This window comes from Sandarakinorhabdus sp., from assembly GCF_040398665.1.
Lineage (GTDB): Bacteria > Pseudomonadota > Alphaproteobacteria > Sphingomonadales > Sphingomonadaceae > Sandarakinorhabdus.
Genome location: NZ_JBBATQ010000016.1, coordinates 1 through 50,363, shown reverse-complemented (window position 1 = coordinate 50,363; position 50,363 = coordinate 1). Strand labels below are relative to the sequence as shown.

At 65.8% G+C, this 50,363-nt stretch carries 44 protein-coding genes; 22 read left to right on the top strand and 22 right to left on the bottom strand.

The features are described 5' to 3' along the window. The first annotated feature begins 101 nt into the window (after window positions 1-101). From ABWP22_RS15540 to ABWP22_RS15530, 3 genes are all read left to right on the top strand, one after another. Window positions 102-851, top strand: coding sequence for an electron transfer flavoprotein subunit beta/FixA family protein (locus tag ABWP22_RS15540; RefSeq protein WP_353200901.1), 750 nt, complete (start codon window positions 102-104; stop codon window positions 849-851). After that, window positions 848-1,780 (top strand): electron transfer flavoprotein subunit alpha/FixB family protein, encoded by a 933-nt coding sequence (locus tag ABWP22_RS15535; RefSeq protein WP_353200900.1) that lies wholly within the window; start codon window positions 848-850, stop codon window positions 1,778-1,780. The genes ABWP22_RS15540 and ABWP22_RS15535 overlap by 4 nt, the downstream gene beginning before the upstream one ends. A gap of 254 nt (window positions 1,781-2,034) precedes the next feature. Then, on the top strand, window positions 2,035-2,322 hold the full coding sequence (locus ABWP22_RS15530) for a helix-turn-helix domain-containing protein (RefSeq protein WP_353200899.1): 288 nt from the start codon (window positions 2,035-2,037) through the stop codon (window positions 2,320-2,322). Between the two features lie 630 nt (window positions 2,323-2,952). On the opposite strand, the gene ABWP22_RS15525 is transcribed toward ABWP22_RS15530, so the two are convergent. Continuing rightward, window positions 2,953-3,909, bottom strand: a complete 957-nt coding sequence (locus ABWP22_RS15525; RefSeq protein ID WP_353200898.1) for a stealth family protein — start codon at window positions 3,907-3,909, stop codon at window positions 2,953-2,955. 287 nt (window positions 3,910-4,196) lie between these two features. Here ABWP22_RS15525 and ABWP22_RS15520 point away from each other — a divergent pair, with 287 nt between their 5' ends. Further along, window positions 4,197-6,614, top strand: a complete 2,418-nt coding sequence (locus ABWP22_RS15520; RefSeq protein WP_353200897.1) for a penicillin acylase family protein — start codon at window positions 4,197-4,199, stop codon at window positions 6,612-6,614. A 16-nt stretch (window positions 6,615-6,630) separates the two neighbouring features. On the opposite strand, the gene ABWP22_RS15515 is transcribed toward ABWP22_RS15520, so the two are convergent. From ABWP22_RS15515 to ahcY, 8 genes are all read right to left on the bottom strand, one after another. After that, complete coding sequence (locus tag ABWP22_RS15515; protein ID WP_353200904.1) at window positions 6,631-7,248, bottom strand: YceI family protein; 618 nt, start codon at window positions 7,246-7,248, stop codon at window positions 6,631-6,633. Between the two features lie 105 nt (window positions 7,249-7,353). Continuing rightward, window positions 7,354-8,112, bottom strand: coding sequence for a nucleotidyltransferase family protein (locus tag ABWP22_RS15510; RefSeq protein WP_353200896.1), 759 nt, complete (start codon window positions 8,110-8,112; stop codon window positions 7,354-7,356). Next, window positions 8,109-9,083, bottom strand: coding sequence for an aminoglycoside phosphotransferase family protein (locus tag ABWP22_RS15505; RefSeq protein ID WP_353200903.1), 975 nt, complete (start codon window positions 9,081-9,083; stop codon window positions 8,109-8,111). The genes ABWP22_RS15510 and ABWP22_RS15505 overlap by 4 nt, the downstream gene beginning before the upstream one ends. Further along, complete coding sequence (tsaE, locus tag ABWP22_RS15500; protein ID WP_353200895.1) at window positions 9,080-9,550, bottom strand: tRNA (adenosine(37)-N6)-threonylcarbamoyltransferase complex ATPase subunit type 1 TsaE; 471 nt, start codon at window positions 9,548-9,550, stop codon at window positions 9,080-9,082. The genes ABWP22_RS15505 and tsaE overlap by 4 nt, the downstream gene beginning before the upstream one ends. Then, window positions 9,531-11,513 carry a TonB-dependent receptor domain-containing protein gene (locus tag ABWP22_RS15495; RefSeq protein ID WP_353200894.1) on the bottom strand — a complete coding sequence of 661 codons (1,983 nt, stop codon included), beginning with the start codon at window positions 11,511-11,513 and terminating at the stop codon, window positions 9,531-9,533. The genes tsaE and ABWP22_RS15495 overlap by 20 nt, the downstream gene beginning before the upstream one ends. 1 nt (window position 11,514) lies before the next feature. Further along, entirely contained in the window at window positions 11,515-13,569 is a 2,055-nt protein-coding gene (locus ABWP22_RS15490; protein ID WP_353200893.1) for a TonB-dependent receptor, read from the bottom strand. A 62-nt stretch (window positions 13,570-13,631) separates the two neighbouring features. Continuing rightward, entirely contained in the window at window positions 13,632-15,575 is a 1,944-nt protein-coding gene (locus tag ABWP22_RS15485; protein ID WP_353200892.1) for a TonB-dependent receptor domain-containing protein, read from the bottom strand. Between the two features lie 88 nt (window positions 15,576-15,663). Further along, window positions 15,664-17,052, bottom strand: a complete 1,389-nt coding sequence (gene ahcY / locus ABWP22_RS15480) for an adenosylhomocysteinase (protein ID WP_353200891.1) — start codon at window positions 17,050-17,052, stop codon at window positions 15,664-15,666. Between the two features lie 96 nt (window positions 17,053-17,148). Here ahcY and ABWP22_RS15475 point away from each other — a divergent pair, with 96 nt between their 5' ends. Together ABWP22_RS15475 and ABWP22_RS15470 are read left to right on the top strand one after the other, a co-directional pair. Continuing rightward, window positions 17,149-17,385, top strand: coding sequence for a hypothetical protein (locus ABWP22_RS15475; RefSeq protein ID WP_353200890.1), 237 nt, complete (start codon window positions 17,149-17,151; stop codon window positions 17,383-17,385). Further along, on the top strand, window positions 17,355-19,448 hold the full coding sequence (locus tag ABWP22_RS15470) for a prolyl oligopeptidase family serine peptidase (RefSeq protein ID WP_353200889.1): 2,094 nt from the start codon (window positions 17,355-17,357) through the stop codon (window positions 19,446-19,448). Before ABWP22_RS15475 ends, ABWP22_RS15470 begins: the two co-directional genes overlap by 31 nt. A 7-nt stretch (window positions 19,449-19,455) precedes the next feature. On the opposite strand, the gene ABWP22_RS15465 is transcribed toward ABWP22_RS15470, so the two are convergent. Genes ABWP22_RS15465 through ABWP22_RS15445 form a run of 5 tightly spaced genes read right to left on the bottom strand, consistent with a single transcriptional unit; the run spans window position 19,456 to window position 25,172 of the window. Then, a complete protein-coding gene (locus tag ABWP22_RS15465; protein ID WP_353200888.1) occupies window positions 19,456-19,830 on the bottom strand; it encodes a YbaN family protein in 375 nt (124 codons plus the stop codon). A gap of 53 nt (window positions 19,831-19,883) precedes the next feature. Beyond that, window positions 19,884-22,007 carry a glycosyltransferase gene (locus tag ABWP22_RS15460; RefSeq protein ID WP_353200887.1) on the bottom strand — a complete coding sequence of 708 codons (2,124 nt, stop codon included), beginning with the start codon at window positions 22,005-22,007 and terminating at the stop codon, window positions 19,884-19,886. Window positions 22,008-22,032: 25 nt separating this feature from the next. Further along, window positions 22,033-23,220 (bottom strand): HlyD family secretion protein, encoded by a 1,188-nt coding sequence (locus tag ABWP22_RS15455; RefSeq protein WP_353200886.1) that lies wholly within the window; start codon window positions 23,218-23,220, stop codon window positions 22,033-22,035. Window positions 23,221-23,262: 42 nt separating this feature from the next. Further along, the gene (gene hisN, locus ABWP22_RS15450) at window positions 23,263-24,036 is read right to left on the bottom strand and encodes a histidinol-phosphatase (protein WP_353200885.1); all 774 of its coding nucleotides are present in this window, start codon (window positions 24,034-24,036) and stop codon (window positions 23,263-23,265) included. Continuing rightward, the gene (locus ABWP22_RS15445; RefSeq protein ID WP_353200884.1) at window positions 24,033-25,172 is read right to left on the bottom strand and encodes a CaiB/BaiF CoA transferase family protein; all 1,140 of its coding nucleotides are present in this window, start codon (window positions 25,170-25,172) and stop codon (window positions 24,033-24,035) included. The genes hisN and ABWP22_RS15445 overlap by 4 nt, the downstream gene beginning before the upstream one ends. A gap of 86 nt (window positions 25,173-25,258) precedes the next feature. Here ABWP22_RS15445 and ABWP22_RS15440 point away from each other — a divergent pair, with 86 nt between their 5' ends. The 3 genes from ABWP22_RS15440 to ABWP22_RS15430 are packed head-to-tail and all read left to right on the top strand — an operon-like array spanning window position 25,259 to window position 28,955. After that, window positions 25,259-27,466 carry a transferrin receptor-like dimerization domain-containing protein gene (locus ABWP22_RS15440; protein ID WP_353200883.1) on the top strand — a complete coding sequence of 736 codons (2,208 nt, stop codon included), beginning with the start codon at window positions 25,259-25,261 and terminating at the stop codon, window positions 27,464-27,466. Continuing rightward, window positions 27,463-28,383: an alpha/beta fold hydrolase gene (locus ABWP22_RS15435; RefSeq protein ID WP_353200882.1), complete on the top strand. Its 921-nt coding sequence runs from the start codon at window positions 27,463-27,465 to the stop codon at window positions 28,381-28,383. Before ABWP22_RS15440 ends, ABWP22_RS15435 begins: the two co-directional genes overlap by 4 nt. After that, window positions 28,380-28,955, top strand: a complete 576-nt coding sequence (locus ABWP22_RS15430; protein WP_353200881.1) for a glutathione S-transferase N-terminal domain-containing protein — start codon at window positions 28,380-28,382, stop codon at window positions 28,953-28,955. Before ABWP22_RS15435 ends, ABWP22_RS15430 begins: the two co-directional genes overlap by 4 nt. A gap of 16 nt (window positions 28,956-28,971) precedes the next feature. Here ABWP22_RS15430 and ABWP22_RS15425 read toward each other — a convergent pair whose 3' ends face one another. From ABWP22_RS15425 to ABWP22_RS15410, 4 genes are read right to left on the bottom strand one after another with little or no spacing between them, the layout of a single operon-like run. Beyond that, entirely contained in the window at window positions 28,972-29,391 is a 420-nt protein-coding gene (locus ABWP22_RS15425) for a type II toxin-antitoxin system VapC family toxin (protein ID WP_353200880.1), read from the bottom strand. Continuing rightward, window positions 29,388-29,648 (bottom strand): type II toxin-antitoxin system Phd/YefM family antitoxin, encoded by a 261-nt coding sequence (locus ABWP22_RS15420; protein WP_353200879.1) that lies wholly within the window; start codon window positions 29,646-29,648, stop codon window positions 29,388-29,390. Before ABWP22_RS15420 ends, ABWP22_RS15425 begins: the two co-directional genes overlap by 4 nt. A 41-nt stretch (window positions 29,649-29,689) precedes the next feature. Next, window positions 29,690-30,097 carry a GFA family protein gene (locus ABWP22_RS15415; RefSeq protein ID WP_353200878.1) on the bottom strand — a complete coding sequence of 136 codons (408 nt, stop codon included), beginning with the start codon at window positions 30,095-30,097 and terminating at the stop codon, window positions 29,690-29,692. Beyond that, window positions 30,094-31,566 carry a coniferyl aldehyde dehydrogenase gene (locus ABWP22_RS15410; protein WP_353200877.1) on the bottom strand — a complete coding sequence of 491 codons (1,473 nt, stop codon included), beginning with the start codon at window positions 31,564-31,566 and terminating at the stop codon, window positions 30,094-30,096. Before ABWP22_RS15410 ends, ABWP22_RS15415 begins: the two co-directional genes overlap by 4 nt. Window positions 31,567-31,877: 311 nt before the next feature. On the opposite strand from ABWP22_RS15410, the gene ABWP22_RS15405 reads away from it, so the two are divergent. Beyond that, the gene (locus tag ABWP22_RS15405; RefSeq protein ID WP_353200876.1) at window positions 31,878-33,605 is read left to right on the top strand and encodes a class I adenylate-forming enzyme family protein; all 1,728 of its coding nucleotides are present in this window, start codon (window positions 31,878-31,880) and stop codon (window positions 33,603-33,605) included. 219 nt (window positions 33,606-33,824) lie between these two features. On the opposite strand, the gene ABWP22_RS15400 is transcribed toward ABWP22_RS15405, so the two are convergent. Beyond that, window positions 33,825-34,013, bottom strand: coding sequence for a PEPxxWA-CTERM sorting domain-containing protein (locus ABWP22_RS15400; protein ID WP_353200875.1), 189 nt, complete (start codon window positions 34,011-34,013; stop codon window positions 33,825-33,827). 283 nt (window positions 34,014-34,296) lie between these two features. Between ABWP22_RS15400 and fsa the strand changes: the two genes are divergently transcribed. Then, a complete protein-coding gene (gene fsa / locus ABWP22_RS15395; RefSeq protein WP_353200874.1) occupies window positions 34,297-34,950 on the top strand; it encodes a fructose-6-phosphate aldolase in 654 nt (217 codons plus the stop codon). Window positions 34,951-34,960: 10 nt separating this feature from the next. Continuing rightward, window positions 34,961-35,884 carry a tyrosine recombinase XerC gene (locus tag ABWP22_RS15390; RefSeq protein ID WP_353200873.1) on the top strand — a complete coding sequence of 308 codons (924 nt, stop codon included), beginning with the start codon at window positions 34,961-34,963 and terminating at the stop codon, window positions 35,882-35,884. Here the strand turns inward: ABWP22_RS15390 and ABWP22_RS15385 are convergent. Further along, window positions 35,881-37,263, bottom strand: a complete 1,383-nt coding sequence (locus ABWP22_RS15385) for a M20/M25/M40 family metallo-hydrolase (protein WP_353200872.1) — start codon at window positions 37,261-37,263, stop codon at window positions 35,881-35,883. The genes ABWP22_RS15390 and ABWP22_RS15385 overlap by 4 nt on opposite strands. Before the next feature lie 105 nt (window positions 37,264-37,368). Between ABWP22_RS15385 and ABWP22_RS15380 the strand changes: the two genes are divergently transcribed. The 3 genes from ABWP22_RS15380 to ABWP22_RS15370 are packed head-to-tail and all read left to right on the top strand — an operon-like array spanning window position 37,369 to window position 39,350. Further along, window positions 37,369-38,625, top strand: a complete 1,257-nt coding sequence (locus ABWP22_RS15380) for a dicarboxylate/amino acid:cation symporter (RefSeq protein ID WP_353200871.1) — start codon at window positions 37,369-37,371, stop codon at window positions 38,623-38,625. A 33-nt stretch (window positions 38,626-38,658) separates the two neighbouring features. After that, on the top strand, window positions 38,659-38,943 hold the full coding sequence (locus ABWP22_RS15375; protein WP_353200870.1) for a type II toxin-antitoxin system Phd/YefM family antitoxin: 285 nt from the start codon (window positions 38,659-38,661) through the stop codon (window positions 38,941-38,943). Beyond that, complete coding sequence (locus tag ABWP22_RS15370) at window positions 38,940-39,350, top strand: type II toxin-antitoxin system VapC family toxin (protein WP_353200869.1); 411 nt, start codon at window positions 38,940-38,942, stop codon at window positions 39,348-39,350. Before ABWP22_RS15375 ends, ABWP22_RS15370 begins: the two co-directional genes overlap by 4 nt. On the opposite strand, the gene ABWP22_RS15365 is transcribed toward ABWP22_RS15370, so the two are convergent. Together ABWP22_RS15365 and ABWP22_RS15360 are read right to left on the bottom strand one after the other, a co-directional pair. Then, on the bottom strand, window positions 39,331-39,768 hold the full coding sequence (locus ABWP22_RS15365; RefSeq protein WP_353200868.1) for a DUF805 domain-containing protein: 438 nt from the start codon (window positions 39,766-39,768) through the stop codon (window positions 39,331-39,333). The two genes, ABWP22_RS15370 and ABWP22_RS15365, sit on opposite strands and share 20 nt — an antisense overlap. A gap of 84 nt (window positions 39,769-39,852) precedes the next feature. Beyond that, window positions 39,853-41,361, bottom strand: coding sequence for a YifB family Mg chelatase-like AAA ATPase (locus tag ABWP22_RS15360; RefSeq protein WP_353200902.1), 1,509 nt, complete (start codon window positions 41,359-41,361; stop codon window positions 39,853-39,855). Between the two features lie 121 nt (window positions 41,362-41,482). On the opposite strand from ABWP22_RS15360, the gene ABWP22_RS15355 reads away from it, so the two are divergent. From ABWP22_RS15355 to ABWP22_RS15325, 7 genes are all read left to right on the top strand, one after another. Continuing rightward, window positions 41,483-41,857 carry a hypothetical protein gene (locus ABWP22_RS15355; RefSeq protein WP_353200867.1) on the top strand — a complete coding sequence of 125 codons (375 nt, stop codon included), beginning with the start codon at window positions 41,483-41,485 and terminating at the stop codon, window positions 41,855-41,857. Window positions 41,858-41,899: 42 nt separating this feature from the next. Continuing rightward, window positions 41,900-44,620: a preprotein translocase subunit SecA gene (secA, locus tag ABWP22_RS15350; protein WP_353200866.1), complete on the top strand. Its 2,721-nt coding sequence runs from the start codon at window positions 41,900-41,902 to the stop codon at window positions 44,618-44,620. Between the two features lie 73 nt (window positions 44,621-44,693). Then, complete coding sequence (locus ABWP22_RS15345; protein WP_353200865.1) at window positions 44,694-45,599, top strand: cyclic nucleotide-binding domain-containing protein; 906 nt, start codon at window positions 44,694-44,696, stop codon at window positions 45,597-45,599. Continuing rightward, window positions 45,599-46,504, top strand: a complete 906-nt coding sequence (locus ABWP22_RS15340; RefSeq protein ID WP_353200864.1) for a class II glutamine amidotransferase — start codon at window positions 45,599-45,601, stop codon at window positions 46,502-46,504. The genes ABWP22_RS15345 and ABWP22_RS15340 overlap by 1 nt, the downstream gene beginning before the upstream one ends. 105 nt (window positions 46,505-46,609) lie before the next feature. Next, a complete protein-coding gene (locus ABWP22_RS15335) occupies window positions 46,610-47,419 on the top strand; it encodes a TauD/TfdA dioxygenase family protein (RefSeq protein WP_353200863.1) in 810 nt (269 codons plus the stop codon). A 4-nt stretch (window positions 47,420-47,423) separates the two neighbouring features. Next, window positions 47,424-49,385, top strand: a complete 1,962-nt coding sequence (locus tag ABWP22_RS15330) for an NAD(P)-binding protein (RefSeq protein ID WP_353200862.1) — start codon at window positions 47,424-47,426, stop codon at window positions 49,383-49,385. 86 nt (window positions 49,386-49,471) lie between these two features. Next, on the top strand, window positions 49,472-50,363 hold an 892-nt coding region (locus ABWP22_RS15325), incomplete at its 3' end, for a DEAD/DEAH box helicase family protein (RefSeq protein ID WP_353200861.1).

Here is a 50,363-nt window from a genome sequence, read left to right as displayed (position 1 = left end):
TAAACTGCGGCCTTTGGCAGTCCAAACAAGCCGGCAGGTTGACTGGCGCGCGCCTGCGTTGCAAGCACGCTCCACCAGTGCAACCTTTGGAAGTGATGCATATGAAGCTGCTCGTGCCCGTCAAACGGGTCGTCGATTACAATGTCAAAGTGCGGGTGAAGTCTGATCAGACCGGCGTCGAGCTGGCCAACGTCAAGATGAGCATGAACCCGTTTGACGAAATCGCCGTCGAAGAGGCCATTCGGCTCAAAGAAAAGGGCATCGCCACCGAAGTGGTGGTGGTGTCTGTGGGCGTGCAGCAATGCACCGAAACGCTGCGCACCGCGCTCGCCATGGGCGCCGATCGCGGCATATTGGTGCTCACCGACGTGCCGACCGAATCGCTGGCCGTCGCCAAGATCCTTGCCGGCATCGTCGCCGAAGAACAGCCGGGCCTGATCATCCTGGGCAAGCAGGCCATTGATGACGACGCCAACCAGACCGGTCAGATGCTGGCTGGCCTGCTCGGCTGGGCGCAGGGCACCTTTGCCTCCAAGCTCGATCCGCAGGGCGACACGGTGAACGTCACCCGCGAAATCGATGGCGGCCTGGAAACCGTGGCGCTGAAGCTGCCGGCGGTGGTCACCACCGATCTGCGCCTGAACGAGCCGCGCTATGCGAGCCTGCCCAACATCATGAAGGCCAAATCCAAGCCGGTCGCCACCAAGAGCCCGGCCGATTACGGCGTGGACATGACGCCGCGCCTGACCATCACCAAGGTGACCGAACCGGCCAAGCGCCTGGCCGGCATCAAGGTGAAGAGCGTCGATGAACTGGTGGCGAAGCTGAAGGAAATGGGAGCCGTGGCATGAGCGTTCTTGTATTGGCCGAACATGACAATGCCGAACTGAAAGACGCCACGCTGGCCGCGGTGACGGCCGCGACGCAACTGGGCGGCGATGTGCATCTACTGGTGGCCGGTAGCGGTTGCGGCGCGGTGGCCGAAGCCGCCGCCAAGGTGGTGGGCGTTGCCAAGGTGCTGGTGGCCGATGATGCGGCGCTGGGCCAGGCCCTGCCGGAAAATGTCGCGCCGCTGGTGGCGGGCCTGATGGCCGGTTACGATGCGTTCGTGGCGCCGGCGACCAGCCGCGGCAAGAATATCGCCCCGCGCGTCGCCGCGGCGCTGGATGTCGCGCAGATTTCCGAAATCCTCAGCGTCGAAGGCCCGAACACTTTCACCCGGCCGATCTATGCCGGCAACGCCATCGCCACCGTCACCAGCAGCGATGCGAAGAAGGTGATCACCGTGCGCGGCACCGCCTTTGCCAAGGCGGCGACCAGCGGCGGCAGCGCCAGCATCGAAGCGGTCGGCAGCGGCAGCGATGCCGGCACCTCCAGCTTCGTCGGCGCCGAGCTGACCAAGTCGGCCCGCCCGGAACTCACCGCTGCCAAGATCATCGTATCCGGCGGCCGTGCGCTGGGCTCGTCGGACAAGTTCCATGAATTTATCGATCCGCTCGCCGACAAGCTGGGTGCCGCCGTCGGTGCCAGCCGCGCCGCGGTCGATGCCGGCTATGCGCCGAACGATTATCAGGTCGGCCAGACCGGCAAGATCGTCGCCCCGGAGCTTTACGTCGCCGTCGGCATTTCGGGTGCCATCCAGCACCTGGCCGGCATGAAGGACAGCAAGATCATCGTCGCCATCAACAAGGACGAAGAAGCCCCGATCTTCCAGGTCGCGGACGTCGGCCTGGTCGGCGATCTGTTCACGCTGGTCCCGGAACTGACCGGCAAGCTGTAAGCGCGCGCAAGCTGCGCTGCCAAGAGGCCGCCGCTTCGGGGAGGGAGCGGCGGTCTTTTTTGTTTGGGAGGCAGAGGGGCCTCCGGCGGGCAGGGACTCGTCCCTGCACCCGTTTGTTTGGGCTTGCCCTTCCTACCATCATTCCGTCATGCTGAACTTGCTTCAGCATCCATGGGAATGCGCTTCACCGTGCGCGCCTGTCGGGGCATACGCCCATGGATACTGAAACAAGTTCAGCATGACGAGCTTGCACAATGACTGCTTATGACAGCATCCGCCAAGGTCTGGCCGAAGCCCTCGACTTTGCCGCCGGCAAAGCGACTGGCGCGCAGGTGCACCAGGTGAACGTCACCCAAGTCGACGTTGCCGCCATCCGCGCCAGCACCGGCCTGTCCCAAAGCCAGTTTGCCCGCAGCATTGGCGTCGCCAAGGGCACGCTCCTCAACTGGGAACAAGGCCGCCGCCGTCCCACCGGCCCGGCGCAAGTGCTGCTGGCGATGATCGCACGGCGGCCGTCGCTGGTGGGAGAGTTGCTGCGGTAGGGAAAAGGAGAGGCCTCCGGCGGGCAGGGCCTGAGCCTCTGCACCCGTTTGTTTTCGGGGCCGTCCATCGTTTGGAGACGCCGTCATGCTGGCGAAGGCCAGCATCCACCGTCCCGCGAGCGCACGCGTGGCCAACACTGGACCCGGCCCCACCGTGGATGCTGGCCTTCGCCAGCATGACAAATGATAGACGACCATTATCGACTCCATTGCAGTCGATGGGCGTGACTATAATATCAAAGCTTAACAGCCATGCGTGTAGAGGGCCGTTATCGTGTGGTCAGGAGCCTTGAGCCCAGCTTTTCTTGCTTTCATGGTTGGACATCTGAATCGCCGCCGCTTGCGCCGAATCTGCATGGCGGTTCTGATTGTTTCGCCAATCATCGTGATGACGATTGGGCTGGCATTCGTTCCGCCTACGCCGCCGAGTTACTTGCTAGAGTGGCCGCGTGCCATGTCGATGGTCCTTCCGGCGCTGCTCATCTGGTGGTGCTCCGCCTTCGTCGGCTACTTCGTAGCGCGCTGGAGCGTCCGTTAACCACCCCATTTCTGCCATCAAGCACCGGCCAAAAACAAACGGGTGCAGGGTCCGCGACCCTGCCCGCCGGAGGCCCCCTTCTGCCTAACCCCTCAAGCCGCGATCGCGCGTTCGATCCAGGCGCGGGTGTCGGGGATGGCGGCTTCGACCTGGGGCAGATCGTTGACGCAGAGGAACTTGAACTGCGGTTGGCACGCGCGGGCGAGATAGGCGCGGACTTGCGGCAGCGGGTAATCCAGCACGGCGCCGGTGCGCAGGTGGAGGTGATCTTCGCCGTCGTGCAGCACGGCGATGCCGGCGGCGATGCAGGCGTGGTTGTGCAGGCCCTGCGGCAGGAATTGCGACACGCAGCGGAAGCGGTGGCCGAGGTTGGCCACGAACGCCGCGCGGTGCTGATCATAGAGGCGTTCCAGCACCGACCGGCGCAGCGGGTGGACAACGTGGGCGGCGCGGAACAGCCGATCCGCGCCAAAGCCCGCCAGCGCCGCGGCGTTGATCTGGGTGAGCGCGTTGAGCAGCGCCGGGTCATCGCGGCTGGCCGGATCGGCGGCGATGGCGCTCTGATCCACCCAGGCGCCGCGCAGCACCGGCGCCGCGCCCCTGAACACATCTTCGGGCGCCAGCGGCCCGGTCAGGAACACATCATCGTTGAAATAGATGAAGCGTTCGGCCAGGCTGGGAATGCGCCACAACAAGGTCTCGATGGCCAGCGAGTTGAAGGTGGGCAGCGCGGCTTCATGGCCGGCAAACAGGGTCAGGTGATCGACGATGCGCACCCGCGCCACCAGATCGGCGGGCAGGCGTGACAGATCGGGCATTTGCGCATCGGTGATGATCCAGATCCGCCCGATCCATGGCGCATGATTGGCGATGGAGCGCAGGCAATAGCCCAACTCGTCATTGCAGGCCCAGCGGTGCGGGTTGGTGGCATTGGCGTTGCGTGCCGCCTGCGGCTGATGGTGCTGACGCCGGGCGATATGGGCTGGATCGTCGCCATCGACCCAGGTGATGACCGCGTCGATACGCGCGTCGTCGCTGAAATTCTGCATTGGTCCCGTCCAGGCGAGCGTTTGGTCCGCCACGATAGAACAGGACGCGGCAGGCCATGGGGCCGGGCGTGTGACAAGTCAATGACAGGGGTGGGTTTGGAAGGGTTGCGGGGTTGCAGGCCCTGCTGTCCTACATCGGCAAAGCCTGTCATCATGGCGCGGCCTGGCGTGATGGCGTGAGGCGAAAAACGGGGCAATATATCGCTGAATCCCGCCGGATTCGGCAAAACCGGCAAAGCTGGGCGGGTGAAATGGCAGCGGGGGGCGGCATGGGTTTGGGGACATCGGTGAGGGCGAAGATCGGTTTGGCGGCCCTGCTGTGGGCGCTGTGTGGCCCGGCGGCGGCCGAACCGGTGACGATCCACCGCGATGCCATGGGCGTGCCGCATGTGTTTGCCGATACGTCGGCCGGGGTGATGTATGGCGCCGGCTATGCGCTGGCGCAGGATCGGCTGGCGGCGATGGAGTTGCAGCGGCGCGGCGGGGCTGGGCGGCGGGCGGAGATATTGGGGCCGGCGGCGGTGGCTGGTGACAAGACGGCGCGGGATCGCCGCCTGCCCGACGCCGAACTGATTCGCATGTATCAGGCCATATCGGCCGAGCATCAGGCGATGATGATGGCCTATGTCGATGGCATCAATCGCGCCGTGGCCGAGGTGCTGGCCGATCCCGAGCACAAGACGCCGATCGAGTTCAACCGCTGGGGCATCAAGCCCAGCCCATGGACGCTGATCGATTTCCTTTCCTATGTCGCGTCGGTGCCGGGCGGCCGTGATGCGCATGAGATCGAGAATCTGGCGTTTCTGAATGCGATGATCAAGCGCCACGGCGAAGTGGTGGGCCGGCGGATTTTCAATGATGTCGTGCCGGTCTCCGATCCGGATTCGCCCACGGTGATCGCGGCTGGCGAAGACCGGGCGCCGGCGCGGCCGCTGCCGGTGGACCGCCCAGAGGACCGTGCAGTGTCGCTGCGGGCCGGCGGCGTCGATTTGACCCGGTCGCCGGCACCGCCGCCCTCCGGCGAAGCGCCGACCGGTGCCAGCCGCTGCCTGGTGATCGGCCCGCAGAAATCCGCCAGCGGCAACGTGTTGATGCTGGAGGCCACCGCCGATGGCCCGGAAATCCACTTGCGCGGCGGCGGTTTCGATCAGGCCGGTTTCAGCTTCAATGCCTATGGCCCGCCGTTCATGGGGCGCGGCGTGCAGCATGGCTGGCTGCTCACGTCTGGCGTGGCGCAGGCCAATAATGTGTTTGCCGAGCGGCTGAACCCCAGGAACAGATATCAATATTGGTTCAAGGGCGCCTGGAAGGACATGGAACGGCGCACGGAGACCATCCAGGTGAAGGGCGCGGCCCCGGTGGTGCACGAGGTGGCGCGCACCGTGCATGGCCCGGTCATATTGTGGGATGCCGCCAACAATGTGGCTTTCTCCCACAGCTTCGCCATGCGCGGCCGGGAGATCGACAACTGGGTCGGCATTGTCGAGATGGGGCGGGCGCGCAGCATCGACGAGTTCGAGACCAAGGGCGTCAACCGCATGGGCTGGAATCTCGGCATCTGTTACGGCGGTGAAGATGGCCAGATTGCCTTCTGGGAAGCCGGCCGCCTGCCGAAATTGCCCGCCGGCGTGGATCCGCGCCTGCCGATTCCCGGCACCGGCGCGCATGAGTTGCAGGGCTATCTGACGCCGGCCGAGCAGCCGCATGTGCGCAACCCCAAGCAGGGTTTTCTGCACGCCTGGAACAGCAAGGCGACCAGTTGGAGCCCGGAAGGCACCGAGGCCCGCATCGGCGCGGCCTTCCGCACCTGGCCGGGCAATCGGCTTGCAGCATCGAGCCAGCCGATCACGCTGCTCGACATGCGGGCGTATAACGAGACCATTTTCCACGCGTTGGGGGCCAGCGACCGCACGCAGACGCATCCCGATTTCTTTGCCCCCTGGCTGCGGGCGGCGGTGGCGGGCAGCAACGATCCGGAGGTGCGCGAAGCCGGCGCGCTGATGCTGTCGTTCAACGGGCTGTACGAGGATCGCGACAACGATGGCCGTTATGACCATGTCGGGCTGACATTGTTCCGCCAGTGGCTGACGGTGGCGCCGGCGATGGTGTTTGGCGACAATATCGGGGACTGGTGGCAACGTGTCGATCAGGAGCGTTATCTGCGCTATCAGACCAGCCTGTTGCTGCGCGCGCTTCAGGGCGACAAGGCCGGCGCGCCGCTGGCCTTCGACTGGTTGCATGGGCGGGATCGCGACCAATTGGTGGCGGAGACGATCAAGGCGACGGTGAACCAGTTGCGCAGCCGGTTTCCGGGCCAGGCCATGGCCGATTGGAAACAGGCAATCTATTGGAAATATTATGATCCCGCCGCGCAGCGTCCTGACCGGCCCGCCCTGCCGGATGATCCCGATCCACCGCGCCTTTCGGCCATATTGAAACTGGGGCCGGTGATGGCCCCGCACAATGGCGGCGAAGGCTGGGTGGGCCTGATGGAGATCGCGCACGACCAGCCGGCGCTTTATTCCGTGGTCGATGCCGGCGGGCAGAGCCTGTTCATCAACCCGCAGGGCCAGGGCAACCCGCATCTGACCGACCAGACGATGATGCACGAAGCCAATGAGTTGAAGAAGATCGTGATGCGGCCGGACGCGGTGCAGGCCGCCGCCGTGTCGCGCCAGACCATCGAATATGCGCCGGTGCGGTAATGGTGTCGGCGCGCGCTTACTTCTGGAACGCCGCTGCAATCTCCAGCTTCACCTCGTCGCCGACGATCGGCACGCCATAGCCCAGGCCGAACTCGCTGCGCTTGATCGTGCCGGTGGCGCGGAAGCCGATGTTTTCCTTGCCGCCCATCTGCGGCGGCGTCTTGCCGGCGCCATAGAAGCTGACGTTCAGGGTGATGGGCCGGGTGACGCCGTTGAAGGTGAAATCGCCGGTCAGCGTGCCGGTCTCGCCGTTGGTCACCAGTTTGGTCGAAACGAAGCGCGCATCGGCCGGGGTGGGGCCGAAGAAGTCGGGTTTGCCGCCCTCCTTGGCGGGGCGCAGCAGATGGCCGGTCAGGCCGGCGCTGGCGGTGGTCACCTTGGCGACCGGGATGGTCACGTCCAGCCTGGCGTTGTTCGGCTGTTTGGGATCGATGGTCAGGCTGCCGGTGACGCTGCCGAAAATGCCGGTGTAGGGGGTGAAGCCGAGGTGATCGAGCGTCCACATCACCAGCGTATGATCGGGATCGGCGCTGTAGGTGCCGCCGCTCACGGCTGCGAGATTCTTGGTGCCGGGCACCTGCGCCGTCGCCGCCGAAGCGAGCAGGGCCATCGCGATCATCCAGGCAGTGCGCATCATCAATCTCCATGGTCTGAACCGCGCAGGGGTCTGCCCGGTTCCTTGTCACGATGGATAGCCGAAAACTGCGCGCCGCGCCTACCGCTAATCGCGGTGGCTGCCTCAGGCCTCGGCAAGCAGCACTTCCGTCTCGCCGATGCTGGCCGGGGTGCCGACGTGGAACCACAGGCCGGGGTGGGACAGGCCGAACATGCGGCCCTTGGCCAGCGCCTTGTTCCAGGCGCGCCACATGGTGAAGGGTTCGGCCGGCTCGCCGTCGAACAAATGGCGGGCGATGATCTGCAGACCCGAATAGACGAAGGGCGCGACCTTCAACCCGCCGTGCGGGGTGAGCTGGCCCAGCCCGTCCATGTGGAAATCGCCGCGGCCGTCATAGCCGTGGGCGCGGGCCAGCGGCACCAGCAGCAGCAGGGCGTCCATCTCGTCGGGGTTCCAGCGCGCCGCGATCAGGCGCAGCGTATCGACCGGGCCATTGATCCACATATTGTCGGCATTGATGGTGAAGAAACTGTCGCCGCGGATCAGCGGCAGCGCGTTTGCGATCCCGCCGCCGGTTTCCAGCAGCAGGGCACGCTCATCGGACACGTCGATGCGGGCGGGGTGCTGGCGGGATTTGACGGCGGCTTCGATCTGATCGGCGAAATAATGCGCGTTGACCACGACATGCTCGATCCCGGCAGCAGCAACGCCATCGAGCGCGCGATCGAGCAGGCTGCGCCCCGCCACTTCGATCAGCGGCTTGGGGCGGGTGGCGGTGAGCGGCCGCATGCGCTTGCCCAGGCCCGCCGCCATCACCATCGCCGTTTCGGGCAGGGTGCAGGTGATGGTGGGGCGCAGGAACAGCGGCAGCGGGGTGGTCATGCAGGCACCTCCACGCCATGCCGGGCGCTGGCCGGCACATGCGTATCGAACCAGGCCTTCACCGGGGCCAGCGCCGGATGTTCGAGATTGGCGTTCACCATCTGCCAAAGCCGCGGGTGATACAGGGGATAGGCAGGCTTGCCATCACGGACATAAAGTCGGGTGAACACACCCAGGATCTTGATGTTCCGCTGTGCCGCCAGAATGGCATAGGCAGTGCGAAAGGCTGCTTCGTCCAGTTCGGGCCGCGCCGCGACATAGCGGGCCAGCATCGCCGCCTCCAGTTCGGGCGATACGGTGCGGCGGATATCCTGCAAAAGGCTGGCCAGATCATAGGCAGGGTGGCCGGCCAGCGCGTCCTGAAAATCGAGCAGCCCGAGGCGCTGGTGGCCGGGGCGATCGAGCAGCATCAGATTGTCGGCGTGATAATCGCGCAGCACCAGCACAGGAGGGTGGGTGAACAGCGCCGGCCACAGCGGCGCCCAGGCGGCATCATGACCCGAAGCCTCGACCAGACCGACCGCGGGCAGATACCAATCGGGGAACAGCCGGGCTTCGCGCAGATATTCGGCTTCGCTGTAGGGCGGCACATCGGCAGGCGGGTGCTGGTGCAGTGCAGCGAGCAGATCGACGGCGGCGGCGTAAATCTCGTGCTCGGCACCCGGATCTTCGGCCAGCACCGGATTGACGCGGGCATCGCCGAAATCCTCCAGCAGGATCAGGCCCTGCTCCAGATCGGCGGCCATTGCCTGCGGCGCGGAAAAGCCCAGCGTGTCGAGATGCTTGCCGATGGCGAGAAAGGGCCGACTGTCTTCCTTGTCGGGCGGCGCGTCCATCAACACCGCGCTGCGGGTCCCCAGCGTGACGCGAAAATAGCGGCGGAAACTGGCGTCGCCAGCCAACGGGCGCACGGCCGCGCCGCCCCAGCCATGGGCGTTGAGGAAGGCGCCGGTGCCGGGCGGCGGAATCATGGTTGCAAGGGTGGCCACCGGCCTTCCCAAGCCGGGGGCGCGTCCCAAGTCAAGGTGCGGGGTGCATCACCGCTGCCGTCGAGGCGCAAGTGCAGCGCTGCGGCCGGCAGCCGGGCCCCCAGCCGCTGCGGCCATTCGATGATCAACGCGGCATCGGTTTCAAACAGGCCAAGCGCGTCGGCCTCGGCCGGATGGTCGATGCGGTAGAGATCGACATGCCACACCGGCACAGCGACATCGGGCGGATCATAGGCCTGCACCAGCGTGAACGTGGGCGACGGCACCTCGCCGGCCCAGCCCAACGCCTGGATGATGCCGCGGGCCAGCGTTGATTTGCCGGCACCGAGATCGCCATGCAGCGCCACCACATCGCCTGCGCGCAGCACGGCGGCGATGGCGGCGGCCAGCGCGGCCGTTGCAGCCGGCCCGGCAAGCACAATGGCGGGTTCAGAAATCGAAGGTGACATAGGCTTGCGCCAGTCTGCCGGGAATGGGGCCATAGGCGCCCGCGCCGCGCAGATCATGGGCTTCGACATCGAACAGGTTGCTGATCTGCACGCGCAGCAGGGCATTGTTGCCCGCCATCTTGAACCGGTACCGCCCGCCCAGATCGACGATGCTGCGCGCCGGTATGGCCACGCGGTTGCTGACCGTGGCGGTTTCGGAACTGCGCCAGGCCAGCCGCGTGTCGAACGACAGGCCCGGCGCGAACGGCGGCCGCCAATCGGCGCTGAATTCGATCCGCTGGCTGATGGCGCCCACCGGGCGCGGGCCGATGGCGCCGCCGGCCACGACGCCGGGGCCCGATACCTTGGGCCACAGCCACACGCCGCCGGCCACGATGCTGAGGCTTTTGGTGAGCGGCCCGGCGACGGAGGCTTCGACCCCGCGATTCACCACATCGCCCAGCACGTCGAATCGGTTGTTGGCATCCAGATTGAAATAGGGCTTGGTGATGTCGAACACGCCGGCCACCAGCTTGATCTGATCGGTGAGCGCCCAGCGCAGGCCGGCATCAAACTGGCGGGTGCGGATCGCGGGCAGGGCCTCGTTGCGGTTGGCGGCATTGCCCGGCGCGATGCCGCTTTCTTCCAGGCCATTGACGGTGCCGGCATAGATCACCAGCGCATCGGTGATATTGGCGGCCAGCGTCACGTTATAAAGCAGCAACCGGTCATCGGTGGCCTGCACGCCGCCGGTGGGAAGGTCGATGCGCTTCTTGTAATCGGTCCATTGCAGGCCGGCGGCGACTTCGCCCACGCCCAGCCAGCGGCCTTCATAGGCGATGCCGCCGGTGAGCTGTTTCACGTCGTCGAATTGCTGCTGGCCAAATCGGAACAGCGGTTCCGGCACCTTGCTGGGCGTGTCGATCTGCACCGGGCCGAGTTCCAGCGTGTCCGACCCGCCAAAGCGGCGATCGCCGCTGCGGCCACGCACGGCAAAATGGATCTGGTGCCGGCGTGGGCCCTCATCGATCTGCCGGGTCAGGCGCACTTCGCCGGAGATCGAGGCAAAGGCCAGGCGCGGATCGACGATGACCCGCTGGGTGCCGGTGCGGCCGGCAACCAAGCCGCGCACCAGATTGGTCATCTGGCGTTCGCGGTTGCGCGACGATCGGAAGAGGCCAGCGCGCAGCAGCCATTCTGGCGCCACCTGCCAATCGGCCAGCACGCCGATATTGGCATCAAGGCCGGTGCCATTCACCCAATCCGGGCCAAAGCGCTGCCGGCGCGGCAGCAGAGGCGGCAGATATTCGCCTGCCGTCTGAAATGTCAGGCGGTGATCATCCAGCGATTGATGCAGCAGGCTGACAAACGGGATCAGCGTGACGCCCGGTGCCGGGTTCCAGCGCGCGATCAGCGTGCCGCCGAAGCTGTTCTCCCGCGTGGCGTCGGGCCCGCTTTCAAAGCGCATTGACGCGCCGAGCCCGAGGCTCAGACGGTCATCAACCGGCAGCACGGCATCGGCTTCGGCGTTGGTGGTGCCCCAGGCGTCGGCCGCCAGCAGCGCGCTGGCGGCGGCCTGATTGCCGGGCCGGCGGAAGCCGAAGTCCACCAGCCCGGTGGGGGCCGGGAACGGGCTGCCCAGTGCAGACAGGCCGACGCGGATGGTGGTGGTGCGGCTGATGCGGGTGCTGGGCGGCACGACGGGATCGAAATACAGGCCATCGATCCGCACATTGCCGGCAGCGATCGGCGAAAAGCCGCGCACATTCATCTGGTTGTAGATGCCGATCACTTCGCGGCCAATGGTGCTGCCAAAGGCATCGCCGGCCTGGCGCACCGCATTCTCGGCGGCACGGTCACCGGTGGCGGCAACAGCGCCGCCGGCCGGCGCGGTTTGCGCCAGCGCCGGCGCCGCCAGCAATAGAGGCAGCGCCGCCAGCAGCAGCGCAAGGCTGGCGAATGCTGCCGGAGCGGGACGGCGCATGTCAGAAATCGACGGTAAGATAGGCCTGGGTGACGCGGCCTGGCAGCACCGTGTAGGCGTTGGCGCCGCTGCCGCGCAGCTCGAAGCCCTTTTCGTCGAAGACATTGGTGGCCTGGATGCGCAGCACCGCATCATTGCCGGCCAGCTTGAAGCGGTAGCGGCCACCAAGATCGATCAGCGTGCGGGTTGGCACCGAGACCAGATTGTTGACCGTGGCAATTTCCGGCGAACGGTAGGACAGGCGCGCGTCGAACGACAGGCCGGGCGCGAAGCCAGGCCGCCAATCGGCCGACACGTCCACCCGCTCGCTGATGGCGCCCACCGGCAGCCGGCCGACCAGCCCGCGTGTTACCGCATCGCCGGTCACCTTGGGTCGCAGCAGCACGCCGCCGGCCACAACCGACAATTCCTCGGTGATCGGGCCGGCGATGCTGGCTTCGATACCGCGATTGATCACCTCGCCCAGCACATCGAAGCGGCCGGCGGTGTCCAGATTGAAATAGGGCTTGGAAACCTGGAACACCCCGGCGATCAGCCGCATCCCGCCGCCCAGTGCGATGCGCACCCCGGCATCGAGCTGGCTGGTCTGGATCGCCGGCAAGGCCTCGTTGCGGTTGGCGGCGATGTTGGGGGCGACGCCCGATTCCTCCAGGCCGGTGACCGAGCCGCCATAGAGCGAGATGGCCTTTGTCACCTGCACACCGACCGTGATGTTGTAGAGCCAGGGGCTGGCATCGGTGGCGGTGATCGCGCCAGGCAAGCCGATGCGCTTGCTGTAATCGCTTTTCTGGACGCCCACCGACAGTTCGCCGACGCCGACCCAGCGGCCTTCATAGGCGATGCCGCCTGTCCATTGCCGGACATTGTCCTTCTGCTGCTCGCCGAACTTCAGCACCGGCGGCGGCACATCCGGCGCGACAGTCAGGATGTTGATCGTGCCCAGCGAAATCGAATCGGATCCGCCGAAACGGCGATAGCCCTGGCGGCCGCGCACCGTGACATGCAGCTGGTGCAGGCGTGGGCCGTCCGCGATCCGCCGCGTCACCCGAACCTCGCCGCTGGTCGCGGCGTTGTAGAGCGTGGGATCGCCGGTGATCGTCTGCTGGCCGATGCCGGCTGGCGACGTGAGGCGCACGACATTGGCGAACTGGTCGCGGACCACGCGCTGTGATCGGAACAGGCCGGCGCGCACCAACCAATCCTTGCCTATCGTCCAGTCGGCGATCAGGCCGGCGTTGATTTCGGTGTCGCCGCCGCGCGACCACCACGGGCCGAAGAACTGGCGGCGCGGCAAGGGCGGCGGCAGGAAATTCCCCTGCGGGATCGAAAGCGGGCCGTGATCGTCGATCGTGGTTTCGCGCACGTTGACGAACGGGAGCAGGCTGAACGCAGCGCTGGGCTTCCATTCGGCGATGAAGGCGCCTTCATAGCTGTGGTCGCGGGTCTTGTTGAAGCCGTTTTCCAGCACGGTGCCGGCGCCGAAACCGATGGACAGGGTGGAATTGACCGGCAGGCTGGCATCGAACTCGGCGGTTGGCGTGTGCCATGTGTTGTACCCGATCAGCACGCTGGCCGCCGCCTCGCGCCTCGGTCGGCGCAGGCCAAGATCGACGATGCCGGTTGGTGCCGGGAACGGGCTGCCCAGCGCCGACGGGCCGACGCGGATCGTGGTCGCCCGCACCAGCCGGCTCGATGGCGTGACGATCGGATCGAAATACAGGCCGTCGATGCGGACATTCCCGGCAACGACGGGCGAGAAGCCGCGTACCCGTTCCCGGCTGTAGAGACCTGACACTTCGCGGCCGATGCTGGTGCCGAACGCATCGCCAGCCTGGCGGACGGCATTTTCAGATGATCGGCTGCCGGTGGCGGCAACAACCGCGGCGGGCGGGGTCAGGTCTGGCTCGTCGGCCGGGGGAAGCGCCACGGGCGGCGCTGTACTGTCGTTGGGCGACACGGGGGGCGGCAATGGCTGTGCGGCCGCGGCCGGCCCGGCCAACCCCATGATCGCAAGCGCCAGCAAACTGGCAGGTGTGGCGAATTGTCCCCCGTACATGATCTGCCTTTGGCCAGCGTTGGCCGCCAAGTCCAGCCGGTAAACTGCGCAGGGGCCGTGTTTCAGAGATCGACCGTGACATAGGCCAGCGCGGAGCGACCCCAAACCGGGAGATAAGCCCCCGCCCCGAACAGTTCAAAGCCCTGCACATCGCCGATGTTTTCGATCTGCACCCGCAGCATGGCGGCTTTGCCGGCCAGATTGAAGCGGTAGCGCCCACCGATGTCCACGAATGTCCGCGCCGGAATGGCCACCTGATTGGACACGGTGGCGACCTGGCTGCTGGTGTGGAACAGGCTGGCGTCAAACGAGAGCCCGGCGGCCCAGGGTGGCCGCCAATCGGCGCTGGCCGAATAGGTTTCGCGGATGGTACCCACCGGTGCCCGGCCGACGCCGGGCAAATTGGCAGTGACGCGCGGCCGCAGTTGTACCGTGCCGCCGACCACGGTCAGATTGCGGGTGACCGGCCCGCTCAGCGACGCCTCGATGCCGCGCTGGCGCACTTCGCCCAATTCGCGGAAGCGATTGCCGGCATCGAGGTTGAAATAGGGCTTGGCCACTTCGAACAGGCCGGCGACCAGGCGCATGTCGCCAACCGGATTCCAGCGCAGGCCGGCGTCGAATTGGCGGGTGCGGATGGCCGGCTGGGCTGCGTTGCGATTGGCGGCCTGTTCCGGCGCGACGCCGGATTCCTCCAGCCCGGTGACATAGCCGCCATAGGCCGCCAGCGTGCCGCTGATCACCACGGCGACGTTGGCGTTGAACAGCAGGGGCTGTGTGCGCGTGACGATCGGGACGGCACCGGGCAGGCCGATGCGCTTGTCATAATCGGTGCGCTGGACTCCAATCGACAGCTCGCCAACGCCGTCCCATTTGCCCTCATAACCGGCAGCCAGCGTCCATTGCCGGAAACGGTCGCGCTCCTGCGCGCCGAAAGCGACCTGCGGCTGCGGCGTGGTGATGCGCCGGTCCAATCTGGTCGGCCCCAGATCGACAACGGGGGCACCGCCAAAACGCCGCTGCGCATCGCGGCCGCGAAACGCGAAATGCAACTGGTGGATGCGCGCCCCGACCTGCCACCGCTTCGTCAGCCGCGCCTCGCCGCTGGTCGATCCGAACAGCAGCGGCGGATCGACGATCACCTGCGCTCGCGCCGAACCATCGGGCTGCACATCCACAAGCAGGTTGGTATAATCCTCGAAATACTTGATCGACGATCGGAACAGGCCGGCCTTGAATCCCCAGCCGCTGCCCAGATCGGCGTCGGCAACCATGCCGGCATTCAACTCGGTTTCGCGGGTCCGCTGCCAGGCCGGGCCAGTCCAGAAGTTGCGCGGAAACGGCGGCGGCAGTGTCTCGCCGGCCGGCACAATGATGGTCGCGGCTTCGTGGAACGGTGTGTAGGTCAGGCTGATGAACGGCACGATCTCGATGCCGGGCGCCGGCCGCCAGCGCGCGATGGCAGCGCCTTCATAATAATAATCGCGGGTGCCATCGCCCATATGCTCGTGGGCGATCTGCCCGCCCAGCCCCAGGCTGAGCCCGCCCGTGACAGGCAGTGCGACATCGGCCTCGATGATGCGCGAGCCCCAGGTGTCGACATTGGCCAGCACGCTGGCTGCGGCCGTGTCACCGGGTACGCGCAGGCCGAGATCGACCACCCCGGTCGGGCTGGGGAAGGGCGAGCCGAGCACGGTCGGCCCGACGCGGATCACGGTGGAACCGCTGATGCGATCGGATGGGAAAAACACCGGATCGAAATAGAGGCCGGCGATACGGACATTGCCGGCCACGCGTGGTGAGAAGCCGCGCACGTCGCTGTCGGAATAGAGCCCGACCTCTTCCTGGCCGATCACCGTGCCGAAGGCATCGCCGGCCTGGCGCACGGCATTCTCACCCGCCCGGTTGCCGGCGGCGGTAAGCGGCAGTGGCTGCGTTTCCTGTCCGGTCGCTGCCGATGCGGCCAACAGCACAAGTCCGGCAGCGGCGGGCAGATGCGGGATCATCGTCGCTCTCCAAAAAGCAGCAAGGCCCGCATCGATGACCGACGCGGGCCTTGCCGTCACCCGGATAGCGGCGAATTGGCTGCCGCCATCAGTAGCGGTAATGATCCGGCTTGAACGGACCGGTATCGCCGACGCCGATGTAAGCGGCCTGCTTTTCGGAAAGCGTGGTCAGCTTCACGCCGAGCTTTTCGAGGTGCAGGCGCGCAACCTTCTCGTCGAGATGCTTGGGCAGCACATAGACCTTGTTTTCGTACGCCGCGCCGCGCGTCCACAATTCGATCTGGGCCAGCACCTGGTTGGTGAAGCTGGCCGACATCACGAAGCTGGGGTGGCCGGTGGCGCAGCCCAGATTGACCAGGCGACCCTTGGCCAGCACGATGATCTGGTTGCCATCGGGGAATTCGACGATATCGGTGCCGGGCTTCACTTCGGTCCACTTGTAGTTGGACAGGGCGGAAATCTGGATCTCGCTGTCGAAGTGGCCGATGTTGCAGACGATGCTGTTGGGGCGCATCGCCATCATGTGCTCGGCAGTGATGACGTCCATGTTGCCGGTCGCGGTGACAAAGATGTCGGCGCGCTGCACCGCTTCGTCCATGGTGACGACTTCAAAGCCTTCCATCGCGGCCTGCAACGCGCAGATCGGATCGATTTCGGTGACCATCACGCGGGCGCCGCCGTTGCGCAGCGACTGGGCACTGCCCTTGCCGACATCGCCGAAGCCGGCAACGCAGGCGACCTTGCCGGCCAGCATCACATCGGTGGCGCGGCGGATGGCATCGACCAGCGATTCCTTGCAGCCATAAAGATTGTCGAACTTGGATTTGGTGACGCTGTCGTTCACGTTGATCGCCGGGAACGGCAGTTCGCCCTTCTTGGCGATTTCATAGAGGCGATGGACGCCCGTGGTGGTTTCCTCCGACACGCCCTTCAGATTCTTGACCGTTTCGGTCAGATAACCCGGACGCGCCTTGATGAAGGCCTTGAGCGCGCGCTGGAATTCAACTTCTTCCTCGTTCTCCGGCTCGCCCATCGTCTGCCCGGCTTCGAGCTTGGCGCCCCACAGCGCGAACATCGTGGCGTCACCGCCATCGTCGAGGATGATGTTGGCGGTGGTGTCGCCCCAGTCGAAGATGTGGCCGACATAGTCCCAGTAATCCGCCAGGCTCTCGCCCTTGATCGCATAGGTCGGGATGCCAGCGGCCACCATCGCGGCGGCTGCATGATCCTGGGTGGAAAAGATGTTGCACGTGGCCCAGCGCAATTCTGCACCCAGAGCGACCAATGTTTCCATCAACACGGCTGTCTGGATTGTCATGTGCAGCGAGCCGACAATGCGCGCACCCTTCAGCGGTTGGGCCGCGCCGAATTCGCTGCGCAGCGCCATCAGGCCGGGCATTTCGGTTTCGGCAATGTTGATTTCGCGGCGGCCGAAGTCGGCGAGGCTGATGTCGGCAATGGCGTAATCGTGGGCCATGATCGGGCTCCTGCAATCGGTTTGGAAGACGCGATCCCCCTAAGCGTCGCCGCCTCACAGAGCAAGCATAAAGACTGCTTTATATGATTTGGCAATGTGGCCCTGCCGCCGGGCTCAGGTCGCCAGTGCGCCGCGCAGGAAATCGATGCCCGCGCACAGCTTGGGCGGCAGCAGCGAGCGGCGCGAATAGAGCAACCAGACGCGGCCGATCGCCTGCGGGCGGCAAAACAAGCCGGTGATTTGACCGCACAGGCACCGCGCCGCTACACCATGACGATGCTGTTTCTGGAAAAGGTCTACCCATGCAACGTCTGCTTCTCGTGGCTGCGCTGATGAGCGCTGCTGTCGTGTCTGCCGCCCCGATTGCCTATCCCGCCACGGAACGTGGCCCGGAGGTGGAGGCCCGCCATGGCATCAGCGTGCCCGATCCGTATCGCTGGCTGGAAAATGACGTGCGCACCGACACCAAGGTGGCGGCGTGGGTGGACGCGCAGAACCAGGTGACGGGCACCTATCTGGCGACCTTGCCCAAGCGCGATGCGATCCGGGCACGGCTGACCGAACTGTATAACTACGAACGCTTCGGCATTCCGCGCGTGAAGGGCGGGGTGCAGTTCTTTGCCCGCAACAGCGGCCTGCAGAACCAGTCCGTGCTGTATGTGCAGGCGCCGGGCGCAGAGCCCCGCGTGCTGATCGATCCCAACCCGTGGGCCAAGGACGGCGCGACGGCGCTGGCCGAATGGGAGCCATCGGCGGACGGCAAATATCTCCTCTATGCCGTGCAGGATGGCGGCACCGATTGGCGCACGCTGAAGCTGCGCGACGTGGCGACGGGTGCGGACCTGCCGGACGTGATCGAGTGGGTGAAATCCAGCGCGCTGGCCTGGCGCAAGGACGGGTCCGGATTCTATTATTCGCGGTTCCCGGAACAGGCCGGGCCGAAATATCTGGGCGTCAGCCTCAACCAGAAATTGTTTTTCCATCGGCTTGGCACGCCGCAGGCTCAGGATGTGCTGGTGTATGAAACGCCCGCCCATCCCAAGCGTGGCCATTTCGGTGCGGTCACCGATGATGGTCGCTGGCTGATCATCATCACGTCCGAAGGCACCGACAGCCGGTATGAAGTGCATGTCGCCGATATCACCAAGGGTGAAGCGCCCCGCGCGCTGGTGACCGGGCTGGATCATGATTGGTCGCTGGCCGGCAGCCGCGGCGACACGCTGTATTTCCGCACCAACAAGGATGCCCCCAAGGGCCGCGTTGTTGCCATGAATGCCCTCACCGGCGCGATCACGCCGCTGATCGCCGAAGGTGCTGCGACGCTTACCGGTGCCAGCCTGGTTGGCAGTCGGCTGCTCGCCGAAACGCTGGAGGACGCCAAGTCGGTGGTCCGCAGCCACGAGCTGGATGGCAAGCCGGTGGGCGTGGTGCCGTTGCCCGGCATCGGCACGGCCGGCGGCTTTGAATCGTCGGCCGATGGTGTGACGCATTTCGCCTTCGCCAGCTTTGCGACGCCGGGGTCGATCTGGCGCTATGACGCGGCGACCAACACGGCGACGGTGCTGCGCCAGGCCAAGGTGGCGTTCAATCCGGCTGACTATGCGGTCAGCCAGATATTCTATGCGTCCAAGGATGGCACACGGGTGCCGATGTTCGTGGCGCACCGCAAGGATCTCGACATGAGCAAGTCGCATCCGGCGCTGCTTTATGCCTATGGCGGCTTCGATATCAGCCAGACGCCGCAGTTCAGCGTGTCGCGGCTGGTGTGGATGGAAATGGGCGGGGTGTTCGCGCTGGCCAACATCCGCGGCGGCGGCGAATATGGCGCGGCCTGGCACGATGGCGGCCGCCTGCTGAAGAAGCAGAATGTCTTCGACGATTTCATCGCGGCGGGCGAAGCGCTGATCGCCAACGGCCTGACCAGCAAGGCCCAGCTCGCCATCCAGGGCGGATCGAACGGCGGCCTGCTCGTCGGCGCCGTCACCAACCAGCGTCCCGATCTGTTTGCCGCCGCGCTGCCGGCGGTCGGCGTGATGGACATGCTGCGCTATGCCAACTGGACGGCCGGGCGCTATTGGGTCGATGATTATGGCGACATGACCAAGCCGGACTATTTCCGCTATAATCTGACCTACAGCCCTTACCACAATATCCGCAGCGGCAAGGACTATCCGGCGGTGCTGGCCACCACGGCCGACACCGATGACCGGGTGGTGCCGGGCCACAGCTTCAAATATGCCGCTGCGCTGCAGGCCGCCCAGGCCGGCGACAAACCGCACCTGATCCGCATCGAAACCCGCGCCGGCCATGGCAGTGGCAAACCGACGGACAAGATCATCGCCGAAGCTGCCGATCTATGGGCCTTTGCCGGTTACTGGACCGGCCTAACGAAATAGGTTGCGCTTACGTCAGTGGCTTCCGGGGCCCATTCGGGCGGGTGGCGATGAACAGCGCGGTGGCCGGCAGGATCAGCGCCTGGATCAGGATCACCCGCTGCGGCGCGCCCATCGCCACCGATAGGCCGAGCACGCCGGCCATCGACAACAGGGCCAGCAGCTTGGCGCGCGGTGAAATGGCGCGGTGGCGCTGCCAGTTGGCGATCAACGGCCCGAACAGGCGGTGGCCGAGCAGCCAATCGTGCAGGCGTGGGGACGAGCGGGCAAAGCAATAGGCCGCCAGCAGCACGAACGGCGTTGTCGGCAGCAACGGCAGCACGACGCCGGCGATGCCAAGTGCCAGCGACGCCAGGCCGATCAGGAGCCAGAGGGAACGGAACATGCCCCTCTTGTATCAGTGCCGCGGCTTGTTGCCAGTCATTCTCCCAGTCTGTCTCAACCCGCACTGGCACGGGCCGGCGTCGTTGCGCTGCCGCGACGGGGGGGCAGCACCAGCGTGACCTTGGCCAGCCGGGTTTCGTCGGGCACAGGCCGGATGGCGGCGCTGCCGGCCGGTGCGGCGGGCAGGCGCATGTCGGCGGTGACGATGCGCAGCAGCATGGCGCGGGTGGCCTGCCACATCGGCATGCTGTGGCTGCTGGTATTGAGCCCGGCGGTGAATAGCTGCACGATCAGGCGGTCGCGCGCCGTGCTGTCGGTGTCATCGAAGGCAATGCCGATGCGCCCCCCATGGCTGCGCGCCACCCGGCCATCGATACTGCCCACACCGCGCAGCCGCACCCGCACCGGTTCCCCAACCGTAACGCCGCCGCCCACCGCGCCGATTTCGGCCAGCGCGATGCCTGACACCGAAATGTCCAGCCCCCGGGTGATGGTGGCATGGCGGGCGTCACGCCGCCACACCGCCACCTGATCATCAAGGGCAAAGCGCTCCTCGGCACGCAGCGCCGGGCGCCCCAGGCACAACATGGCGGCCAGGAACAGCACGACGATGTTGATCAGCCCCCAGAACGCCACCATGGGCACCAGCGCGCCCTGCGCCACGATGCGGGTATCCGGGATGGCATTGATCACCAGGCCGGTCAGCGTGGCGATCATCAACGTGGCGCAGGCCAGGAAGATGCCGCGCTGATAGCCACCAGCCGTCGCATCCGATCCCTTGGGCGTGACCTTGAAGGCGTGGCCGTGCGGTTTGAACAGCGTCTTGATGATCACCGGCAGCAGCCGAAAGCTCTGGAAGGTGCCAAGTACCTGTGCGGCGATCGGGAAATAGCGGCCGCCGCCCAACAACACGATGCCGCCAACCTGCGCCACCACCATCGGCACCAGAAAGAAGATGGCGCTCTGCGCCGTCACGCCGACCAGCGGCGGCACATCGAAGAACAGGAAGATGAGCGGCGAGACCACCGACAGGATCATCATCAGGGCCTGGGACAGCCACGCGGTCGGCAGGAAGAACAGGCGATGGCGCAGGTCATGCCCCGGCCCCAGCGGACCGGATTTGAGGAACAGGATCTGCGTCGCGCCCTGCGCCCAGCGCGCCCGTTGCACGAAGAAGGCCTCTAGGCTTTCCGGCGCCAGACCAAAGGCCAAAGGCTCGTTCAGATAGCGGGTGACATAGTTCTTCTGCAGCAGGGCAAGGCTGAGCAGCATGTCTTCGGTGATCGAGCCCGCCGGCAGGCCGCCGCCGATGGCATCGATCGCGGCGCGGCGGGTGATGCTGTTCGATCCGCAGCAGAAAGCGGCATCCCAACCGTCGCGGCCCGGCATGATCGCTTCAAAGAAGAAGCGCTGATCATCCGGCAGCGCCTCGCGCAGCGCCAGATTCTGCTGGAGCGGATCGTGATTGTAAAAACTGTGTGGCACTTGCACGATGCCGATGGCGGGGTCGTCGAAAAAGCCCATGGTGCGGCGCAGGAATCCGCGCTGTGGCACGAAATCGGCATCGAACACCGCGACGAATGGTGCGCTGGTGACGCTGAGCGCGTGGTTGATGTTGCCGGCCTTGGCATGAAGATTGTCCGGTCTTGTGATGTAACCGGCGCCTTTGGCCTGACAATAGTCGCGCAGCCAGGCGCGGCGGCCATCATCGGCCACCCACACGTTGAGATTGGGCCAATCCAGCGCCAGCGCGCCAAGGATGGTCTTTTCCAGCACTTCGATCGGTTCATTGTAGGTGGCGATGATCAGATCCACCGACGACAATTGCTGCGGCGGACAGGCCGCCAGCCGCGCCTCCCCGGCGTCGGCTTCGGCGCTGCGGTTGGTGCGCCGGGCCAGGCCGGCAAACAATATGGCGGCATCAAACAGGCCGAACAGTTCGACGCCCAGGCAGAGCAGCGCAAAGCCCAGGCCGAACCAGCCGGCATCCCACGGAATGGTGCTGGTGATGCGCCAGTACAGATAGGCCCCGACCACGCCCACCACCGCCACCACGATACCGCCGCGGGTGCGCAGCCGGTTCAGCCCGAACATCGGGGCCAGCAACAGTCCGGCAATGGTCAGCAGCAAGGGCGCCGCCACCAGCAGGGCCGGCGCGGTATCGAGCGCAGGCAGCATCAGCCTGCGCCCCGAACAAACCTGCTCACCACCGCGGGAAGCGGACTTCGGCCAGCCGGCCGACGTCGCAGCGCCGCGCCAGACTGGCCGGCGGCGGCAAGGACACCAGCACGCTCAGGTCCCGTGCCGCCTTGTCCGGGTTGGCGGCCAGCATGGCGCCGTCGCGGCGGGCAGCAGCGCCCACGGTGGAGGCGACCTGCCCGTTCAGCCAGGCGTCACTGCCGATCAGCCGCACCGCGACCCGCGTGCCCGGCATGATGGCCTCCATGCGCCGTTCGGGCAGCGCGACCTCGACATAGCGGCGGTTGCAATCCGCCAACTCGATCAGGCTGGCACCGGGGGCAACCGTGGTGCCTTTGGGCGCTGGCTGCGACCACACCACGGTGCCGGCCGGTAGCTGCGCATCGAACGCACTGGCCCGTGCCAGACGCTCGGTTTCGGCGGCGACCTGAATGGCGAGCTGCGCCAGCCGCGAATCGGCATCGGCCACGACATTTTCCAGTTCCTGCCGGCGCAGCAGCAACCGGTCGCGCTGCTGATCGCCATAGGGCGCGTCCATCGCCGCGCCGGCCAGATAGAGGCCGTGGCCCGCAGCCTTTGTCTCGATGGCCAGCGCATCGGCCTGATCCCCCAGTGCGGCGCAGCGAAATTGCGCCGCCGATGCCACCGCGCGCACCCGGTCGCGCTGGGTGAAGGTGGCGAAACGTTGCTGCGCCAGCACTTCGACCCGTTCGCGTTGCAGGGCGGCTTCGGCGGCTTCGGCCTGGCAGCCGGCCAGCGCCTCGCGGGCGGCGGCGGTGGTGGCCGCCAGCCGGGCACTGGCGGCGCGGCCGAACCGCGCCGATCGGCTGGCGAGGCGGGCATCGGCTGTCTCGATCTCCGCAATCTGCCGGCGGGCCAGATCGCGCGCCGAAATCAGCGCCGCCTGCTGGCCCTTCAATGCCGCGAGCGGCCCGGTATCGAGGATGCGCGCCGTCACCAGCCGGGCGGTGCGGGTGGCGGCAATCGCCGTGCCGGGCGGCGGCAGATCGGCTGCGACGATGCCGGGGATCGGTGAAGCCATGCGGATGATCGGCGCGTTCACATAGGCTTCCCCGCCGACTTCACTGGTGACATAGGGCGCAAACGCCCACAGGCCGAGCGCGGCCATGCCGGTGGCCAGCGCGAGGCGCAGGCGGTTGGAACGAATGAGGGTTTCGATGCGGCCGGCCATGTCATCTCCTTGCCCGGGTTAACGGGCGGCGGAGGCATGGATTTATGCGATCAATTGCGCTGCAATCGCTGCGGCCAGCGCCGCATCGCCGGCGGCGATCACGCGGCCGCCATCGTCCTGGCCCTGGCGCAGCGGTGCCCCACGCCAATCGGTCATCACGCCGCCGGCACCCTGCACGATCGGTACCAGCGCCGCCCAATCGTGCAGCTTCAGTCCGGCTTCGATCACCGCATCCAGATGCCCGGCGGCGACCAGGCCATAATTGTGGCAATCACCGCCATAGAGCGTGTCGGCCGCCCGGGCACGCACGGTTTCGAAGCGAGCAAAATTGGCAGCGTCAAACGCCTGCGGGCTGGTGGTGCCCAGTCGGGCGCTGGCCAGATCGGCGCAGCGGCGCACATGCACACGCTGGCCGTTCAGGGTGGTGGGATGATCCGGCCCGGCCAGCCAGCGATCGCCGATGATGCATTGATCGATCACACCCAGCACCGGATCGCCGCCGTGCATCAAGCCGATCAGCGTGCCGAACAGCGGCCGGCCGGCGACGAAGGCGCGGGTGCCGTCGATGGGATCGAGCACCCAAACGCGCTCGGCATCCGGGCGGTCATCGCCATATTCCTCCCCGATCACGCCATCATCGGGGCGATATTCGGCGAGCAGGCGGCGAATGGCGGCTTCGGCCTCGCGGTCGGCGGCGGTCACCGGCGAGAAATCCGCCTTGGTCTCCACCAGGAATGGCCGGCGGAACCACGGCCTTATGGCAGCGCCAGCGGCATCGGCCAGGCGCTGGGCGAGCGTGAGATCGTCCAGCGTCACAGGCCGAGCTCCTTCAGGATGGCGGCGCGATCCCCGTCCAGTGCCGGTGCCGGCGCGCGGGTGGCGGGATCGGCGTGGGCAGACAGTTTCACCGGATTGCCGGCGGCAATCAGCGGCGTGCCATCGGGCAGGGCGGTCTGTACCACCATGTTGCGCGCCTGCACCTGCCGGTTGGCCAGCGCCTGGCCGATATTGTTCAGCGGGCCGCAAGGGACGCCGGCCGATTCGAGCACCGGCAGCCAGTCTGCGACGCTGCGGGTTTGCAGCACGGATTCAAGCACATCGGCCAGTGCATCGGCGTTGCGGCTGCGCGCATCATTGCTGGCAAAGCGCGGATCGTCGCCCGGCAGCGCCAGCGCCCGGCACAGCGCGACGAACAATTGATCATTGCCCGCGGCAATCACGATCGGCGCGTCGGCGCATTGATAGGCGGCGAACGGCGTGATGCTGGGGTGGCGCGCACCCAGCGGCCCCGGTGATTCGCCGGTGGCGGCATAGCGCGCGATGGCATTTTCCAGGATGGCGATCTGGCCATCGAGCATCGCCACATCGACGAACTGGCCCACACCCGTAGTCGTTCGGTCGTGCACGGCGGACAAGATGCCGATCACCGTGAACAGGCCGGCGGTGATGTCGCCGATGCTGGTGCCCACCCGCACCGGCGGCCCGCCCGGCCAACCGGTGACGCTCATGATGCCGCCCATCGCCTGCACCACCATGTCATAGGCGGCCTTTTGCGCATCCGGCCCGGTGTGGCCAAAGCCCGATGTGGCCGCATGGATCAGCCGCGGAAAGCGCGCGTGCAGCGCATCCCAGCCATAGCCCAGCCGCGCCATCACGCCGGGGCGGTAATTGTCCACCAGCACGTCGGCCTTGCCGAGCAGCGCTTCGAATACGGCGCGGTCGGCCGGTGCCTTCAGATCGAGCGCAATCGATTGCTTGCCGCGGTTGATGCTGGCGAAATAGGCGCTGTGGCCGCCCATGAACGGGCCATAGGCGCGGGCGTCATCGCCGCCATCGGGGCGCTCCACCTTGATGACGCGCGCACCCAGATCGGCCAGCACCATGGTGGCATAGGGGCCGGCCAGCACCCGCGACAGATCGATGATGAGGAGGTCGGAAAGTGGGCCTGTCATTTTATCTCCCTAGCCGTGTTTTTCCCCCTCGTCACCGCCCCGGCAGCGGCGCTAGACATTGCGACAGGAATGAGGGGAATTTTTCGATGCGCATCCTGTTGGCCGCCCTTTTGCTGGGCACTGCCGCGACAGCTCAAACAGCAACAACCCAAGAAGCCGCGCTGGATGCGCAGATCAGCAGCGCCGACCAGATGGCCTGGCTGAAATCCCTGTCGGCCGGTCCCAACCATCTCGGCAGCCCGCACAACCAGGCCAATGCCGCGACAATCGAGAAGATGTTCCGCGACTGGGGCTGGCAGGTGAAGCGCGCCGATTATCAGGTGCTCTATCCCACCCCGGTGTCCACCGCGCTGGAACTGGTCGGCCCGGTGGCGAAAAAGCTCGGCGGGCAGGAGCCGGGTATCCCGCAGGACGCAACGTCGAATGCGCTGGCTGGCGCGTTGCCGCCCTATGTCGCCTATCAGGGTGATGGCGATGTGACGGCGCCGGTCGTCTATGTGAACTATGGCCTGCCCGCCGATTACGAGGCGCTGGCCCGGCGCGGCATTTCGGTGAAGGGCAAGATCGTCCTCGCGCGCTATGGCGGCGGCTGGCGCGGGCTGAAGCCCAAATTGGCGCAGGAAGCCGGCGCCATCGGCTGCCTGATCTATTCCGATCCGCAGCAGGATGGCTATGGCAGCGCCGACACTTACCCGAACGGCGGCGGCCGCCCGCCGGCTGGCGTGCAGCGCGGCAGCGTCGTCGACATGACGACCTATCCCGGCGATCCGCTCACCCCCGGCGTGGCGGCGACCAAGGACGCCAAGCGGCTGACCCGCGAAACCGCGCCCACCGTGCTGAAGATCCCGACGCTGCCGATCTCCTATGCCGACGCGACCGAGATCCTCAGCCGGCTGACGGGCGCGCCGGTGCCGAATGACTGGCGTGGCGGCCTGCCGTTCCACTACCGCTTTGGCGGCAGCGATGATGTGAAGCTGCATCTGAAGGTCGAATCCGAATGGTCGCTGAAGACCATTTCCAACGTCATTGCCACGCTGCCCGGCTCGTCCAAAAAGGACGAATGGGTGGTGCGCGGCAACCATTATGACGGCTGGGTGTTCGGCGCATCCGATCCGCTGTCGGGGGAAGTGGCGCTGCTCAGTGAAGCCAAGGCGCTGGGTGCGCTGTGGAAATCCGGCTGGCGGCCCAAGCGCAGCATTGTTTATGCGAGCTGGGACGGCGAGGAGCCGGGCCTGCTCGGTTCGACCGAATGGGTGGAACAGAATATCGCCGATCTGCGCAGCAAGGCCGTGGTCTATATCAACAGCGACAGCAATGGCCGCGGCTATCTGGGTGCCGATGGCAGCGCCCAGTTCACGTCGCTGATCGGCAAGATCGCTGCCGATGTGAAGGACCCGCAGACTGGCGCCAGCGTCGCCGAACGTTGGCGGGCCGGGGCACGGGCCAGGGCGTTCGAGGGCCAGCGCGGCAATGCGGCGGCGCTCGCCGCGGCGGAAGCCGGCGCTGATCAACCGATGGACGCGCTCGGTTCGGGCAGCGATTATACCGCCTTCATCCACCATGCCGGTGTGTCGTCGATCAACATCGGTTTTGGCGGCGAAGGGGAAAGCGCAGGATCCTACCACTCCATCTACGACAGCTATGATCATTTCGTGCGCTGGGATGATCCTGGCCTCGCCTATGGTGCTGCCTTGTCCAAGGTGGCGAGCCGGCTGGTGCTGCGGCTGGCCGATGCAGAGGCGCTGCCGGTGCGCTTTGCCCCGGTGGCCAGTGCAGCGCGCAGCTATCTGGGTGAGATCAAGTCGCTGATCGACACCCGCCGCAAGGAAGATGAGAAGCGCGCCGGCTTGACCGGTGACATGTACCGGCTGGGCAGCGATCCGCGCGACCCGATCGGCCCGCCGCTGGCCAAGGCGCCGACGCCGGCGCTTGATCTGGCGGTGCTCGATGCCGCAATCACCAAACTGGATGCTGCCGCCAAGGGCTTCGATGCCGCCATCGCCGCCAAGGGCGACAGACTGACCGCAGCGCAGACCACGGCGCTCAATGCCCGGCTGCGCGACATCGAACAGACGCTGCTCAGCCCATCGGGCCTGCCGTTCCGGCCGTGGTTCCGCAACATCCTCTATGCCCCTGGCCGCTTCACCGGCTATGGTTCCAAGACGTTGCCGGGCGTGCGCGAGGCCGTGGAGGAGCGGCGGTTCGACGATGCCACCCGCGAAGCCGGCATCGCCGCCAAGGCATTGAGCGATTATGCGGATCGGCTGGATGCCGCGACGGCGCTGCTGAAATGAGGCTGCTGCTGGCCCTGTTGTTGGCGGCAACGCCGGTGTCGGCGCAGCGGTTGCGACCGGCTGATGTCGACAAATTGCCGTCATCGCCGGCCACCGTCACGCAGGCCTATGGCAGCGCACCGACGCAGGTCGGCGATTTGCGGTTGCCCGACAGCAAGGCCTTTGGCCCCGGCCCCTACCCGGTGGTGATCGTCATCCACGGCGGCTGTTGGTGGAAAGGCTTTGCCACCAGGCAGAACACCGCGGCCCTGGCCAGTCGGCTGACAGAGCGCGGTTTCGCGACCTGGAACATCGACTATCGCCAGGTTGGCGAAACTGGGCCGGATGGCAAGTACAGCGGCGATCCGGGCGCCGGCTGGCCGGGCACGTTCCAGGATTGGGCAGCGGCGACCGACCATCTGCGCGACCTTGCCAAGCATTATCCCATCGATCTGGCCCGCGTTGCCGTCACCGGCCACAGCGCCGGCGCGCATGCCGCGCTGTGGGTGGCCGGCCGGCAGAAATTGCCCAGGGACAGCGAGATTGCCAGTCTGGATCCGCTGAAGATCGGTGCTGTCGTGGCCATCGACGGGCCGGGCGATCCAGCCAGCGAACTGACGCTGTTCGAAGAGGCGTGCGGCGTGCCCGCCGGCTCGGCCTTGTTCGGCGGTACGCCCGCGGCGCAGCCCAAACGCTGGGCCGAAGGCTCGCCGCAATCCCGCCTGCCGTTGGGCGTGCCATCGGGGTTGATTTCGGCCAGCCTGTTCCTGTCGCCCACCGCCGCGACCAAATGGATCAGCCAGGCGCGCGCCGGGAAGGACAAGTCCAGCGCGCTGATCCTGGGCGGCACCGGCCATTTCGAGGTGATCGCGCCGGGGAGCCCGGTGTGGCCGCAGGTCGAGGCGTTTCTGGTCGAACAACTGAAAGTGTCCCCATGAAATTGCTGGCGTCGCTCACCTCACCCTATGCCCGCAAGTTGCGGATACTGGCGCAGGGGCTGGGCATCGATCTGCCGTTCGTTGAAACCATGCCGATGAGCGATCCGGCCGCGCTGCTGGCCGCCAATCCGCTCGGCAAGGTGCCGGCGCTGGTGCTGGACGATGGCAGCGCCCTCATCGATTCGCCGGTGATCGCGGCCTGGTTGCTGGCGTCCGTGCCCGGCCAGACGCTGCTGCCCATCGCCGGCGCCGATCATTGGCAGGCGCGCAGCACCGAGGCGCTCGCCGATGGCGTGCTGGATGCCGCGATCATCCTGCGCTTCAACATGGCGCAGGGCATCACCTCGGGCCCGTGGGTGGACCGCCAATACAGCGCCATCACGCGCGCGCTGACCGTGATGAATGGGCGGGTTGGCGGCAGCGCGTTCGGCGACATCTGCATCGCGGTCGCCTGCGATTATCTCACGTTCCGCTTCCCGGCGCTCGATTGGCGCACCCACAATCCGGCGCTGGTGGCATTGACCGACCGGCTGCTGGCCACGCCGGCGTTTGTGGCGACGCAGCCGGCGTGATCAGCCGTCTGGCGGTTCAACCGGGCAGATCGGCCATCGCCAGACCGAGCTGACGCCCAGCCTCCGCCATGCCGCGATCAAGCGTCGCGGTTTGCAACCCGGCGCGGCGGGCTATGGCAAGGTGCAGGGCGTCGCCGCCGCGCAACAGCAGTGTTTCCTGCCCGGCCCAACCGGCGGCGAGATCGTAATCACCGGGTTCGATGGTCAGCACCAGCCACGGCCCGGTCCCCAGATCGTAAAGCGCCTGGGGCAGGCGACTGCGCCGCAAACTGCCGCCCCTGACCTTTGCGGCCAGCGCGCCCGCGGCTTCCGTCCGCGTCCATTGGCTGATCCACAAATTGCCTTCGCCTTGTTCGGCAAGCCATCCGGCATAAAGCAAGGATTGCGCCTCGCCCGCCAGAACGCGAACCACCACCGATGTGTCGAGGTAGATCAATAGGGCTGGCTCTTGCGCCAGCTTTCCACAAAGGAACCGCCATCAGCTTCGGCAAGTTCAGGTTGGTGGGCAAGATCGTCACGCAGGCGGGCCTTCAGGGCCTCCCAGTCGAACGGCGCCTGCTTTTCAGGGGGGGCGATGACACGCAGTTCGATCACCGGCTTGCCGCGCCGGGCGAGGCGGATGATTTCCCCCTTTTCGGCGCGTTCGACAAGTTCCGACAAGCGCGGTTTGGCAGCGGCGATATTGATATCCATGACCGAAAACATGGACCAAGTTGATCCAACTTGCAACTATGTTATCCATCCCGCCCGCGCGGCAACCGTGTTGCGCCGTCGGGCACAGCGACCCACGGATGCCGCCGTTCCTCAAACACGCTGCGCAGCGGCGGCGGGGTGGTGGGATCGGCGAACAGGCCGGCGGGGATGGCGATCAGGCCGGGATTGATGGTGACGGTGAAGCAGATGGTGCTGCCGCAATTGGGGCAGAAGCGATTGGCAAGTTCGCGGCCCTTGTCGCTGATGTGCATATAGTCGCGCGTCTCGCCGCTGATCGTCACGTCGGCTTCCATCAGCCACACGGCCATGCCGAACGGTGACCCGCTGCGGCGCTGGCAACTGGCGCAATGGCACATGTTCACGGCCGCCGGCTGGCTGGCGAGATGCACTTGCACCGCGCCGCACAGGCAGTGGCCGTCGGGCGTCACCGCTTCAATTCCCGCGCCAGTGCCTTGGTCGTCTTCACGCCATAGGGCGGCTTGAACCCGGCCAGCCCGGCCAGATCGAGCTTGGGCTGGCTGTAGATGGCCTTGGGATGGCTGAATGCCTTGAAGCCATCCGCCCCATGGTAATTCCCCATCCCGGCCGGGCCGATGCCGCCGAACGGCAGGTCTTCGGCCGAAACGTGGAAGATCACGTCGTTCACCGTCACGCCACCCGAAATGGTGCGGTCGAGCACGCGGCGCTGTTCGCCGTCATCCTCGCCGAACCAGTACAGGCCCAGCGGCCGGTCGCGGCGGTTCACTTCGTCGATGGCGCCATCGGTGGTCTTGTAGGTGCGCACCGGCAGCAGCGGCCCGAAGATTTCCTCCTGCATCACCGTCATCTCGTCGGTGGCGCCGCGGATGATGTGCAGCGGCATCTTGTTGGTGTTCTGCTTGGAGAAATCTTCATTGCCCGGGTTGACCACCACCACATCGGCGCCCTTGGCGCGGGCATCGGCGACATGCGCTTCCAGCCGCTCGCGGTGGCGGGCGCCCAAAACGCTGGTGTAATCCGGGTTGGCCAGCATCGTCGGGTACAGGCGCGCCGTGGCGGCCTTCAGGCCTTCGACGATCTCGCCTTCCTTTTCCTCGGGCACCATCAGATAATCCGGTGCGAGGCAGATCTGGCCGGCGTTCATCAACTTGCCCATCGCCACCCGCTCGGTGGCGCGCGCCACATCGGCGCTGCGGCTGATGATGGTCGGCGATTTTCCGCCCAGCTCCAGCGTGAGCGGCACCAGATTGCGCGCCGCCGCCGCCATCACATGGCGGGCGACGCTGGTCGCGCCGGTGAACACCAGATGGTCGAACGGCAGATCGGAAAAGGCGCGGCCCACTTCCGGCCCGCCGGTGATCACGGCGATTTCGGTCTGATCAAACGCGGCTTCGAGGATTTCCTTCATCAATGCCGAGGTCAACGGCGTATATTCGGAAGGCTTGATCATCGCCCGGTTGCCGGCGGCCAGCACACCGGCCAGCGGCGCGAAGGTCAGGTTCACCGGGAAATTCCACGGGGAAATGATGCCGATGACGCCCTTGGGCTGAAATTCCACCCGGGCTTTCGCGCCGAGCAGCCCAAGCGGGAAATCCAGTTTGCGCTTCTCCGGCTTCATCCAGTCATCGAGGTGCTTCAGCGCATGCTTGATCGGCTTCACGCTGGCCATGATGTCGGTGACCAGGCTGAGTTCGGTGGAGCGGTGGCCGAAATCCTCGCTCATCGCCGCCGCCAGCCGATCCTTGTGGGTCAGCACGACATCCAATGCGCGGTTGAGGCGGTCTTTGCGCGTGGCGGCGGTGATGGGCAGTTCGGCGGTGAAGCTGGCGCGCTGGGCATCCAGAACGGCGCGCATGCTGGCGGCGTCGCGGGCATCCCATTGCGCAGTCTGGGCAGCAGTGCGGGCGGTGGTGGCCATGGTCATCCTTTCGATCAAATCCGGTTCAGCCTAGGCGCTCGCCCCGATTTCGCCAAGCCTGCCGAATCAGGGTTGGACACGGGCAGCAGTTTTGACGCTTTGGACGAATTCTCACGGATTCGGCCTTGTTTTTGCTTGTTTTCCTTGTTTTTGCGCTGCTTTTGCCATGCGCATGCCCTGCCAGCGCCTGTCATGCCATGATCCGCCGCCTGTAGGACAGTCCCGGCATGTGCGCCCTTTCGTCAGGCTGGCGCGCTGCCCGGCTTTGCGGCATCGTGCCGCAAAACAACAAATATCCTGGGGATGATCCGATGACCAGTTGGCCAGCCATGACCATTGCGCAGGCGCATGACCTGCTCACCGCGCCGGGCGCACCGTTCGAGATGGATTCGGTGCCCATCGGTGGCCGGCCGACGCGGGTGTGGAAGAACGCGCCGCCATCGCTGGCGCATTGTTTCGCCGCCGGGCGCGCGCATGGCGACAAGATCTTCGTCGTGCTCGATGAGGAGCGGGTGACCTATGAAGCCTTCGCGCGCGCCACGCTGGCGCTGGCCGAACGCTTGCGGGCCGATGGCCTGACCAAGGGCGACCGGGTCGCGGTGGTGATGCGCAACCTGCCGGAATGGCCGGTGGCCTTTTATGCCGCCAGCCTGTGCGGTGCCATCGTCACGCCGCTCAACGCCTGGTGGACCGGTCCGGAACTGGAATATGGCCTGACCGACAGCGGCACCAAGATCCTGCTGATCGATGCCGAACGCTACAACCGGATTTCCGAACATCTGCCGGCCTGCCCCGCCCTGGAACGCATCTATGTGACACGCGCCAGCGAGCAGGAATTGGGCGATCCGCGCACGGTGCGGCTGGAAAGCGTGGTCGGGCGGCCGATGAGCTGGGCGCAGTTGCCCGATCGTGCCATCCCGGAAGAGGCGCTGACGCTGCAACCGGAAGACGACGCGACGATCTTCTACACCAGCGGCACCACCGGCAAGCCCAAGGGCGCTTTGGGCACGCACCGCAACATCTGCTGCAACATCATGGCGTCGGGTTGTTCACAGGCGCGCAGCATCCTGCGCCGCGGGGAGGCCTTGCCGGCGCCGGACCCGACGGCGCCGCAAAAGGCAACCTTGCTGTCCGTGCCGTTCTTCCACGCCACCGGCTGCCACGCCGTGCTCAATCCGGCGCTGGTCGGCGGCGTGAAGCTGGTGCTGATGCGCAAATGGGATGTGCTTGAAGCCATGCGGCTGATCGAGGGCGAGCGGATCAGCTCGGCCGGCGGCGTGCCGACCATCGCCTGGCAGATCTTGGAACACCCCGATCGCCACAAATTTGATCTGTCGAGCCTGGAGACGGTCTCCTATGGCGGTGCGCCGTCGGCACCCGAACTCGTCCGCCAGATCGCTGGCCAGTTCAAGGCCAAGCCCGGCAACGGCTGGGGCATGACCGAAACCAGCGCCACCTTCACCCACCACATGGCCGAGGATTATGAGAATCGCCCCGACAGTTGCGGCCCGGCCGTGCCGGTGTGCGATCTGCAAGTGCGCGACCCAGATGGCAATGTGCTGCCACCGGGCAGCGTGGGTGAGCTGTACGGCTATGGCCCCAATGTGGTGAAGCTCTACTGGAACAAGCCCGAAGCCACCGCCGCGACCTTCATCGACGGCTGGGTGCGCACCGGCGATCTGGCGCGCATCGATGAAGACGGCTTCTGCTTCATCATCGACCGCGCCAAGGACATGCTGATCCGCGGCGGCGAGAATATCTATTGCGTGGAGGTGGAAAACGCCCTGTACGAACACCCCGCCGTGATGGACGCCGCGCTGGTCGGCCGCCCGCACAAATCGCTGGGCGAGGAACCCGTGGCGTTCGTGACATTGGCCGCCGGCGCGACCGCCAGCGAAGCCGACCTGCGCGCCTTCGTGGCGGCGCGGCAGGCGGCGTTCAAGGTGCCGGTGGCGGTGCATTTCATGGATGAACCGCTGCCGCGCAACGCCAATGGCAAGATCCTGAAGACGGAGCTGAAGAAGCTGCTGGCGGGGTGAGGATGCAGGCCAGCCCTCCCCAGGCCTTCGCCGGGGCAGGCTTGCCTTCGCTCGCCACCGCCCCTCGAAAGGGAGGAACAAATGGCTCCTCCCTTTCGAGGGGCGATGGCGAGCGAAGCGAGACGGAGGGGTGGTCGAGCGCAGCCCCCCATGACGAAAGGCCCCGCCGGCGGGTTGCCGGCGGGGCCTTTCGTTCGTGTACCGCAGGGGCGGCCTGGGTCAGGCGGCGGTGGTGCGCTTGTGGCGGCTGGCAAAGCCGACCATGCCGAAGCCGGCGAGCAGGATCGCCCAGCTTGCCGGATCGGGCATGGCGCCGCTGGTCACACTGCCGGCGATCGTGACGGCGGCGCTGGCCGGTGTGATCGCGACGGTGGCGAGCGTGAGGGCCGTGACGAGTTTGGCGAACATTCATATTTTCCTTAAGGAAATGGTTAATAAAGTGTTTGCAAACCTCGTGCCAGTAACGTTAACAGAAAAATATTGTTGTTTATCATATAATTAATCATGCGCCCGCATGCGCCATCATCCGCAAGTGTAAAGCCAGCCGACACTTTTGCCCCTGTTCGCCGCCCTGTCGCCGCTGGCGGCGGTGCGGCGGCCTGCCCCCGCCCCGCCCTGTCGACAGTAGGCGGGCGGCCATGGCTGGGCTATGCGAGGCCGTGATTCGATCCCTTGAAAAGGCCATGCCGCGATGAAATTCTTTGCCGATACCGCCGATGTTGCCGAAATCGCCGATCTGGCCGCCACCGGCCTGATGGACGGTGTCACCACCAATCCCAGCCTGATCGCCAAATCCGGGCGCAATTTCCTGGAAGTGGTGCGGGAAATCTGCGGTCTGGTCGATGGCCCGGTGTCGGCCGAAGTCGTCGCCCCCGATCATGCCACGATGATGCGCGAAGCCGCCGTGCTGCGTGCGCTGGCGCCCAATATCTGCATCAAGCTGCCGCTCACGCTCGATGGCCTGAAGACCTGCAAGGCGCTGACCGCCGAGGGCGTGCAGACCAATGTCACCCTGTGCTTCTCGGCCAATCAGGCGCTGCTGGCGGCCAAGGCCGGCGCGACCTATGTGTCGCCGTTCGTTGGCCGGCTCGATGATATCGGCCATGATGGCATGGAACTGATCCAGGATATCCGCACCATCTATGACAATTATGATTTCGCCACGCAGATCCTGGTCGCCAGCGTGCGCAGCCCCGTGCATGTGCTGGCCGCGGCGCGCATCGGTGCCGATGTCGCCACCATGCCGCCGGCGGTGATCAGGCAGTTGGCCGCGCACGCCCTGACCGACAAGGGGCTGGCGGCGTTCGAGGCCGATTGGGCCAAGACCGGGCAGTCCATCCTCTGAGCCCAACAGCGTGACTCCGGCCGGCGAGCCCGTTGCCAGCCTGATCGCCCGCTATCTGGCGGTGTGCGGTGATCAGCGCCGCATGTCGCCGCACACACTGCGGGCCTATGGCCTCACCCTGGATCGCTTCGCGGATTTCCTGATCCTGCATCTGGGCGGTGCCGTGGTTGGCGGGCAACTGGCCGCGCTGACGGCGGCGGATTTGCGCGGCTTTCTGGCGCGGCGGCGCGGTGAAGGCCTGGCCGCCGCATCCTTGGCGCGCGATGTGTCGGCGTTGCGCGGCTTTCTGGGCTGGTTGCGGCGCAGCGAAGGCCTGGCCTGCGATGCCATGGCCGCGCTGAAATCCCCCAAACAGCCGCGCCGGCTGCCGCGCGCCGTTGCGCCGGCGGATGTGCGCGAACTGGTTGATGTGGTTGGCGATGCGGCTGCGGTGCCGTGGGTGGCGGCGCGCGACACCGCGGTGTTGCTGCTGCTTTATGGCGCGGGCTTGCGCATTGGCGAGGCGATGGCGCTCACCGGCGCGGCGCTGCCGCTGGGCGACCGGCTGATGGTGACCGGCAAGCGCAACAAGACACGCGTTGTGCCGCTGCTGCCGCGGGTAGCGGAGGCGATATCGGCCTATGTTGCGGCCTGCCCGTTTGCGCCTGGGCCGGCGCAGCCGCTGTTCCGGGGCCTGCGTGGCGGCGCGCTTGATGCCGGCACGGTGCGCCGCGCGGTGCAGGCGGCACGCGCTGTGCTCGGGCTGCCGGCCAGCGCATCACCGCATGCCCTGCGCCACAGTTTCGCAACGCATCTGTTGGCGCGCGGGGCGGATCTGCGGCAGTTGCAGGAGCTGCTCGGCCACGCCAGCCTGTCCTCGACGCAGATTTATACGCAGGTTGATGCGGCGCAGCTGCTGGATGCCTGGGCGTCGGCACACCCGCGCGCCGGTTAGCCCGTCATCCGCTTCAGGATGATGTCCCAATGCTGCAACGCCGGTGCGATCGCGCTGGCGGGCACGCGTTCGTTGAGGCCGTGGGCAAATACATCCTCGCTGCGCATGAACAGGCCGGAGACGCCATAGGACGGGATGCCGAGTGCGCGCCAGAACACGCTGTCGGTGGCGCCGGCGTCCATGCCCGGCGTGGCGTTCAGGCCCGGCGCCCGCGCCGACACCGCGGCCTGCACGGCCGCCGTCACGTCGGCGCGCAGCGGCGAGGGCGGGGTGACCGGCCAATCGATTCCGGTGGCAAAGCTGATGCCGGGATCATCGGCGATGCGCGCCAGATCGGCCTGTACCGCGGCGATGCCGGTGCCGGGGAAGATGCGGCAATTGACCGTTAGCACCACCTTTTGCGGCAGCGCGTTGGGCGCGTGGCCGCCGGTGATCATGGTGGGCACGCAGGTGGTGGCGATCTGGCCGATGGTGCCGGGATTGGCGCGCAAGGTGGCGATGGCAGCCGCATCGGTGGGATCGGCGGCAATGCGCTGCATCGCCTGGCCCAGCGCATCGCTGCGCTGGCGCCCGGCTTCGGCCAGCGCGGCGCGGGTGATGTCGTTCACCTGCGCCGGCCATTGGTGCGCGGCAATCCGCGCCGCCACCAGCCCGGCGCGGGCAATGGCGTTGCTGGCGCCCGGCGCACTGCTGTGGCCGCCGGGATCGGTGAGGGTCAGGGTGAAATCGGCATAGGATTTCTCGGCGGCCTGCAATTTGTAGAAATAGGGTTTGCCGCCCGCATCCAGCCCGCCGCCGCCGCCATCGCTGTTCAGCATCAATTCGATGCCGAGCGCGGCGGCCTGTTTGGCCTGCGCGGCGCTGGTGATGCCATCGGTTTCCTCATCGCCGGACAGGAAGAGGTGGATGTCGCGCTTCGGCTTGAAGCCGGCGGCCTTCAGCTTGGCCAGGGCGGCGAACAGCGTGGCGATGTCGAACTTGTTGTCGTGCACGCCGCGCCCGAAGATGAAACCACCGTCCTCCACCGCCACGAACGGGTCGCGGGTCCAGTCCTTGGGGTCGGCCTCCACCACATCGAGGTGCCCGGTCAATGCAATCGGCTTGGCGGAGGGCTTGGCGCTGCGCCACACCATGTGGAACGTGGCGGTGCCGGCGGTTTCCTCGATCGCGAAATCGGCCGCCGCAAAGCCGGCCTGCACCAGCCAGTCGCGATAGAAGCGCGCCAGTTTCGCGGTTTCGCCGCGGCCCTTCACCGATGCGATGCCGACACTGTCCATCAGCAGGCGCTTGGCAGCCGTTTCGGCGGCCGAAACCGTGTTGGGGGCGGCGAGGCTGGGGCTGGCAATCAGCGCGGCGATCAGGGCGATGGCATGTTTCATGCCGCAACATTGCCGCCGCCTTTACCCATCGGCAAGCGAAACACTTTGCAAAACACTTGGCGAAACACTTGACGGCATCGCGGCGCTGCCCGAACCATGGCGGCCATGAACCCGCCCAACAAGCTGACCCGCTATATCCTCATCGGTCTGTTCGCCGGGCTGGCGACGGGCTGGGTGATCAACGCCAATTTCCCGGCGGATCAGGCCAAACAGGCGGCCTATTATCTGTCGGGCATCACGGTGGTGTTCCTGCAACTGATCAAGATGATCATCGCGCCGCTGGTGCTGGCCACGTTGACCGTGGGCATCGCGCACATGGGATCGGGCGGCGCGGTGGGCCGCACCTTCGTGCGCACCCTGGCCTGGTTCATCGCCGCCAGCGTCTTCAGCCTCAGCCTGGGCATATTGATGGTCAATCTGCTGGCGCCCGGTGTGGGCGTTGGCCTGGTGCTGCCAGCGGCCAATGCCGATACCGGCGTTGCGGCCAAGGCCTTCGATTTCATCGATTTCCTCAAGCATATCTTCCCCAAGTCCATCTTCGAGGCGATGGCCACCAACGAAGTGCTGCAAATCGTGGTGTTCAGCCTGTTTGCCGGCGTCGCGCTGATCCAGTTGGGGCCGGAACGCGCCGGGCCGATCAACCGCGGGCTGGATGCGTTGATGCACATGATGCTGGTGGTCACCGGCTATGTGATGAAAATGGCGCCGTTCGCGGTGTTCGCCGCCATCGCCGGCTCCATCGCGGTGGAGGGCCTGGGCATCCTCATCACCTTCGGCAAGTTCGTTGGCGGATTTTATCTGGGCCTTGCCGTGCTGTGGGTGTTTCTGCTGGGCGCCGGTGCGCTGGTGCTGGGCAGCGGCGAGGTCAAGCGGCTGATCCCGGCCATCCGCGAGCCGTTCCTGATCACCTTCGCCACCGCCTCATCGGAGGCCGCCTACCCGAAATTGCTCGATGCATTGGAACGCTTCGGCGTGCCGACGCGCATTGCCTCGTTCGTGCTGCCGCTGGGCTACAGCTTCAATCTCGATGGATCGATGATGTACTGCGCCTTTGCCAGCATCTTCATTGCGCAGGCGTACGGGATCGATCTGACGATCTGGCAGGAACTGGGAATGCTCGGCCTGTTGATGATCACCAGCAAAGGCATCGCCGGCGTGCCGCGCGCCTCACTGGTGGTGATCGCGGCCACGCTGCCCTATTTCAACATCCCCGAAGCCGGGCTGCTGCTGATCCTGGCGGTGGACCATTTCCTCGACATGGGCCGCAGCGCGACCAACGTGATCGGCAATGCGGTGGCGACAGCGGTGATCGCGAAATGGGATGCGGGGGAGGGGCCGGTGGACGCAGCGGTTAAAATCTGACCATATGATGGTCAGATTTGCGGGAGTCGAGCAATGGGCGAATGGCCGGTGCATGATGCGAAGGCGCGGTTCAGTGCGCTGATCGAGCGCGCCACCAGCGATGGCCCGCAGCGCGTGACGCGCCACGGCAAGCCGGTGGCCGTGGTTATGGCCGAGGATGAATATCGGCGCCTGCTGGCGGGCGAGACTGGCCCGCGACCCAAGCGGACGCTGGGGCAGTTTCTGCTGACGGCGCCACAGACCGATATCGATTTGGATGAATTGTTCGTTCGCGACGGGCCGGAGTTGCGGGATGTGAACTTCGCCGACTTCCAATGACCCCCTATCTGTTTGACACGATGGTCGCTTCGGTGGGTTTCAACCCGCGGCGGCATCCCGGCGTGGCGGCCTGGCTGGCCAGTGGCGACGTCATCGGCTGGTTCAGCACGATCACCCTGGGCGAAATCCGGCGAGGCATTGTCTTATCGGAGCGGCGACAGCCCGCACTGGCCGGGCGCCTGGAAGCCTGGTTCGACGCCTTGCTGGCCGAACAGGCCGAGCAATTCCTGCCGGTCACCACTGAGGTGGCCGAGCAATGGGGAAGGCTTTCTGTGCAGCTTGGCCGCAAGGACGCTGATTTGCTGATTGCCGCGACTGCACAGGTACATGGTCTGGTGGTCGCTACCCGTAACATCGAGCATTTCGCGCCGACGGGTGTAGCACTGTTCAACCCATGGGATGATTGAACCGGCGATCAGGCGAAATCTTGCGCCACTTCCGGCGGGGCATGGAATTTATGAGTTCACGGCCTAAATTGGGCTCCCCGCCACCGCCAAAGGCAATACCGCCGGCCACAACCATAACCAACATGAGCAACACAAGATTGTAAGCGCCCAGCATCAGCAGCCACCAGCCGCTGCGGTCGATCTCATGAAAGCGCCGCACGGCGACAGCAAGCGACGGCACCAGCATGGCGAGGTTATAGACAAGGACCAGCAATGACATTCTGCTGTCCACCATCACCCTGCTCACAACGGCGAGCATGATGCCGGCCGGGGTGGCGAACAGGATGAACCACCAATATTCCGCGCGCGGCGCGCGGCCGCTGAACATGGCGTAGTGCCTCAGCGGCGTGACCATCCATTGCAGGGCAGTCTTGTTCATCATGGCTCACAAACCCAGAAATTTGCTCAAAATTGTGGATTCGTCATGGCGCCACAAGGCCAATTCGCCTCGCCTCGCCCGTGTTCAGTTCACCGGTGGCCGCCTGCGGTAGCTCAACGCCTCGGCAATATGCGCCCGCGACACGTGGTCCGCACCCGCCAGATCGGCGATGGTGCGCGCCACGCGCAGGACGCGGGCGTAGCCGCGCGCCGACAGGCGCAAGCTGTCGGCGGCCTGGGTGAGCAGGCGGGCGCCGTCGGGGTCGGGGGCGGCGTGGCGGTTCAGCAGTTCGCCGTCGACTTCGGCATTGGTGCGCGTGGCGGTGTCGGCGTAGCGGGCGGTCTGGCGGGCGCGGGCGGCGGCAACGCGGGTGGCGACGATGGCGCTGTTCTCGGCCGGCGGCGGCAGGGAGAGATCGGCGGCGGAGAGGGCCGGCACATCGACATGCAGGTCGATGCGATCGAGCAGCGGGCCTGACAGCTTGCTCTGGTAATCGGCGGCGCAGCGCGGGGCGCGGGCGCAGGCCTGGGCGGGATCACTCAGATACCCGCAGCGGCAGGGGTTCATCGCGGCGATCAACTGCACCCGCGCCGGATAGGTGACATGCGCGGCGGCGCGCGCCACCTGCACCTGCCCGGTTTCCAGCGGCTGACGCAAGCTGTCGAGCACGCCGCGCTGATATTCAGGCAGTTCGTCGAGGAACAGCACGCCGAGATGCGCCAGCGACACTTCGCCGGGCTTCGCCCTGGTGCCACCACCAACCAGCGCCGCCATCGATGCGCTGTGATGCGGGGAACGGAACGGCCGGCTGCGTTTCAATTTGCCGCCCTCAAGCTCGCCGGCGATCGAGGCGACCATCGACACCTCCAGCGCCTCGGCCGGGGTCAGATCGGGCAATATGCCGGCCAGCGCCGCAGCGAGCAAAGATTTGCCGGAACCGGGTGGCCCGGACATCAGCAGATTATGGCCGCCGGCTGCGGCAATCTCCACGGCGCGCTTCGGCGTTTCCTGGCCCTTGATGCCGGCCATGTCGGGGCCTTTGCGCGAAATTTCTGCTTCGGCGCGCAACGGCGCGGGCAGGATGATCGTTCCTTTCAGATGATTGATCAGCGACAGAAGATCGGGGGCGGCGAGCACGTTCACCTCGCCGGCCCAGGCGGCTTCGGGCCCCTGCGCCGCCGGGCAGATCAGGCCCTGTTCCTGGGCGCCGGCATGCAGCGCGGCGAGCAGCACGCCGGGCACGGGGAGGATGGCGCCATCGAGGCCGAGTTCGCCTACCGCGACAAATTCATCGAGCGCATCCTGCGGCACCACGCCCAGCGCCGCCAGCAGGCCAAGCGCGATCGGCAGATCGTAATGCGATCCTTCCTTGGGCAGATCGGCGGGCGACAGATTGACGATGATGCGGCGCGGCGGGAGCGACAGGCCGATGGCGTGCAGCGCGGCGGCGACGCGCTCGCGGCTTTCCTTCACGGCCTTGTCGGGCAGGCCCACGGTGACAAAGGCGACCTGGCCGGACGAGATCTGCACCTGCACATCGACACTGCGGGCTTCCAACCCCAGGAACGCCACCGTGCCGACATGGGCCACCATCATCTGCCTCCTGTGCAAATGGGAAAAATCCGTGACCCTTCTGCAACGCTTAGAAAAGTTCGCGCAGGCACGCAATTGCCGCCTTATCATTGCCACAGCGCGGCCGTAGCGCGGGGGTGTAATGAGTCGTTCTAGTTTCTTCGATACTTTGGTGCGCTCCGAACCGTTTCGGGTGTTTCAGATCCTGCTCGGGCTGCTGTTGCTGCCGGTGGCGGGGCTGGTCGGCGTGGTATCGCCGGCGCCGATCGGGGTGTTCGTGCTGGGCGCCGGGTTGGCGCTGGTGCTGAAGAATTCGCGCTGGGCGCGGCGGCGGTATCTGTTCCACACGCGACGTCACCCGCGGGTGCGCAAGGCGGTGGATCTGGGCCTGATGCGTGGGCGCGCGCGCAAGCGGCGCCAGAGTGCCGCTGCAGCGGCCGCGACGGCCGCCGCAGCAGCCGGTTCATTGACGAAGCGGGCCAGTGACCCTACATCGCCTGCCGTGCCCCAGGCGTGAAGGGCAAGCCCTTGTCGCGCCCATGAACAGGTCAGGATTTCCATGCTCGCTTTGGGCAGTATCGCCAAAACCATCTTCGGTTCCAGCAACGACCGCTATCTGAAATCGCTGCGGCCGCTGGTGAAGCGCATCAATGATCTGGAGGCCCGGATCAGCGCGCTGTCCGACACCGAATTGCAGGCGCAGACGCCGAAGCTGAAGGCCGAACTGGCCGCCGGCAAGTCGCTGGACGATATCCTGCCGGAAGCCTTCGCCACCGTGCGCGAAGCGTCGAAGCGGGTGCTGGGCATGCGCCATTTCGATGTTCAGTTGATCGGCGGTACGGTTCTGCATCGAGGTGAGATCGCCGAAATGCGCACCGGCGAAGGCAAGACCCTGGTGGCGACGCTGGCCGTGTATCTCAATGCCCTTTCGGAAAAGGGCGTGCACGTCATCACGGTCAATGATTATCTCGCCAGCCGCGATGCGCAGTGGATGGGCCAGATCTATCGCTTCATGGGCCTGAGCGTTGGCGTGATCGTGCCCAATCTGGATGATCAGACGCGCCGGGCGGCCTATGCCTGCGATATCACCTATGGCACCAACAACGAATTCGGTTTCGATTATCTGCGCGACAACATGAAATACACGCGCGAGCAGATGGTGCAGCGGCCGTTCAATTTCGCCGTGGTCGATGAAGTTGACAGCGTGCTGATCGACGAAGCGCGCACCCCGCTGATCATTTCCGGCCCCACCGACGACAAATCGGCGCTCTACACGGCGGTCAACGCCGTGGTGAAGGAACTGGTGCGTGAGGATGTCGAGGTTGATGAGAAGCAGAAATCGGTGATCCTGACCGAGGCCGGCACCGAGAAGGTGGAGCGGATGCTCAGCGCCGCCGGGCTGCTGGAAGGCGAAAATCTCTATGATTTCGAAAACACCCAGGTGGTGCACCATCTGAACCAGGCGCTGCGCGCCATCGTCATCTTCCGGCGCGACACCGATTATATCGTGCGCGACAACAAGGTGGTGATCATCGATGAATTCACCGGGCGCATGATGGATGGGCGCCGCTGGTCCGAAGGGCTTCACCAGGCGGTGGAGGCCAAGGAAGGCGTGCAGATCATGCCGGAAAACCAGACTCTGGCCAGCATCACCTTCCAGAATTATTTCCGCATGTATCCCAAATTGGGCGGCATGACCGGCACGGCCGCCACCGAAGCGGCGGAATTTTTCGACATCTACAAATTGAACGTCGTGGAAATCCCCACCAACGTCGGCGTGCTGCGCACGGATGTCGACGACGAATTCTACAAGAATGCCGAAGACAAGTACAAGGCGATCGTCAAATCGGTGCGCGAGGCGCAAGGCCGCGGCCAGCCGGTGCTGGTCGGCACCGTCTCCATCGAAAAGAGCGAATTGCTGTCGGAATTCCTCAAGAAGGAAGGTGTCGAGCATGTCGTGCTGAACGCCCGTTACCACGAGCAGGAAGCCGCCATTGTCGAACAGGCCGGGCGCATCGGCGCGGTGACCATCGCCACCAACATGGCCGGTCGCGGCACCGACATCAAACTGGGCGGCAATGAAGAAGCCCGCATCGCCCGCGAGCTGGGTGACTTGGCCGAAGGGCCGGAGCGGGACGCCGCCGAAGCGCGCATCAAGACGGAAGTGGCCGAAGAGCGGTTGAAGGTGCTGGCCGCCGGCGGGCTGTTCGTGCTGGGCACCGAACGTCACGAAAGCCGCCGTATCGACAACCAGTTGCGCGGCCGTTCAGGCCGGCAGGGCGATCCCGGCCTGTCGCGTTTCTATCTCAGCCTCGACGATGATCTGCTGCGCATTTTCGGGCAGCAGAGCATGCTCTCCCGCCTGATGAACTCCGGCCTGCAGGAAGGCGAAGCAATCATCCATCCGTGGATTTCCAAGGCGATCGAAACCGCCCAGAAAAAGGTGGAAGCGCGCAACTACGACACCCGCAAGCAGCTTCTGCAATATGACGACGTGATGAACGACCAGCGCAAGGTCATCTATGAACAGCGCGCCGACATCATGGATTCGGAAACCGTGGGCGATGTGGTGGTCGACATGCGCCACGAAACGGTGAATGCCATTGTGGCGAGCCGTTGCCCGCTGGGTTCCTACCCCGAACAATGGGATGTGGCCGGGCTGCAAGAGGATGTCAGCGGCACGCTGGGGCTGTCGGCGGATGTCGCGGCCTGGGCGAAGGAAGAGGGCATTGATCCCGAAATCGTGGTCGATCGCCTGATCGAACAGAGCGACGCGGCTGTGGCCGCCAAGGAAGCCGATCTGCCCGCCGAGACCTGGGTGAGCATCGAAAAGAGCTTCCTGCTGCAAGCGCTCGACCATCATTGGAAAGAACATCTGGCGACGCTGGATTCGCTGCGTTCGGTCATCCACCTGCGCGCCTATGCGCAGAAGACGCCGATCAACGAGTATAAGCGCGAAGCCTTTGCGCTGTTCGAACGCATGCTCAGCCTGGTCCGCCAGGATGTGACGCGCATGCTGGCCAATGCGCAATTCTCGGTGCAGGCGGATGAACCGGCGGATGAATTGCCATCGTTCGTCTCCACCGCTGGTGCCGCGCCAGCCTTCGACGCCTTTGGCTCGGCGCTGCCGGCCGGCATGCTCGCCGCCGCGCAGAGCGCCACCGAACTGCTCGATGTCGATCCGGACGATCTGGAAGAATGGCACCGCTCGGTCAGCCGCAACGCCGAATGCCCGTGCGGCAGTGGCAAGAAGTTCAAGCACTGCCACGGGGCAATCTGAGGGACAGACCCCTCTGGCCATTGTGCCCAATTGCAGCCTATCATCGCGCTGACTTTCGGGGGGAGGGCAGGCCATGGGGCTGCAAGCCGGGGAGGCTCTGGCGCAGTTGGACGGGCTGTCGGCCCAGGCATGTGCTGCACTGGCACAGCTGGCGGTGCCGTTCACCGTGGCGTCCGGAGCGGCGATCTTTCGCCAGCATGATCCATCCGATGGCCTGTATCTGATCGAAAACGGTGCCGTGGTGGTGACCGGGCGCACGCCGGGCGACGGCCATGTCGAACTGGCGCGGCTCGGGCCGGGCGCGATGCTGGGCGAATTCTGCCTGCTTGATGGTGGGCGGCGATCGGCCGATGCCTTGGCGGGTGGCGAATGTTCGGGCTGGCGGCTGGATCTGGCGCGCTTTGCCGGTTTGCAGGACGCGGGTGACCCTGCGGCGCTGGCACTGGCGGCGGCCTTGCGGGCGCAGGTGGCGGCGCGCAGCCATGATCTGGTGTCGGCGCTGGCCGCCACCGCCCCTGAACCCGCCGAAGCCTTGGGCCTTGGCATGGTCGTTTCGGCCGATCATCTGACGGCACGGTTGCAGACCTTTCCCGGCTTTGACCAGTTCAGCCCCGCCGATTGGGCTGCGCTGGCCGCCGCTGGCCACGGCCATGTGGCCCCGCGCGGGCGGCGTCTGGATCGCGGCGCACCCACATTGTGGATCGTGCTGCGCGGCGCGGTGATGTGGCAAACGACAGACGCCCTGCAACTGCTTGTGCACGGCCCCGGCGCGCTGGCCGGCAGCGCGGCGTTCGTGGCGCAGACGCCATGGCCGGCGCGGCTGCTGGTGCGCGAGGATGTCGAACTATTCGCTGTGCCGGCCCTGCCCGATGGCGCCACCGGCCAGAAACTGGCGCGGATGCTGGGCAGCGCGCTGGTGCGCGATCAGCGCCGGCTGACGCGGGTGCGCGCGCGGCTGTCTGCGATGGCGTTCGCCTGATGTGCCGGATGCTGGGCTATATCGGCGCGCCGGTGCTGCTGGAACATCTGGTGGTGCGCCCCGACAATGCGCTGCTCAACCAGACCACGGATGCGCAATTGCTGGCCATGCTCAACCTGGCCGGCTTTGGGCTGGCGGCGTGGAACGATGATCTCCACGATGCGCACCTGCCGCTGACCTTCCATTCCACCAATGTCGCGGTGTTCGATGCCAATCTGCGCGCGCTGGCTGCCCGGCTGAAGGTGCGCAGCCTGGTCGCGCATCTGCGCGGCGTGCCGCTGGATGGCAGCGCCACCATCAACCAGCAGAGCCTGCACCCCTTCCAGTTGCCCGGCAGCCCGCTGGTGCTCGCGCACAACGGCGATCTGGCCGAATTCGGCCGCATGCGCACTGCGCTGTGGCCGCACATCAAGCCCGACATTGCCAAGGCGATGACCGCGCTGACCGACAGTGGCTTCCTGCACGCGCTTGTGCTGTCCAACGTCGACGATCCCGCCGGGCCATTCACGGCAGACAGCATTTTCCGCGCCATCACGGCGGCGTTCACCACCATCCGCCGGGTACGCGCCGATCACGGCATCACCCGCTCCTCCTCGGTCAATCTGGTGGTTTCCGATGGGCGCGCGCTGGTCGCCACCCGCTTCACCTTCGATTTCGGCCGCTTCGAAAAGCCGCCGTTCCAGGGCGGCATCGAATTCCTCAGCCAGTGGTTCACCATCGGCGAGCGTTATGGCTTTGCCGACGGCGAATGGAAAATGACCGGTGGGCACGGCGCCGGCACGCTGGTGGCCTCCGAGCCCTTGACGCGCGATGTCTCGACCTGGGTGGAAGTGCCCGAATATGGCGCGCTGCTGGTGGACGGCGGCGATGCGCCAAGCCGGCGGATCGTGATGATCGATTGCTGAAGGGGTCTTGCCGTCGGCCGGCCTGCGTCTGATACTCCTGCAATCACCGGGGGAGATTGTGCGATGGCGACGATGGCAACCAGGAGCAGGATTGATATACGGCCGTTGACGCCAGCCATTGGGGCCGAGCTCCACGGCATCGATCTGGGCGCGCCCGATATCGCCGATCATGTCCCGGCGATCCGGGCGGCGCTGTTGGCGCACAAGGTGATCTTCTTTCGCGAGTCGCACATCACGGCGGAACAGCATATCGAATTTGCCCGCCACTTCGGTGATCTCGAAATCCACCCTGCCACGCCGAAGGACCAGGCCAATCAGGAGATTTTGCGCATCGCGCACGGGCCGGACAGCCGGGGCACGGAAAACGCCTGGCACAGCGATGTGACCTGGCGGGAACGGCCGTCGCTGGGCTCGATCCTGCGCGCCATCGAAGTGCCGGCGGTGGGCGGCGACACGCTGTTTGTCGATATGCACCTGGCCTTCCAGACGCTGAGCGCCGAAATGCAGCGCTTTGTGCGCGGGCTGAATGCCGTGCACGATATCGCCCGGGTGTTTGCCGGCCGGCTGGGCAAGACCGCCGATGATCTGCGCGCCAAATATCCGCCGCAAACCCATCCGGTGGTGCGCACCCATCCCGAAACCGGCGCGCCCACGCTGTTTGTCAACACCGCCTTCACCAGCCATATCGAAGGCCTGAGCGCGGCCGAAAGCGCGACACTGCTGGCGCATCTTTATGCCACCGCGTCCAATCCCGAAATCCAGTGCCGATTCCGCTGGCAGCCGGGCAGCATCGCCTTCTGGGACAATCGCGCCAGCCAGCATTTTGCCGCCAGCGACTATTTCCCGGCGCGGCGCGTGATGGAACGGGTGACCATCGCCGGCTGCAAGCCGTTCCACGATGCGACGCGGGGGTGACGCCATGTTGAATGATCGCGAACTCGGCATGGACCGGCCGATCACCCGCCGCGATTTCGTCGGCGGGGTGGCGGTGGCGATCGGCGCCGTTGGGGCCGGCGCCCCTGCCATGGCGGCTGGTTCAGGGCTTGTCCCACAGGACGAAACCTACCCGCCGTCGCGCACCGGCCTGCGCGGCAGCCATGAAGGCGCGTTCGAGGCCGCCCACGCCCTGCGCGACGGCACGCTCACGCTCGGCGATGCAGAAGATAGCGGCGAGGCCTTTGATCTGGTGATCGTCGGCGGCGGCCTCTCCGGCCTGGCGGCGGCGCATTATTATCGCAAGGCGGTAGGGGCTGGGCCACGCATCCTGATCCTCGACAATCACGATGATTTCGGCGGCCATGCCAAGCGCAACGAATATCTGGTCGATGGCAAATTGGTTGTCATCAACGGCGGCACGCTGAATATCGAGTCGCCGGAGCGGTACAACCAGTGGGCGAAGGGCCTGCTCGATGATCTGGGCGTCGATCTGGCGCGTTACACGGCCAATCAGGACAAGGGGGAGCTTTACGCCTCGCTCGGCCTGAAACGCGGCTGGTTCTTTGAAAAGGAGCGGTTCGGCACCGATCGGCTGGCGGTGGCGCCGGCGGGGCAGGGCGGCCGCGCGTTCAGTGCGGAATTTCTCGCCACGACGCCGCTGTCGGCCAAGGCGCGCGCCGATCTGTTGCGGTTGGTGGCACCCGATCAACCGGATTATCTCGCCGGGATGAGCGTGACGGCCAAGAAGGACTGGCTCGCCCGCCACAGCTTCGCGGATTATTATCTGGGCAAGGTCGGCATCGATCCCCAGGCCATGCATTTCTTCCTGGGCATGGGCCGCGCCAGTTTCTGTGTCGGCGCCGATGCCACGCCGGCGCTGTTCGCCTGGGTGCAGAATTATCCCGGCTTTTCCGGCCTGGGCCTGGGCGCGGTGCCCGATGGCCTGTTTGCCGATCTGCCCGGTGGCCATCATGGCCGGCAGCGCGAGGGCAGGGGCAGCATCCATTTCCCCGATGGCAATGCCACGCTGGCGCGGCTGCTGGTGGCATCGCTGGTGCCGGCGGCGACAAGTGCGCGCAGCCAGGAGGATATGGCGACGGCGCGCATCGATTATGGCGCGCTCGACCGGGCCGACAATGCGGTGCGCATCCGGCTGAACAGCCTGGTGCTGAATGTCGCGCACGATGGCGATGCGCGCACGGCAGACAGCGCGCTGGTCCGCTACATGCAGGGCGGGCGGCTGCGGCAGGTGCGGGGCAAGGCCGTGATCCTGGCCTGCTGGAACGAGGTGATCCCGCACATCATGCCGGAACTGCCGGCGGCGCAGAAAGAGGCGCTGCGCTATGGCACCAAGGGGCCGCTGGTCTACACCAATGTCGTGCTGCGCAACTGGCGGGCGTTCCAGCGGCTGGGCGTGCACCACATCAATTGCCCGACGATGTTCCACGATGCGGTATCGCTCACCGAAGCGGCGAGCCTGGGCGGCCTCGCCCATGCCCAGGGCCCGGACGAACCGATTGCGCTGCACCTGACGCAATTCCCCGCCAGCCCCGGCCTGCCGCGCCGCGATCAGCACAAGATCGGCCGCGCCAATCTGCTGGCCACCAGCTTCGAAACCTTCGAGCGCGAAACCCGCCGCCAGTTGCAGCGCTTGCTGGGGCCGGGCGGCTTCGATGCCGCGCGCGACATCGCCGCCATCACCGTCAACCGCTGGCCGCACGGCTACAGCTACACCTACAACAGCCTCACCGATCCGGTGGAATGGGTCTATGCCCAAAGTCCCAACCGGCCCTGCGTCATCGGCCGGCAACCCTATGGCCTGATCGCCATCGCGAATTCCGACGCCGCGGCGAGCCCGCACACGGATGCGGCGTTTCTTGAGGCGCATCGTGCGGTGAGTGAGGTTGTGGAGCGCCAGACATTTCCGTTTGTGCCGCGGGGGTGATGGGGGTCGATTGTTTAAGGGGAGTTGTTTGATTGAATAAAGTAAATTGTTCCCATAATTCGGATAGAAATTTTTAGGATAGACTGATGCCGTCGCAGTTAGATACTTCGAGATCCATAATCGCGCGCGGTGTATTCGACGGCCTTCAAAATTTTGCTCATCTTGAAGACCGGATTTCGGCGCTAGGAATAGAAAATACGAAAATTTCAGGTGACGCCTTCGAGATTTTCATCGAAGCTTATATTGCCACGCAGCAGAAATTGCAATCCGAACGCAATTGGATTGTCGGTAGAGTGCCGCCCGATGTCCGGACCCAGCTAAATCTCTCCGGTCACGGCACGCTGGGGATTGATGGCGTCTTCCAAAGCAGGACTGGCGATCTTGTTCCCTATCAGGTCAAGTTTCGGTCCGGACGCCCCGTCCTGAGTTATAATGAGGTTGCTTCATTCCTGGGGATTACCGAGCGCGCGCGAGATCGCATCATCTTCACCAACTCCAACGAATTGGCGCTGGACGCTAAGAACCGAGACGGAATACGAACCGTTCGGGGTATGGATTTCGACGACCTTACCCAAGACGACTTCGCGGCCATAGAGGCTTGGCTCAAAGAGAAGCCGGCCCCTGTAAAACAGCTATCGCCGCGTCCGTACCAGCAAGAGGCCATCGACGGCATCTACAACACGCTGTCTGAGCATGATCGGGCAACGGCGGTGCTGGCCTGCGGTACCGGTAAAACGCTGATTGCGTTGTGGGCCGCCGAGAAGATGCGGCCCAAATCAGTATTGGTACTTCTGCCGTCGCTCACCCTTGTGCAGCAAACGCTGGGCGAGTGGAGCCGGCATAACAGCTGGGGTGATGACTTCACCTTCATTTGCGTCTGCTCAGATCGGACCGTGACCAGGAACGACGACATCGAGCTTAACCCTACATTTCCCAGATGGCCCCCAAGAGAAGGCCGATTGAGGGCAAGATTGCCGT

Coding starts and splice junctions, on each gene's coding strand:
- ABWP22_RS15490 (WP_353200893.1), bottom strand. CDS start 13,569: ATGTACGGGGGACAATTCGCCACACCTGCCAGTTTGCTGGCGCTTGCG.
- ABWP22_RS15365 (WP_353200868.1), bottom strand. CDS start 39,768: ATGAACAAGACTGCCCTGCAATGGATGGTCACGCCGCTGAGGCACTAC.
- ABWP22_RS15465 (WP_353200888.1), bottom strand. CDS start 19,830: ATGTTCCGTTCCCTCTGGCTCCTGATCGGCCTGGCGTCGCTGGCACTT.
- ABWP22_RS15460 (WP_353200887.1), bottom strand. CDS start 22,007: ATGCTGCCTGCGCTCGATACCGCGCCGGCCCTGCTGGTGGCGGCGCCC.
- tsaE (WP_353200895.1), bottom strand. CDS start 9,550: ATGTCACCTTCGATTTCTGAACCCGCCATTGTGCTTGCCGGGCCGGCT.
- ABWP22_RS15430 (WP_353200881.1), top strand. CDS start 28,380: ATGAAATTGCTGGCGTCGCTCACCTCACCCTATGCCCGCAAGTTGCGG.
- ABWP22_RS15535 (WP_353200900.1), top strand. CDS start 848: ATGAGCGTTCTTGTATTGGCCGAACATGACAATGCCGAACTGAAAGAC.
- ABWP22_RS15400 (WP_353200875.1), bottom strand. CDS start 34,013: ATGTTCGCCAAACTCGTCACGGCCCTCACGCTCGCCACCGTCGCGATC.
- ABWP22_RS15530 (WP_353200899.1), top strand. CDS start 2,035: ATGACTGCTTATGACAGCATCCGCCAAGGTCTGGCCGAAGCCCTCGAC.
- ABWP22_RS15405 (WP_353200876.1), top strand. CDS start 31,878: ATGACCAGTTGGCCAGCCATGACCATTGCGCAGGCGCATGACCTGCTC.
- ABWP22_RS15330 (WP_353200862.1), top strand. CDS start 47,424: ATGTTGAATGATCGCGAACTCGGCATGGACCGGCCGATCACCCGCCGC.
- ABWP22_RS15370 (WP_353200869.1), top strand. CDS start 38,940: ATGACCCCCTATCTGTTTGACACGATGGTCGCTTCGGTGGGTTTCAAC.
- ABWP22_RS15375 (WP_353200870.1), top strand. CDS start 38,659: ATGGGCGAATGGCCGGTGCATGATGCGAAGGCGCGGTTCAGTGCGCTG.
- ABWP22_RS15420 (WP_353200879.1), bottom strand. CDS start 29,648: ATGGATATCAATATCGCCGCTGCCAAACCGCGCTTGTCGGAACTTGTC.
- ABWP22_RS15410 (WP_353200877.1), bottom strand. CDS start 31,566: ATGGCCACCACCGCCCGCACTGCTGCCCAGACTGCGCAATGGGATGCC.
- ABWP22_RS15515 (WP_353200904.1), bottom strand. CDS start 7,248: ATGCGCACTGCCTGGATGATCGCGATGGCCCTGCTCGCTTCGGCGGCG.
- ABWP22_RS15525 (WP_353200898.1), bottom strand. CDS start 3,909: ATGCAGAATTTCAGCGACGACGCGCGTATCGACGCGGTCATCACCTGG.
- ABWP22_RS15355 (WP_353200867.1), top strand. CDS start 41,483: ATGAGTCGTTCTAGTTTCTTCGATACTTTGGTGCGCTCCGAACCGTTT.
- ABWP22_RS15340 (WP_353200864.1), top strand. CDS start 45,599: ATGTGCCGGATGCTGGGCTATATCGGCGCGCCGGTGCTGCTGGAACAT.
- ahcY (WP_353200891.1), bottom strand. CDS start 17,052: ATGGCCCACGATTACGCCATTGCCGACATCAGCCTCGCCGACTTCGGC.
- ABWP22_RS15445 (WP_353200884.1), bottom strand. CDS start 25,172: ATGACAGGCCCACTTTCCGACCTCCTCATCATCGATCTGTCGCGGGTG.
- ABWP22_RS15505 (WP_353200903.1), bottom strand. CDS start 9,083: ATGATTCCGCCGCCCGGCACCGGCGCCTTCCTCAACGCCCATGGCTGG.
- ABWP22_RS15470 (WP_353200889.1), top strand. CDS start 17,355: ATGCAACGTCTGCTTCTCGTGGCTGCGCTGATGAGCGCTGCTGTCGTG.
- ABWP22_RS15435 (WP_353200882.1), top strand. CDS start 27,463: ATGAGGCTGCTGCTGGCCCTGTTGTTGGCGGCAACGCCGGTGTCGGCG.
- ABWP22_RS15455 (WP_353200886.1), bottom strand. CDS start 23,220: ATGGCCGGCCGCATCGAAACCCTCATTCGTTCCAACCGCCTGCGCCTC.
- ABWP22_RS15540 (WP_353200901.1), top strand. CDS start 102: ATGAAGCTGCTCGTGCCCGTCAAACGGGTCGTCGATTACAATGTCAAA.
- fsa (WP_353200874.1), top strand. CDS start 34,297: ATGAAATTCTTTGCCGATACCGCCGATGTTGCCGAAATCGCCGATCTG.
- ABWP22_RS15485 (WP_353200892.1), bottom strand. CDS start 15,575: ATGATCCCGCATCTGCCCGCCGCTGCCGGACTTGTGCTGTTGGCCGCA.
- ABWP22_RS15385 (WP_353200872.1), bottom strand. CDS start 37,263: ATGAAACATGCCATCGCCCTGATCGCCGCGCTGATTGCCAGCCCCAGC.
- ABWP22_RS15510 (WP_353200896.1), bottom strand. CDS start 8,112: ATGACCACCCCGCTGCCGCTGTTCCTGCGCCCCACCATCACCTGCACC.
- ABWP22_RS15440 (WP_353200883.1), top strand. CDS start 25,259: ATGCGCATCCTGTTGGCCGCCCTTTTGCTGGGCACTGCCGCGACAGCT.
- secA (WP_353200866.1), top strand. CDS start 41,900: ATGCTCGCTTTGGGCAGTATCGCCAAAACCATCTTCGGTTCCAGCAAC.
- ABWP22_RS15495 (WP_353200894.1), bottom strand. CDS start 11,513: ATGCGCCGTCCCGCTCCGGCAGCATTCGCCAGCCTTGCGCTGCTGCTG.
- ABWP22_RS15360 (WP_353200902.1), bottom strand. CDS start 41,361: ATGGTGGCCCATGTCGGCACGGTGGCGTTCCTGGGGTTGGAAGCCCGC.
- ABWP22_RS15345 (WP_353200865.1), top strand. CDS start 44,694: ATGGGGCTGCAAGCCGGGGAGGCTCTGGCGCAGTTGGACGGGCTGTCG.
- ABWP22_RS15380 (WP_353200871.1), top strand. CDS start 37,369: ATGAACCCGCCCAACAAGCTGACCCGCTATATCCTCATCGGTCTGTTC.